The sequence below is a fragment of the Ramlibacter sp. genome (assembly GCF_036383835.1).
Lineage (GTDB): Bacteria > Pseudomonadota > Gammaproteobacteria > Burkholderiales > Burkholderiaceae_C > Ramlibacter.
In genome coordinates this window covers 1-55,217 of the sequence record NZ_DASVNN010000049.1, presented here as the reverse complement: position 1 = coordinate 55,217, position 55,217 = coordinate 1, and the positions used below count along the sequence as shown (strand labels likewise).

52 protein-coding genes (1 of these 52 running past the window's edge) are annotated in these 55,217 nt (G+C 70.0%); 24 read left to right on the top strand and 28 right to left on the bottom strand.

Features of this window, described 5'->3' with window-relative positions; genetic code table 11:
• The 8 genes from VF522_RS08465 to mdeB form a co-directional block, all read right to left on the bottom strand.
• On the bottom strand, positions 1-102 hold the start of the coding sequence (locus VF522_RS08465; RefSeq protein ID WP_330907799.1) for a sugar phosphate isomerase/epimerase family protein. 675 nt of this gene lie to the left of the window's left edge; the window shows 102 of its 777 coding nt (coding positions 1-102); it begins with the start codon at positions 100-102; the stop codon falls past the left edge of the window.
• Positions 102-887 (bottom strand): amino acid ABC transporter ATP-binding protein, encoded by a 786-nt coding sequence (locus tag VF522_RS08460; protein ID WP_330907798.1) that lies wholly within the window; start codon positions 885-887, stop codon positions 102-104. Before VF522_RS08460 ends, VF522_RS08465 begins: the two co-directional genes overlap by 1 nt.
• Before the next feature lie 24 nt (positions 888-911).
• On the bottom strand, positions 912-1,700 hold the full coding sequence (locus VF522_RS08455) for a transporter substrate-binding domain-containing protein (protein ID WP_330907797.1): 789 nt from the start codon (positions 1,698-1,700) through the stop codon (positions 912-914).
• A gap of 35 nt (positions 1,701-1,735) precedes the next feature.
• The gene (locus VF522_RS08450) at positions 1,736-2,389 is read right to left on the bottom strand and encodes an amino acid ABC transporter permease (RefSeq protein WP_330907796.1); all 654 of its coding nucleotides are present in this window, start codon (positions 2,387-2,389) and stop codon (positions 1,736-1,738) included.
• Positions 2,389-3,060 (bottom strand): amino acid ABC transporter permease, encoded by a 672-nt coding sequence (locus VF522_RS08445; protein ID WP_330907795.1) that lies wholly within the window; start codon positions 3,058-3,060, stop codon positions 2,389-2,391. Before VF522_RS08445 ends, VF522_RS08450 begins: the two co-directional genes overlap by 1 nt.
• A gap of 71 nt (positions 3,061-3,131) precedes the next feature.
• Positions 3,132-4,172, bottom strand: coding sequence for a LacI family DNA-binding transcriptional regulator (locus VF522_RS08440; RefSeq protein ID WP_330907794.1), 1,041 nt, complete (start codon positions 4,170-4,172; stop codon positions 3,132-3,134).
• A 38-nt stretch (positions 4,173-4,210) separates the two neighbouring features.
• The gene (locus tag VF522_RS08435) at positions 4,211-5,014 is read right to left on the bottom strand and encodes a creatininase family protein (protein ID WP_330907793.1); all 804 of its coding nucleotides are present in this window, start codon (positions 5,012-5,014) and stop codon (positions 4,211-4,213) included.
• Positions 5,015-5,117: 103 nt separating this feature from the next.
• The gene (gene mdeB / locus VF522_RS08430; protein WP_330907792.1) at positions 5,118-7,736 is read right to left on the bottom strand and encodes an alpha-ketoglutarate dehydrogenase; all 2,619 of its coding nucleotides are present in this window, start codon (positions 7,734-7,736) and stop codon (positions 5,118-5,120) included.
• A 104-nt stretch (positions 7,737-7,840) separates the two neighbouring features.
• Here mdeB and VF522_RS08425 point away from each other — a divergent pair, with 104 nt between their 5' ends.
• The 7 genes from VF522_RS08425 (at position 7,841) to VF522_RS08395 (ending at position 14,070) form a co-directional block, all read left to right on the top strand.
• Positions 7,841-8,320, top strand: a complete 480-nt coding sequence (locus VF522_RS08425) for an Lrp/AsnC family transcriptional regulator (protein WP_330907791.1) — start codon at positions 7,841-7,843, stop codon at positions 8,318-8,320.
• Positions 8,321-8,425: 105 nt separating this feature from the next.
• Positions 8,426-8,590, top strand: a complete 165-nt coding sequence (locus VF522_RS08420) for a hypothetical protein (RefSeq protein WP_330907790.1) — start codon at positions 8,426-8,428, stop codon at positions 8,588-8,590.
• A 46-nt stretch (positions 8,591-8,636) separates the two neighbouring features.
• The gene (locus tag VF522_RS08415; protein ID WP_330907789.1) at positions 8,637-9,380 is read left to right on the top strand and encodes an alanyl-tRNA editing protein; all 744 of its coding nucleotides are present in this window, start codon (positions 8,637-8,639) and stop codon (positions 9,378-9,380) included.
• A gap of 42 nt (positions 9,381-9,422) precedes the next feature.
• A complete protein-coding gene (locus VF522_RS08410; RefSeq protein ID WP_414709475.1) occupies positions 9,423-11,561 on the top strand; it encodes a protein-disulfide reductase DsbD family protein in 2,139 nt (712 codons plus the stop codon).
• Between the two features lie 10 nt (positions 11,562-11,571).
• Positions 11,572-12,177 (top strand): thioredoxin family protein, encoded by a 606-nt coding sequence (locus tag VF522_RS08405; RefSeq protein WP_330907788.1) that lies wholly within the window; start codon positions 11,572-11,574, stop codon positions 12,175-12,177.
• A gap of 85 nt (positions 12,178-12,262) precedes the next feature.
• Complete coding sequence (locus VF522_RS08400) at positions 12,263-12,742, top strand: CoA-binding protein (protein WP_330907787.1); 480 nt, start codon at positions 12,263-12,265, stop codon at positions 12,740-12,742.
• 5 nt (positions 12,743-12,747) lie between these two features.
• Positions 12,748-14,070: an O-acetylhomoserine aminocarboxypropyltransferase/cysteine synthase family protein gene (locus tag VF522_RS08395; RefSeq protein WP_330907786.1), complete on the top strand. Its 1,323-nt coding sequence runs from the start codon at positions 12,748-12,750 to the stop codon at positions 14,068-14,070.
• Between the two features lie 119 nt (positions 14,071-14,189).
• Here VF522_RS08395 and VF522_RS08390 read toward each other — a convergent pair whose 3' ends face one another.
• Positions 14,190-15,284, bottom strand: a complete 1,095-nt coding sequence (locus VF522_RS08390) for a tetratricopeptide repeat protein (protein WP_330907785.1) — start codon at positions 15,282-15,284, stop codon at positions 14,190-14,192.
• Positions 15,285-15,330: 46 nt separating this feature from the next.
• On the opposite strand from VF522_RS08390, the gene hemE reads away from it, so the two are divergent.
• Entirely contained in the window at positions 15,331-16,437 is a 1,107-nt protein-coding gene (gene hemE / locus VF522_RS08385) for a uroporphyrinogen decarboxylase (protein ID WP_330907784.1), read from the top strand.
• Positions 16,438-16,793: 356 nt separating this feature from the next.
• Positions 16,794-18,839 carry a primosomal protein N' gene (locus tag VF522_RS08380; protein ID WP_330907783.1) on the top strand — a complete coding sequence of 682 codons (2,046 nt, stop codon included), beginning with the start codon at positions 16,794-16,796 and terminating at the stop codon, positions 18,837-18,839.
• Between the two features lie 15 nt (positions 18,840-18,854).
• Here the strand turns inward: VF522_RS08380 and rsmI are convergent, their stop codons facing one another.
• Entirely contained in the window at positions 18,855-19,754 is a 900-nt protein-coding gene (gene rsmI, locus VF522_RS08375; protein WP_330907782.1) for a 16S rRNA (cytidine(1402)-2'-O)-methyltransferase, read from the bottom strand.
• Between the two features lie 25 nt (positions 19,755-19,779).
• Between rsmI and VF522_RS08370 the strand changes: the two genes are divergently transcribed.
• Complete coding sequence (locus VF522_RS08370) at positions 19,780-20,136, top strand: YraN family protein (RefSeq protein WP_330907781.1); 357 nt, start codon at positions 19,780-19,782, stop codon at positions 20,134-20,136.
• A 41-nt stretch (positions 20,137-20,177) separates the two neighbouring features.
• Here the strand turns inward: VF522_RS08370 and VF522_RS08365 are convergent, their stop codons facing one another.
• Complete coding sequence (locus VF522_RS08365) at positions 20,178-20,528, bottom strand: hypothetical protein (RefSeq protein ID WP_330907780.1); 351 nt, start codon at positions 20,526-20,528, stop codon at positions 20,178-20,180.
• Between the two features lie 290 nt (positions 20,529-20,818).
• Between VF522_RS08365 and VF522_RS08360 the strand changes: the two genes are divergently transcribed.
• Together VF522_RS08360 and VF522_RS08355 are read left to right on the top strand one after the other, a co-directional pair.
• Positions 20,819-21,418, top strand: coding sequence for a phosphoheptose isomerase (locus VF522_RS08360; protein WP_330907779.1), 600 nt, complete (start codon positions 20,819-20,821; stop codon positions 21,416-21,418).
• The gene (locus VF522_RS08355) at positions 21,415-22,167 is read left to right on the top strand and encodes a BON domain-containing protein (protein WP_330907778.1); all 753 of its coding nucleotides are present in this window, start codon (positions 21,415-21,417) and stop codon (positions 22,165-22,167) included. Before VF522_RS08360 ends, VF522_RS08355 begins: the two co-directional genes overlap by 4 nt.
• A 113-nt stretch (positions 22,168-22,280) precedes the next feature.
• Here the strand turns inward: VF522_RS08355 and VF522_RS08350 are convergent, their stop codons facing one another.
• The 3 genes from VF522_RS08350 to VF522_RS08340 form a co-directional block, all read right to left on the bottom strand.
• The gene (locus VF522_RS08350; RefSeq protein ID WP_330907777.1) at positions 22,281-23,183 is read right to left on the bottom strand and encodes an NAD(P)-dependent oxidoreductase; all 903 of its coding nucleotides are present in this window, start codon (positions 23,181-23,183) and stop codon (positions 22,281-22,283) included.
• Positions 23,184-23,341: 158 nt separating this feature from the next.
• Positions 23,342-24,478: a PilT/PilU family type 4a pilus ATPase gene (locus VF522_RS08345; protein ID WP_330907776.1), complete on the bottom strand. Its 1,137-nt coding sequence runs from the start codon at positions 24,476-24,478 to the stop codon at positions 23,342-23,344.
• 13 nt (positions 24,479-24,491) lie between these two features.
• Entirely contained in the window at positions 24,492-25,535 is a 1,044-nt protein-coding gene (locus tag VF522_RS08340; RefSeq protein WP_330907775.1) for a type IV pilus twitching motility protein PilT, read from the bottom strand.
• Positions 25,536-25,604: 69 nt separating this feature from the next.
• Here VF522_RS08340 and VF522_RS08335 point away from each other — a divergent pair, with 69 nt between their 5' ends.
• A complete protein-coding gene (locus VF522_RS08335) occupies positions 25,605-26,297 on the top strand; it encodes a YggS family pyridoxal phosphate-dependent enzyme (protein ID WP_330907774.1) in 693 nt (230 codons plus the stop codon).
• Positions 26,298-26,386: 89 nt separating this feature from the next.
• On the opposite strand, the gene VF522_RS08330 is transcribed toward VF522_RS08335, so the two are convergent.
• The 9 genes from VF522_RS08330 to VF522_RS08290 all read right to left on the bottom strand — a co-directional run bounded on the left by VF522_RS08330 (position 26,387) and on the right by VF522_RS08290 (position 36,314).
• Positions 26,387-26,929: a DUF3617 domain-containing protein gene (locus VF522_RS08330; protein WP_330907773.1), complete on the bottom strand. Its 543-nt coding sequence runs from the start codon at positions 26,927-26,929 to the stop codon at positions 26,387-26,389.
• Positions 26,911-28,581 (bottom strand): methyl-accepting chemotaxis protein, encoded by a 1,671-nt coding sequence (locus VF522_RS08325; protein ID WP_330907772.1) that lies wholly within the window; start codon positions 28,579-28,581, stop codon positions 26,911-26,913. Before VF522_RS08325 ends, VF522_RS08330 begins: the two co-directional genes overlap by 19 nt.
• 9 nt (positions 28,582-28,590) lie before the next feature.
• The gene (locus VF522_RS08320; protein WP_330907771.1) at positions 28,591-29,349 is read right to left on the bottom strand and encodes a substrate-binding domain-containing protein; all 759 of its coding nucleotides are present in this window, start codon (positions 29,347-29,349) and stop codon (positions 28,591-28,593) included.
• Between the two features lie 163 nt (positions 29,350-29,512).
• Positions 29,513-29,770, bottom strand: a complete 258-nt coding sequence (locus VF522_RS08315; protein ID WP_330907770.1) for a hypothetical protein — start codon at positions 29,768-29,770, stop codon at positions 29,513-29,515.
• Between the two features lie 172 nt (positions 29,771-29,942).
• On the bottom strand, positions 29,943-31,508 hold the full coding sequence (locus VF522_RS08310) for a DHA2 family efflux MFS transporter permease subunit (RefSeq protein ID WP_330907769.1): 1,566 nt from the start codon (positions 31,506-31,508) through the stop codon (positions 29,943-29,945).
• 1 nt (position 31,509) lies between these two features.
• The gene (locus VF522_RS08305; protein ID WP_330907768.1) at positions 31,510-32,772 is read right to left on the bottom strand and encodes an HlyD family efflux transporter periplasmic adaptor subunit; all 1,263 of its coding nucleotides are present in this window, start codon (positions 32,770-32,772) and stop codon (positions 31,510-31,512) included.
• 14 nt (positions 32,773-32,786) lie between these two features.
• Positions 32,787-34,217 (bottom strand): efflux transporter outer membrane subunit, encoded by a 1,431-nt coding sequence (locus VF522_RS08300; RefSeq protein WP_330907767.1) that lies wholly within the window; start codon positions 34,215-34,217, stop codon positions 32,787-32,789.
• A complete protein-coding gene (locus VF522_RS08295; RefSeq protein WP_330907766.1) occupies positions 34,214-34,708 on the bottom strand; it encodes a MarR family transcriptional regulator in 495 nt (164 codons plus the stop codon). Before VF522_RS08295 ends, VF522_RS08300 begins: the two co-directional genes overlap by 4 nt.
• 73 nt (positions 34,709-34,781) lie before the next feature.
• Positions 34,782-36,314 (bottom strand): class I adenylate-forming enzyme family protein, encoded by a 1,533-nt coding sequence (locus VF522_RS08290; RefSeq protein WP_330907765.1) that lies wholly within the window; start codon positions 36,312-36,314, stop codon positions 34,782-34,784.
• Positions 36,315-36,450: 136 nt separating this feature from the next.
• Between VF522_RS08290 and VF522_RS08285 the strand changes: the two genes are divergently transcribed.
• A complete protein-coding gene (locus tag VF522_RS08285; RefSeq protein WP_330907764.1) occupies positions 36,451-36,795 on the top strand; it encodes a hypothetical protein in 345 nt (114 codons plus the stop codon).
• Positions 36,796-36,799: 4 nt separating this feature from the next.
• Complete coding sequence (locus VF522_RS08280) at positions 36,800-38,518, top strand: ATP-dependent DNA helicase RecQ (RefSeq protein WP_330907763.1); 1,719 nt, start codon at positions 36,800-36,802, stop codon at positions 38,516-38,518.
• A 66-nt stretch (positions 38,519-38,584) separates the two neighbouring features.
• Here the strand turns inward: VF522_RS08280 and VF522_RS08275 are convergent, their stop codons facing one another.
• From VF522_RS08275 to VF522_RS08265, 3 genes are all read right to left on the bottom strand, one after another.
• A complete protein-coding gene (locus VF522_RS08275; protein ID WP_330907762.1) occupies positions 38,585-40,030 on the bottom strand; it encodes a hypothetical protein in 1,446 nt (481 codons plus the stop codon).
• Between the two features lies 1 nt (position 40,031).
• On the bottom strand, positions 40,032-41,201 hold the full coding sequence (locus VF522_RS08270; protein ID WP_330907824.1) for an SPFH domain-containing protein: 1,170 nt from the start codon (positions 41,199-41,201) through the stop codon (positions 40,032-40,034).
• A 130-nt stretch (positions 41,202-41,331) separates the two neighbouring features.
• Positions 41,332-41,973 carry a hypothetical protein gene (locus tag VF522_RS08265; protein WP_330907761.1) on the bottom strand — a complete coding sequence of 214 codons (642 nt, stop codon included), beginning with the start codon at positions 41,971-41,973 and terminating at the stop codon, positions 41,332-41,334.
• A gap of 144 nt (positions 41,974-42,117) precedes the next feature.
• On the opposite strand from VF522_RS08265, the gene VF522_RS08260 reads away from it, so the two are divergent.
• The 6 genes from VF522_RS08260 to VF522_RS08235 all read left to right on the top strand — a co-directional run bounded on the left by VF522_RS08260 (position 42,118) and on the right by VF522_RS08235 (position 48,554).
• The gene (locus VF522_RS08260) at positions 42,118-42,840 is read left to right on the top strand and encodes a response regulator transcription factor (RefSeq protein ID WP_330907760.1); all 723 of its coding nucleotides are present in this window, start codon (positions 42,118-42,120) and stop codon (positions 42,838-42,840) included.
• Positions 42,837-44,912, top strand: a complete 2,076-nt coding sequence (locus VF522_RS08255; protein WP_330907759.1) for a HAMP domain-containing sensor histidine kinase — start codon at positions 42,837-42,839, stop codon at positions 44,910-44,912. The genes VF522_RS08260 and VF522_RS08255 overlap by 4 nt, the downstream gene beginning before the upstream one ends.
• A gap of 47 nt (positions 44,913-44,959) precedes the next feature.
• Positions 44,960-45,682, top strand: a complete 723-nt coding sequence (locus VF522_RS08250; RefSeq protein ID WP_330907758.1) for a D-Ala-D-Ala carboxypeptidase family metallohydrolase — start codon at positions 44,960-44,962, stop codon at positions 45,680-45,682.
• Positions 45,683-45,752: 70 nt separating this feature from the next.
• Positions 45,753-46,574 (top strand): enoyl-CoA hydratase, encoded by an 822-nt coding sequence (locus VF522_RS08245; RefSeq protein ID WP_330907757.1) that lies wholly within the window; start codon positions 45,753-45,755, stop codon positions 46,572-46,574.
• Between the two features lies 1 nt (position 46,575).
• Positions 46,576-47,544, top strand: a complete 969-nt coding sequence (locus VF522_RS08240; RefSeq protein ID WP_330907756.1) for a quinone oxidoreductase family protein — start codon at positions 46,576-46,578, stop codon at positions 47,542-47,544.
• A 38-nt stretch (positions 47,545-47,582) separates the two neighbouring features.
• Positions 47,583-48,554, top strand: coding sequence for a tripartite tricarboxylate transporter substrate binding protein (locus VF522_RS08235; RefSeq protein ID WP_330907755.1), 972 nt, complete (start codon positions 47,583-47,585; stop codon positions 48,552-48,554).
• 197 nt (positions 48,555-48,751) lie between these two features.
• Here VF522_RS08235 and VF522_RS08230 read toward each other — a convergent pair whose 3' ends face one another.
• Both VF522_RS08230 and VF522_RS08225 read right to left on the bottom strand, forming a co-directional pair.
• Complete coding sequence (locus VF522_RS08230; RefSeq protein WP_330907754.1) at positions 48,752-50,731, bottom strand: aconitase family protein; 1,980 nt, start codon at positions 50,729-50,731, stop codon at positions 48,752-48,754.
• Positions 50,728-51,630 carry a LysR family transcriptional regulator gene (locus tag VF522_RS08225; RefSeq protein ID WP_330907753.1) on the bottom strand — a complete coding sequence of 301 codons (903 nt, stop codon included), beginning with the start codon at positions 51,628-51,630 and terminating at the stop codon, positions 50,728-50,730. The genes VF522_RS08230 and VF522_RS08225 overlap by 4 nt, the downstream gene beginning before the upstream one ends.
• A 74-nt stretch (positions 51,631-51,704) precedes the next feature.
• Here VF522_RS08225 and VF522_RS08220 point away from each other — a divergent pair, with 74 nt between their 5' ends.
• Genes VF522_RS08220 through VF522_RS08210 form a run of 3 tightly spaced genes read left to right on the top strand, consistent with a single transcriptional unit; the run spans position 51,705 to position 54,875 of the window.
• Complete coding sequence (locus VF522_RS08220; RefSeq protein WP_330907752.1) at positions 51,705-52,655, top strand: hydroxymethylglutaryl-CoA lyase; 951 nt, start codon at positions 51,705-51,707, stop codon at positions 52,653-52,655.
• Complete coding sequence (locus VF522_RS08215; protein ID WP_330907751.1) at positions 52,648-53,847, top strand: CaiB/BaiF CoA-transferase family protein; 1,200 nt, start codon at positions 52,648-52,650, stop codon at positions 53,845-53,847. Before VF522_RS08220 ends, VF522_RS08215 begins: the two co-directional genes overlap by 8 nt.
• A gap of 50 nt (positions 53,848-53,897) precedes the next feature.
• Positions 53,898-54,875: a tripartite tricarboxylate transporter substrate binding protein gene (locus tag VF522_RS08210; protein WP_330907750.1), complete on the top strand. Its 978-nt coding sequence runs from the start codon at positions 53,898-53,900 to the stop codon at positions 54,873-54,875.
• The last annotated feature ends 342 nt before the right edge of the window (positions 54,876-55,217 follow it).

The window sequence follows — 55,217 nt, the reverse complement described above, 5'->3', positions numbered from 1 at the left end:
ATCGGCGCCGGCTTCGCGCGCGAGCCGGGTGAACCACAGCTGCCCATGGCGGCGCACTTCCGCCGCCCCGAACGACGACAGCGAAATCAGGACTTGCTGCATCACGCGGCAACCGGATGGTGATGCGAGCTGAGGATCTGCCCCAGGAAATTGCGCGTCTTCTCGTTCTGCGGCGCGGTGAAGAAGCGCTGCGGCGGCGCCTGCTCCACGATGCGGCCGTCGGCCATGAAGATCACGCGGTCAGCCACGCTGCGGGCGAAGCCCATCTCGTGCGTGACGCAGAGCATGGTCATGCCCTCTTCGGCCAGGCCGATCATCGTGTCCAGCACCTCCTTGACCATCTCGGGGTCCAGCGCGGAAGTCGGCTCGTCGAACAGCATGATGCGCGGCGTCATGCACAGCGCGCGGGCGATCGCCACGCGCTGCTGCTGGCCGCCGGAGAGCTGGCTCGGGTACTTGTGCGCCTGGTCCGGGATGCGCACCCGCGTGAGGTACTTCATCGCGGTGGCCTCCGCCTCCTCCCTGCCCACGCCGCGGGTGCGCATCGGCGCCAGCGTGCAGTTCTGCAGGATCGTGAGGTGCGGGAACAGGTTGAACTGCTGGAACACCATGCCGACCTCGGCGCGCACCTTGTCCACGTTGCGCTTGTGCGCCGTGAGGTCGATGCCGTCGACCACGATGCGGCCCTGCTGCACCGGCTCCAGGCCGTTGATGCAGCGGATCAGCGTGGACTTGCCGGAGCCCGAAGGCCCGCAGATCACGATGCGCTCGCCGGGCGCGACCTGCAGGTCGATGTCGCTCAGGACCTGGAACTTGCCGAACCACTTGCCCACCCCTTCGAGGCGGATGATGGGTTCGGCGCCGGCCTGGGCCGCTCTGTCGTTCATGGTGTTCCCCGCGTCAGGCGCTTCTTAGTGCATCTTGGGCAGTTCGGCGCCCAGCCACTTGACGTACAGCTTGTTCAGCTCGCCGTTGGCGGTGTTCTTCGCGACGAAGTCGTTCACCGACTTCAGCAGCGCGTCCTGGCCGGGGCGCATGGCGACGGCCATCTCCTGCTGGCGCAGCACGAACTTGGGCTCGAAGGCGCCCGGCTGGCGCTTGTTGATCTGCGCGGCGACGGTGGTGGAGCAGCCGATCGCGTCGACCTGGCCGGAGATCAGGGCCTGCATGGCGGAGGCGTCGTCGTCGAAGCGGCGGATCTCGGTGCCCTGCGGCGCGATCGCGGTCAGCGCGACGTCCTGCGTGCTGGCACGGGCCACGCCCACGCGCGCGCCCTTGAGGTCTTCGGCCTTGCCGATGGCCTTCTTCTTCTCGCCGAACAGCACGATGGTGGCGGCGGAGTAGGGCTTGGAGAAAGCCACCTGCTTGGCGCGCTCGGGCGTCACGGCCAGCGAGGCGATCAGCAGGTCGACCTTGTTGGTCAGCAGAAAGGGGATGCGGTTCGGGCCGGTCACGGGCACCAGGTTCACCTTGACGCCCCACTCCTTGGCCAGCAGGCGGGCCACGTCGGCGTCGTAGCCGTCGGGCTGGTTCTGCGCGTTGGTGGTGCCGTAGGGCGGGAAGTCCACCAGCAGGCCGACGTTGATCTCGCCCTTCTTCTTCAGGTCTTCGGGCGTCTGGGCGAAGGCGGGAGCGGCGGCGAGCACGACGCTGGCGGCCAGGCCGAGGGCGGCGAAGGCGCGGCGGGACAGGGATTGCATCTGGGAAGTCTCCGGTTGGGATAAGGAAGAAGGGCTCAGCGAGCCAGCGCCGCCGCCTGGCGGCGCTCCATGCGCGCGGCCAGCAGCGACAGCGGCCAGCACAGCGCGAAATAGACCAGCGCCACCAGGCTGAACACGATCAACGGCTGGAAGGTGGCGTTGTTGATGATCTGGCCGGCGCGCGTGACCTCGGCGAAGCCGATGATCGCGGCCAGCGACGTGCCCTTGATCACCTGCACCGCGTAGCCCACGGTGGGCGGCAGGGCGATCCTGAAGGCCTGCGGCAGCACGACGTCGCGCATGCGGTCGAAGTAGTGCAGGCCGAGCGCCTGGGACGCTTCGGTCTGGCCCTGCGGGATCGCCTGGATGCAGCCGCGCCAGATCTCGCCGAGGAAGGCGCTGGTGTTGAGGATCAGCGCCGCGCCGGCGGCGACCCACGGGTTGATGTCGAGGCCCAGCACGGGCGCGCCGAAGAAGATCAGGAACAGCTGCAGCAGCAGCGGCGTGCCCTGGAACACCTGCACGAACACGGTGGCGACGCCGCGGGCGAAGGCGTTGTCGCTGGTGCGGGCGAGCGCCACGGCCAGGCCGCCGATGGCGCCGCCCAGGATGGCGATCAGCGACAGCGCGATGGTCCAGCGCGCCGCTTCCAGGATGAACAGGAATTCGGGGAAGCCGAAGGTGCGCATCAGCGGCGGTCCGGGTAGTGGAGGGCCATGCGGTAGATGGCCCGGAACAGGAACGAGAACGCCAGCGCCAGCGCGAGATAGATCGCCGCCACGACGATGTAGATCTCGAAGCTGCGGAAGGTCTGCGACTGCAGGTTGGCCGCCACCGAGGTAAGGTCGTCGGCGGAGATGGCCGATACCACCGCGGAGCTGAGCATCAGCAGGATGAACTGGCTGGTGAGCGCGGGATAGATCGCCTTCAGCGCCGGCTTCAGGATGATGAAGCGGAACACCTGGTGGCGCTTCAGGTTGAGCGCCAGTCCCGCCTCGATCTGGCCGCGCGGGATCGATTCGATGCCGGCGCGGATGATCTCGGTCGCATAGGCGCCGAGGTTCACCACCATCGCCACCAGCGCCGCGGCGTGCGCCGACCAGCGCAGCCCCAGGGCCGGCAGCGCGAAAAAGAAGAAGAACAGCTGCACCAGGAAGGGCGTGTTGCGGATCAACTCGATGTAGGTGTTGACCGGAAAGCGCAGCCACTTCGGACCCGAGGTCTTGGCCCAGGCGCAGACGATGGCGACGGCGAGGCCGAGGGCGGTGGCCGTCAGCGACAGCTGGATCGTGATCCAGGTGCCCTGCAGCAGCAGCGGCCAGGCGGCAAGGACGTCTTCGAACTGGAAGGTGTAGTTCACAGGACTGAAACCGGTTTCTGACGGCGATTATAGAAACCGGTTTCAGGATTTCATCAGGGTAATCCCGTACTTCAACGCGGACGCGAGGAAGGCCGGACCACGAGCGTGCCGGGCAGCAGGATGTGCCGCGGCGGCAGCGCGAGGCCCTGCAGGCGCTCCAGCACGCAGCCGGCCGCCAGCCGGCCGAGGGCATCGGTGGGTTGCGCGATGGTGCTCAGTCCCGGCCCGACGAGGTGAGCCCATTCGGTCTCGTCGATGCCGACGAAGCCGAGGTCCTCGCCGAAGCGCCAGCCCAGGCGGGCGACGGCATCGGCCACGCGGAGCGTGATCACCGCGTTGCTGGCGAGAACCGCGGGCCGGCGGCCGGCGGCGCGCAGTTCGCGCAGCTGCGCCTCGAGGGCCGCGGCATCGGCCGCGGCGGACTCGAAGCTGCGCCCGCGCACGGCGGGGTGGTCGTGCAGGAAGGCGCGGAACGCGGACTCGCGCTCCTGGCGCGAGCTCACGCCGTCCACCGGTTCGGTGACGTACAGCAGCTCGTCCCAGCCCTGCTCCACGAGATGGCCCGCGGCAAGGCGGATCGCGCCGGCGTTGTCGAGGGATACGAAGTCCGCCTGCATGTCGGCGTGCCGCCGGTCCACCAGCACCACCGGACGCCCCTCGCGGGCCGCGGCGGCCACGGCGCCTTCGTCGCGTCCCAGCGTGTTGAGGATCATCCCGTCCACCTGGTAGGAGCCGAGCGCCTGGATCGCGTCGCGTTCCCGCTGGCCGTCGTCGCCCAGGTTGAACAGCATCAGCAGGTAGCCGGCTTCCTGGCAGGCCTTCTCGGCGCCGCGCAGCACCGCCACCGAGAACGGGTTGGTGACGTCGGCCACGACCAGGCCGATCAGGCGCGAGCGGCCGCGCTTGAGGGCCTGCGCCATCGGGCTGGGCGTGTAGCCGAGCGCGGCGATCGCGGCCTCGACGCGGGTCGCGATCTCCGGCGTCAGCAGCTCGCCGCGATTCAGGAAGCGCGAGACGGTCGCCTTGGACACGCCGGCCCGGTCCGCCACGTCGGCGATGGTGCTCCGGGCAACGGCGGGGACGATGGAGGGTTCGGGAAGCTTGGCGCGCATGCTGAAACTGAAACCAGTTTCAGGATCGTAGCGCGAACTCAGGCGACGGTCGACAGGGGCAGCCCGGCGATCTCGCCGAGCAGCGCCGCCAGCTGCCGGGCGGCGGCGGCGAGCACGGCTTCGCCCTTGGCCGCGGTGGCGGCCGCCGCATTGCCGGCGGCCCCTTCGCGGTTGTAGTCCTCGATGGACCAACCGAGCTTGGCGCTGCGGCCGTTGCCCAGGATCGGATAGTTCGCCGCGCGCTCGCGCGAGGTCGAGGCGAAGTCGCGGGCCTTCCCCATGCGGACCGTCTGCGGCGCGAGCGCCAGCATCAGCGAGGTCTCCATGTCGCCGGCATGCACGCCGAAGCGATGTTCGTCGGCCGGGAACAGGTGGTTCACTTCGTCGCCGAGCGGCAGGTTCCACCAGCTGCAGCCATAGACGATCAGCTTGCAGCGCACGCGCAACTCGCGCGCGACGATGTCCAGCACGCTGGCCTGGCCGCCGTGCGCGTTGAACAGCAGCAGCTTCTTCACGCCGGCGCGCGCGACGCCTTCGCCGATCGCCACCCAGGTCGCGATCACGGTCTCGATGGGCAGCGTCAAGGTGCCGCGGAAGGCAGCGTGCTCGGGGCTGTAGCCGATCTTCTGCGTGGGCAGGACCAGCACGGAGGCGTCGGCGGGCAGTTGCGGCAACGCGCGGTGGACGATGCCGTCGACGAGCGCGTGGTCCACGGCCAGGGGGAGATGCGGGCCGTGCTGCTCCGTCGCGCCGACGGGGAGCACGGCCACGGTCTTCACCGGGTCGAGGCCGGCGAAGTCGGTGGTGGTGAGGTCGGCCCAGTAGCGCGAGGGAGGCGGCATGGCGGCATCTTACGGCGTCGGGTTCGGGCCCTACTTTGTCATTGCGGGCTTGACCCGCAATCCATGGATCCCGGGTCAAGCCCGGGATGACAAGCCCGCGCGGTCAAGCCCGGGATGACAAGGCAAAACTGGCCGCCTTCACCACGCTCGCCGCATCCACCCCGAAGAACGCCCGCAACGCCGCCCGCGTGTCGCTGCGCCCGAATCCGTCGGTGCCCAGCGTCAGGTAGCGACGCCCCTGCGGCACATAAGCACGGATGGTCTCCGGCACCGCCCGCACGTAGTCGCTCGCCGCGATCACCGGGCCGTTGCCGGCCAGCACTTGCGCGATGTAGGGCGTGCGCGCCTCGCCGCCCTCGAGCGCGGCCCGTTCGCACTCGACACCCTCGCGCGCCAGCTCGCTCCAGCTCGTGACGCTCACCACATCCACCGGGATGCCGTCGGCCGCCAGCTGCTGCGCGGCCTTCACCACCTCGGTCAGGATCGCGCCCGACCCCAGCAGCGTCACGCGCTGCCGCGCCGTTTCGTCGCCGTAGCGCGCGAAGCGGTAAGCCCCGCGGATCACGCCCTCGCGCGCGCCCTCCGGCAGGTCGGGCTGCGCGTAGTTCTCGTTCATCAGCGTGACGTAATAGAAGACGTCGCGCTGCTCCACCAGCATCTCGCGCATGCCCTGGTCGACGATCACCGCCATCTCGCCGGCGAAGGCCGGGTCGTAGGCCTTGCAGTTCGGGATGGTCGCGGCCACCAGGTGGCTGCTGCCGTCCTGGTGCTGCAGGCCCTCACCGCCGAGCGTGGTGCGGCCGGACGTGGCGCCGAGCAGAAAGCCTCGGGCGCGCTGGTCCGCCGCCGCCCAGATCGCGTCGCCGACGCGCTGGAATCCGAACATCGAGTAGTAGATGTAGAAGGGCAGCATCGCCACGCCATGCACGCTGTAGCTGGTGGCCGCGGCCGTCCAGCTCGCGATGGCGCCGGCCTCGCTGATGCCTTCTTCCAGGATCTGGCCGTCGAGCGCTTCGCGGTACGACAGCACCGAGCCGATGTCCTCCGGCTCGTAGCTCTGGCCCGCGCTCGAATAGATGCCCACCTGCTTGAAAAGGTTGGCCATGCCGAAGGTGCGCGCTTCGTCGGCCACGATCGGCACGATGCGCGGACCGAGCTGCGGATCCTTCAGCAGCGTTCCGAGCAGCCGCACGAAGGCCATCGTGGTGGACATCTCCTTGCCCGCGGCCTGCAGCGCGAACTGCGCGTAGGACGCCGCGTCCGGCACCGGCACCACCTCGCACTGCGTCTGCCGCTGCGGCACGTAGCCGCCCAGCGCTTCGCGCCTGGCGTGCAGGTAGCGCATCTCCGCGCTGTCTTCCGCCGGCCGGAAGAATGCCAGGTCCTTCGCCTGTTCGTCGGTGATCGGCAGGTTGAAGCGGTTGCGGAATTCCAGCAGCGCCGACTCGTCCAGCTTCTTCTGGCTGTGCGTGGTCATGCGGCCCTGGCCCGCGCTGCCCATGCCGTAGCCCTTCTTGGTGTGGGCCAGGATCACGGTCGGCTGGCCGCGGTGCTTCGCCGCGGCGTCGTACGCCGCGTGGATCTTCACCAGGTCGTGGCCACCGCGCTTGAGGCGGTCGATCTGCTCGTCGGTCATGCCCTGCGCCAGCCGCGCCAGCGCCTCGTTCTGGCCGAAGAAGTTGTCGCGGTTGAAGCGCCCGTCCTTCGCCGCGAAGGTCTGCATCTGGCCGTCGACCGTGTGCGCGAAGGCCTGCACCAGCGCGTTCGTGGTGTCGCGCGCGAACAGGCCGTCCCAGTCGCTGCCCCACAGCAGCTTGATCACGTTCCAGCCGGCGCCGCGGAACAGCTTCTCCAGTTCGTCGACGATCCTGCCGTTGCCGCGCACCGGGCCGTCGAGGCGCTGCAGGTTGCAGTTCACCACCCACACCAGGTTGTCCAGCTTCTCGCGCGAGGCGAGCGTGAGCGCGCTCATGCTCTCGGGCTCGTCCATTTCGCCGTCGCCGAACACGCCCCACACCTTGCGGCCTTCGCAGTCCAGGACGTTGCGGTGGGTGAGATAGCGCATGAAGCGCGCGTGGTAGATCGAGCTGATCGGACCGATGCCCATGGAGCCGGTCGGGAACTGCCAGAAGTCCGGCATCAGCCAGGGGTGCGGATAGCTGGAGAGGCCGCGCGCGTCCTGCGCCGGCGCGCCGATCTCCTGGCGGTAGTGCGCGAGGTCGTTCTCGCTGAGCCGCCCTTCGAGGAAGGCGCGCGCATACACGCCCGGCGCGCTGTGCGGCTGGAAGAACACCAGGTCGCCCTGCTCCGCGCTGCGGGCGCGGAAGAAATGGTTGAAGCCGACCTCGAACAAATCCGCCGCGCTGGCGTAGCTCGCGATGTGCCCCCCGAGTTCGCCGTAGGCCGTGTTGGCGCGCACCACCATCGCCAGCGCGTTCCAGCGCATGAGGGAAGCGAGCTTCTCCTCGATCGCCAGGTCGCCCGGGAACACCGGCTGCTTTTCCACCGGCACCGTGTTCACATAAGGGGTGACCAGTTCCGGCGACCAGCCGACGTGCGGATCGCGCGCCAGCGTCGCCAGTTGGTCGAGCATGAAGCGGGCGCGCACCGGCCCTTCGGCGGCGACCAGCGCCAGGAAGGCGTCGCGCCATTCGGCGGTCTCGGCAGGGTCGGCGTCGCCGTGCTGGTCGGCGAGGTAGCGGGTGATGCTGTGGTCGGCCATCGTGCGACTGTAGGCCGGATGGGGCCGCATGGGCTCTCGAAGATCGGCTGGATCGGCTGCTCTGCAGCATAGAATGCCGCAAACAACCAGCTTTCCGGCACGCCATGCAACTCGACGCCGTCGACCTCCGCATCCTGGCCGAGCTGCAGGCCGACGGCGCGCTCACCAACGTGGAGCTCGCCCGGCGCGTGCACCTCTCGCCGTCCCCGTGCCTGGCGCGCGTCAAGGCGCTGGAGGCGGCCGGCGTGATCGCGCGCTACGTGGCCCTCGCCGACGCCAAGCTGCTGGGCCTGGGCCTCAACGTCTTCATCAACATCAGCCTGAAGACCCAGTCGAAGGAGTCGCTGGCCGATTTCGAGCGCCGCATCGCCGAACACGACGAAGTGATGGAGTGCTACCTGATGACGGGCGACAGCGACTACCTGATCCGGGTCGCCGTGCCCGACATCGCGGCGCTGGAGCGCTTCATCCTGGAGCAGCTCACGCCGATTCCGGGCATCGAGAAGATCCGCTCCAGCTTCGCCCTCAAGCAGGTCCGCTACAAGACGGCCTTGCCGCTGCCACGCGGGTCGGCCAGGAACTGACATCCGACGCGTCTCCCCGCCGACCGCTCGGCGGTGGTGCATCCCGCAGCGAGTAGCGCGTTCCGGCGGCTGACCGCGAACGCGCCCGGGGAGATCATTTTCCCCATGAAAGCCAAGCTTGCCTTCCTCGCCGACCCCGAGCATCGCCGCACGGCCATGCTGCTGGCGACGCTCTCCCTGGCCAGCCTGGTCCTGCCCTCGATGGACCAGTGCACCCGCGGCCCGTCGCTCACCGCCTTCGTGCTGACGCACCTGAACTGGTTCTTCTGAAAAGCCCGCGCGGGCGTCCCGGTTGCGAAACCGGGACAATGGCGGGATGACGCAAGAGCTGTTCCGCCAGGACGCCTACCTGCGGGAGACGCCCGCCACGATCGTTTCGGTCGGCGAACAGGGCGTGATCCTCGATCGCACCGTCTTCTATCCCCTCGGCGGCGGCCAGGCCGGCGACAGCGGCGTGCTGGTGCTCGCCGATGGGCGCACGCTGCAGGTCGCAGACACCCGCAAGTGCAAGGACGCCGAAGGCAAGCCCACCAGCGGCATCGCCCACGTGCCCGCGCCGGGACAGGAGGCTCTGCTCGAAGCGCTGCAGCCCGGCCAGCCCGTGGTGGCGCGGATCGACTGGGACCGGCGCCACAAGCTCATGCGCTTCCACACCAGCACGCACCTGCTGTGCCACCTGGTGCCGCAACTGGTCAACGGCTGCTCGATCACGCCGGAGTACGCCCGCCTGGACTTCAACATGACCGACCCGCTGGACAAGGACCGGCTCACCGAGGGCATCGCGCGCCTGGTGGCTGCGTCGCACGGCGTGGAGGTGGGCTCCATCAGCGACGAGGACCTCGATGCCAACCCCGCGCTGGTCAAGAGCATGTCGGTGCAGCCGCCGCGCGGCACCGGCCGCGTGCGCACCATCCGCATCGGTTCGGCCGGCAGCTCCATCGATTACCAGCCCTGCGGCGGCACCCACGTGGCCAACACCTCCGAGATCGGCGGCGTGGTCGTCACCAAGATCGAGAAGAAGAGCGCCACCACCCGACGGGTGGTGCTCGGCTTCGCCTGAGCGGATGGAACTTCGTTCCACCTGCCCCGCTCCATCCCTGCGATGAAATTTTCACGCATCCTCGCTGCCCTGGCCTTCGCCGTCCTGCCCTGCCTCTCCTGGTCGCAGGGCGCTGACAAGACCTTGGTGAGCACCGAGCGCGTGCGCGCCGAACTGATGGCCCATGCGCCCGAAGGGGTGCAGCCCGGCAAGCCGGTGTGGGTGGGGCTGCAGCTCACGCACCAGCCGCAGTGGCACACCTACTGGAAGAATTCGGGAGACTCCGGCCTGCCCACGCAGCTGACGTGGACGCTTCCCGCCGGCGTCGTCGCCGGCGACATCGCATGGCCGGTGCCGAAGAAGATCCCGATCGGGTCGCTGGCCAACTACGGTTACGAAGGCACGGTGCTGCTGCCGGTGCCGCTGACGATCACGCGGGACTTCAAGCCTTCGCTGCTGTCCGGCGACCTCGACATCCAGCTGCGTGCCGACTGGCTGGTGTGCAAGAAGGAATGCATCCCCGAGCAGGGCGAGTTCCGGCTGAAGATTCCCGTGCAGAGCACGACGGCCATGCACGGGCAGGCTTTCGACGCGGCCTTCGCCGCGCAACCGAAGCCGGTCCTCCCGGGCACCGCCGGCATCGTGCCGGACAGCACCGCGCGCATCGACGGCGACGCACTGGAGGTCACGGTGCAGGGCCTGCCCGTGAACCTGCGCGGCAAGACGCTGGACTTCTATCCGGAAACCGGCGAGGTGATCGACAACGGGGCGCGCTGGACGCAGTCCTGGAACGGCGGCGCCTGGACCGCGCGCGTGCCGCTGTCGGCGCAACGCGCCGCGAGCCCCGGGGTGATGCCGGTCGTGCTGGGCTCCGGCGGACAAGGCTGGCGCACCGAGCTCAAGGTGGTGGGCAACTGGCCCGCCATCGTCCTGCCGGCCGCCCTCTCGCCGGAACTGCAGCAGGCGCTGCGCGACAACGCGGCCAAGCCGCCGGCCGCTTCCGTCGGACTCGCGGCCGCCTTGCTGGGCGCGCTGCTCGGTGGCCTGATCCTCAACCTGATGCCCTGTGTCTTCCCGGTGCTGGCGATCAAGGTGGTGGGTTTCACCCGGCATGCGGACGATCGCCGCGGCCATCGCACCAGCGGATTGGCGTACACGGCGGGCGTGCTGGTGTCCTTCGCCGCGCTCGGCGGCCTGATGCTCGCCCTGCGCGCCGCCGGCGAGCAACTGGGCTGGGGATTCCAGCTGCAGTCGCCCGCGGTGGTGGCGGCGCTGGCGGCGTTGTTCACGCTGATCGCGCTGAACTTCGCCGGCGTCTTCGAGTTCCGCTCGCTCCTGCCGAGCCGCGTGGCGACGCTGGAAGCGCGCCATCCGGTGCTGAACGCCTTCCTCACCGGCGTGCTCGCGGTGGCGGTGGCCTCGCCCTGCAGCGCACCTTTCATGGGGGCGTCGCTGGGGCTGGCAATCAGCCTGCCCGCCCCGCAGGCCGTGGCGATCTTCCTGGCGCTGGGTCTCGGCATGGCCTTGCCCTATCTCGCCGCGAGCTGGGTGCCCGCGGTCGCGCGCTGGCTGCCCCGGCCGGGCGCCTGGATGGAAATCTTCCGGCGCCTGATGGCCTTCCCCATGTTCGCCACGGTCGCCTGGCTGGTGTGGGTGCTGGGCCAGCAAAGCGGCGTCGACGGTGCCGGCGCGCTGCTCGCGCTGCTGGTGGCCATGAGCATGGTGGTGTGGGCGCTGACGCTGCGCGGCCGCGCGCGCATCGCGCTCTCGCTCCTCGCGCTCGCCGGCGTGCTGGGCGTGGCCTGGGCCACGGGCGGCGCGATCACGCGGCCGGCGCCCGCCGCCGCGGTGGCAGCGGCGCAGGATCGCTGGCAGCCCTGGTCGGCGCAGCGCGTGCAGGAGCTCGTTGCCTCCGGCCAGCCCGTGTTCGTCGACTTCACCGCGGCCTGGTGCGTCACCTGCCAGTACAACAAGAAGACCACCCTGGGCGACCGCGAGGTGCTCGAGGCCTTCGACGCCGCGAAGTTCACGCTGATGCGCGCCGACTGGACGCGCCGCGATCCCGCCATCACCACGGCACTGGCCGAACTGGGGCGCAGCGGCGTGCCCGTCTACGTGATCTACCGGCCCGGGCGCCCGCCGGTGGTCCTCTCCGAGGTGCTCGGGGTGGACGAAGTGCGCGCCGCCATCTCTCCCCTCTGAGGAGGTCCGCATGAAGCGCCGATCCCTGATCGCGCTGCCTGTCCTGCTGCTGGCTGCCGCCGCCCAGGCGGCGCCCGCCGTGGGCCAGGCCGCGCCCGACTTCACCTTGACGGATGCCGCCGGCAAGACGGTGAAACTGGGCGACTTCCGCGGCAAGGTCGTGGTGCTGGAGTGGACCAACCCCGGCTGCCCCTACGTGCGCAAGCACTACGACAGCGGCAACATGGCGTCCACCCAGCAGGAGGCGGTGGCGAAGGGCGCGGTGTGGCTGTCGATCAATTCGACCGAGAAGGCCAGCTACGACTACATGGAACCGGCGAAGCTGGCGGCATGGCAGAAGGACCGCCGCATGCAGCCCACGGCCACGCTGATGGACGAAGAGGGCGGCACCGGCAAGGCCTACGGCGCGCGCACCACGCCGCACATGTACATCGTCGATCCGCAGGGGCGGCTGGTGTACGCGGGCGGCATCGACAGCGTCCCTTCCAGCAACCCGGCGGACATCCAGCGCGCGGTGAACTACGTGAAGCAAGCCGTGGCCGAAGCGACCGCCGGCAAGCCGGTCACCCACGCCGTGACGCGCCCTTACGGCTGCTCGATCAAGTACAAATCCTGAACGGCCGCGAGCCGGCTTTCCTGTAGGCTGGGGTGCAACCCCGGCGGTGCGCCGAAGGCGCCGGGGTTCCACCCCAGCCTACATCATGAGCACGATCCACGAACTGCGCCGCATCCTCGGCAGCTGCCGCACCCTCGCCGTTGTCGGCCTGTCGCCGCAATGGCATCGCCCCAGCTTCTTCGCGGCGAAGTACATGCAGGAGCACGGCTACCGCATCGTGCCGATCAATCCATCGGCTCCGGAGATCCTGGGACAGCGCAGCTATCCGAGCGTCACCGCCGCCGCGCAAGCCGGCGAGAGGATCGACATGGTCGACTGCTTTCGCAAAAGCAGCGACATCCCGCCGATCGCCGACGAAGCCATCGCGATCGGCGCCAAGTGCCTGTGGATGCAGATCGGCGTGATCGACGAAGCCTCGGCCGCGAAGGCGCGCCAGGCCGGGCTCGACGTGGTGATGGACCGCTGCGTGAAGATCGAGCATGCGCGCCTGTTCGGCGGCCTGAACTGGGCGGGCGTGAACACCCAGGTGATCTCGGCGCGGCGTCCGCAGCAGCTGTTCTACTGAAAGCAATGGCGAACGACCACGACTACGGTTTCGGCACTCGTGCCATCCACGCCGGCGCCATCCCCGACCCGGTGACCGGTGCGCGCGCCACGCCGATCCACCAGACCACCAGCTTCGTGTTCGACTCGGCCGAACACGCCGCGAGCCTGTTCAACCTGCAGACCTTCGGCAACGTCTACAGCCGCATCAGCAATCCGACGGTGGCGGTGCTGGAAGAACGCGTGGCCTCGCTGGAAGGCGGCCGCGCAGCGCTCGCCTGCGCGACCGGCATGGCGGCGCAGATGACTGCGCTCCTGGCGATCCTCAAGGCCGGCGACCACATCGTGGCGGCCTCCACGCTCTATGGCGGCAGCGTAGGGCAGCTGGGGATCGGCTTCCAGCGCCTCGGGATCGAAACGACCTTCGTCGACCCCGAGGACCCCGACAACTTCCGCCGCGCGATCCGCCCAAACACGCGCGCGGTATACGGCGAGACGCTGGGCAACCCGCTGGTGAACGTGTTCGACATCGAGGCGGTCGCGCGGATCGCGCACGAGCACGGCCTGCCTCTGATCGTCGACAACACGGTGGCGAGCCCCTACCTGTGCAATCCCTTCGCCTTCGGTGCCGACATCGTCGTGCACAGCGCCACCAAGTACCTCGGCGGCCACGGCACCACCATGGCGGGCGTGGTGGTGGAGTCGGGCAAGTTCGACTGGGGCAGCGGCCTGGCGAAGGAGAAATTCCCCGAGATGCTGGAGCCGAGCCGCGCCTACCACGGCGTGAAGTTCTACGAGACCTTCGGCGACTTCGGCTACACCATGAAGGCGCGCATGGAGGTGAACCGCACCTTCGGCGGCGCCCTGTCGCCGCTGAATGCCTGGCTGATCCTGCAGGGCATCGAGACGCTGCACCTGCGCATGCAGGCGCACTGCCGCAACGCGCATCGGGTCGCGGAATTTCTCGGCGACCATCCGCTGGTGGGCTGGGTCAACTACCCGGGGCTCGCGACTTCGCCGCACCATGCGCTGGCGAAGAAGCAGTTCCGCGCCATCGACGGCCGGCCCGGCGCCTCCGGCATCCTCACCTTCGGCATCCGCGCCGACGATGCGGTGAAAGCCGGCGAGCGCTTCATCGACGCCTGCGAGTTCCTCAGCCACCTCGCCAACATCGGCGACGCCAAGACGCTGGTGATCCATCCGGCCTCGACGACGCACCGCCAGTTGAACGAGGAAGAACTCGCGCGCGCCGGCGTGCGTCCCGACATGATCCGGCTGTCCGTCGGCATCGAGGACGTGGAAGACATCCTGTGGGATGTGGACCAGGCGCTGCGCGCCGCAGTGGCCTGAGGGGGTTTGTAGCCGCGTAGGGTGGGCAAGCTCCGCTTGCCCACCATGACGGCTGCGACGCTCCAGCCCGGTGGGCAAGCAAGCTTGCCCACCCTACGGACTCTCGCAGGCCGCAGCGCTCAGGCCTTCTCCAGCCAGAAGAACAGGCCCGGGATCGGCTCGCCCTGGTCCTCCCGCACCGCCCGCCGCTCCATCGCCACCACGCGAAACCCGTGCTGCTCCGCCAGCCTGCGGATGCCCGGCTCCGAATGCGCGTAGCGCAGGCTCGGACGCAGCACCACCTCGCCCTCGCGGCTCTCCTCCACCGAAAAGCAGAAGCTGCCACCGGCAGGCATGCGCCGCGCCAGCGCCGCAAAGACGCCCTCCAGCGCCCCGACGTAGATGAACACGTCGGCACAGATCGCCAGCTCGATGCTCTCCCGCGAGGCCTGCAGGTGCTCCAGCACGTCGCCGCGCTGCAGATCGTCGTACACGCCCTGCGCCGCCGCCTTCTCCAGCATGCCGGCCGACAGGTCGACGCCGCCGAGCCGGTCCACCAGCGGCCGCAGCAGGCGCCCGCACAGGCCGGTGCCGCAGCCGAGATCCACCGCGTGCGCCCACCGACGCCCCAGGGCCGCGAGCCGGCCCACCAGCACCTGCGGTGCGTCGTAGCGCAAGGCTTCCACCACGTGCCGGTCGAACTCGCCGGCATAGCCGTCGAAGAGTCCTTCCACGTAGTGCCGCGGCGGATGCGCGGGCGCGTCGCCCTGCGCCAGGCCCGCCAGGTAGTAATTCAGGAGTTCGGCGTCGCCGCCACGGGCCAGGGCCTCGCGATAGGAGCCCGCGGCTTCATCCGGGCGCCCCAGGGCCTTCAGCACGTTGCCGCGGTACATCCACAGCACGGGGGCGGGGCCGATCGCGATCGCGAGCGCGCGCTCGAACATCGCCAGCGCCTGTGGCAGGTGCCCCAGCTCCGCATGGGCCGTCGCGCAGTGGCCCAGGGCCTCGGCGTTGTCCGGCTCCAGCGCGACCGCCTCCTGCAGCAGGGCGAGCGCCTCTTCGGTGCGCCCGAGCTTCAGGCGCACCGTGCCCAGGTTGGTCAGCACCGACGGCCGCCCCGGAGCCAGCGCCAGCGCCGCCGCGAAATGGCGTTCGGCCGGCTCCAGCCGCCCGGCTTCGTAATGCGCCACGCCCTCCAGGAACAAGGTGCGGGCCTGCTCGAATGCGCCAGCCATGGTCCTCCAATGGAGCCGGGATCATAGGCCCTGCGAGAATGCGGGGATGTTCGCGCCGCTTGCCAACGATACCTTCCTGCGGGCCTGCCTGCGCCAGGCCACGCCCTACACGCCGCTCTGGCTGATGCGCCAGGCCGGCCGCTACCTTCCCGAGTACAAGGCGACGCGCGCCCGTGCCGGCAGCTTCATGGGCCTGGCCACCAACGTGCAGTACGCGACCGAGGTCACGCTGCAGCCGCTGGCCCGTTTCGCGCTGGATGCCGCGATCCTGTTTTCCGACATCCTGACCGTGCCCGATGCCATGGGCCTGGGCCTGAGCTTCGCGGAGGGCGAAGGTCCCAGGCTCGCGCGGCCGCTGCGCGACGAGAAGGCGGTCGCCGCCCTGCAGGTGCCCGATCTCGACAAGCTGCGCTACGTGTTCGATGCGGTCACCTCGATCCGCAAGGCGCTCCACGGCCGCGTGCCCCTGATCGGCTTTTCGGGCAGCCCCTGGACGCTCGCCTGCTACATGGTCGAGGGCAGCGGCTCCTCGGACGACTGGCGCGGCGTCAAGAGCATGCTGTACAGCCGTCCCGACCTGATGCACCGGATCCTTTCGGTCAACGCCGATTCGGTCGCCCAGTACCTCAACGCGCAGATCGACGCCGGCGCGCAGGCCGTGATGGTGTTCGACAGCTGGGGCGGCGCGCTGGCCGACGGCGCCTTCCAGCAGTTCAGCCTGCAGTACACCGCCCGGGTGCTCGCCGGCCTCAAGCGCACCGGCCCCGACGGCAGCGTGATCCCGCGCATCGTCTTCACCAAGGGCGGCGGCCTCTGGCTGCAGGACATGGGCGCGCTCGACTGCGACGTGCTCGGCGTCGACTGGACGGTCAACCTCGGCCGCGCCCGTGCGCTGGTGGGCGGCAGCAAGGCGCTGCAGGGCAACCTCGATCCGGCGGTGCTGTTCGCGCCCCCCGAGCACGTGGCCCGCGAGGCGCGCCGCGTGCTGGACGATTTCGGCGCGCCGCACGCCGGCGACGGCACCGGCCCCACGCACATCTTCAACCTCGGTCACGGGATCAGCCAGCACACGCCGCCGGAGCACGTGCAGGCGCTGGTCGAGGCGGTGCATTCGCACTCGGCGCGCCTGCGCGGTGTCGCAGCGCCCCGGTGAATTTCCCGCATCGGGGTGTTCCCTAGCGGGCAAGGGTTGGAATCCTTCTCGGGACGGCTTGACTTGTGCACAGAAACTGTGTTGCGGCGCATCCAGCCGGTCCTTGGGTTCTCGAGTGCGCTCCGAAAACAGTAGCGCGCGTAAGTCCTTGATTTCATTGGGATGGTCCGGAAACCGTTTTTGGCGCCTGCCCAGCCAAGCCCTTGATTTACCGGCACTTGCGGCGGCTGCGACGGTTGCTATCAACAAAGTTATCCACAAGAGAGGGGCAGCTCCGCGCAATCCTTTGTGGAATCAAGCACTTACCTGAGTTTTCGCGAGATGAGGTTAAGCGTGGCGCTTAAGCGCGGCAACAGATGAGTACCGAAGTCGACGTGGTCGTGCCGACACCCGCCCACAGCACGCTGGGCGGGGTGCTCAGCTATCGCAGTGAGCTGCCACTCGCGCCGGGAACCTTGGTGCGCGTGCCGCTGGGCCGGCGCGAGGTCTGCGGCGTCGTGTGGGAGGCGCCGGCGGATCGCGGCGGCGCGGTCGAGGCGGCGCAGTTGAAGCCGGTCGGCGAGCCGCTGGCCGGCCTGCCGCCGCTGTCGTCCACCTGGCGCGAGCTCGTCACCTTCGCCGCCGGCTACTACCGGCGCAGCCTCGGCGAGGTCGCGCTGGCCGCGCTGCCGCCGCAGTTGCGTGAGCTCGACGCCACACAACTGGCACGCCGCCTGAAGCGCAGCGCGGCGGCGACGGTGCCGGGCAGCGAGGCGCAGCGCCCGCAGCTCACCGCCGAGCAATCGCAGGCCCTGGCCGCGATCGCGGCGGAGCCGGGCCCTTTCCTGCTGTTCGGCGCCACCGGGAGCGGCAAGACCGAGGTCTACCTGCACGCGGTCGAGGAGCTGCTGCGGCGGGATCCGGAGGCCCAGGCCCTGGTGCTGGTGCCGGAGATCAACCTCACGCCGCAGCTGCAGGCCCGTTTCGAGGAGCGCTTCGGCACCGGGGCGGTGGTGCCGCTGCACAGCGGCATGACCAACCCCCAGCGCCTGCGCAGCTGGATCGCCGCCCACGCCGGCAGCGCCCGCATCGTGCTGGGCACGCGCATGGCGGTGTTCGCCTCGCTGCCGCGCCTGGGGCTCATCGTCGTCGACGAGGAGCACGACCCCAGCTACAAGCAGCAGGAGGGGGCTCGCTATTCGGCGCGCGACCTGGCCGTCTACCGCGGGCGGCTGGAAGGCGCCAAGGTGATCCTGGGCTCCGCCACGCCTTCGCTGGAGAGCTGGCAGGCCTGCGAGCGTGGGCGTTACCGCTGCCTGCGGATGCCCACGCGCGTCGGCGCGGGCGCGCTGCCCCGGGTGCGGCTGGTCAACATGCAGCACCAGCCCAAGGGCGCGCTGTTCTCGCCGCCGCTGCTGGCCGCGATCGGCGAGCGGGTCGCGCGCGGCGAGCAGTCGCTCGTCTTCCTCAATCGCCGCGGCTACGCGCCGGTGCTGGCCTGCGGCGCCTGCGACTGGCGCAGCGAATGCCGCCACTGCAGCGCCTTTCGCGTCTTCCACAAGATCGATCGCACGCTGCGCTGCCACCACTGCGGCTTCACCGAACGCGTGCCGCGGGCCTGCCCCCAATGCGGCAACGTGGACATCGCGCCGCTCGGACGCGGCACTGAGCGCCTGGAGGAGCAGCTCGCCGAACTGCTCGCCGACGTGCGCCGGCCCGACGGCGAACCGGTGCGCATCGCCCGCATGGACGCGGACACGACGCGCCTCAAAGGCGCGCTGGAGGAGCAGCTCGCGCAGGTGCATGCGGGCGAGGTGGACGTGCTGGTGGGCACGCAGATGGTCACCAAGGGACACGACTTCCGGCGCATCACGCTGGTGGCCGCCGTCAATCCGGATGCTTCGCTGTTCTCCAGCGACTTCCGCGCGCCGGAGCGCCTGTTCAGCCTGCTGATGCAGGCGGCGGGACGGGGCGGACGCGATGCGGCGCAGGCCGAGCGCAGCGAAATGTGGGTGCAAACCTGGAATCCGGAGCATCCGCTGTTCGCCGCGCTGAAGCGCCACGACTATCCCGCCTTCGCCGGCCAGCAGCTGAAGGAGCGGCAGCAGGCCGCGATGCCGCCGTTCGCCTACCAGGCGCTGGTGCGCGCGGAAGCGCGCACGCAGGAGGTGGCTCAGGAGTTCCTGCGCGCGGCCGCCGAAGGCACCACCGGGCTTCCCGGCAGCGACCACGTCGTGGTGTTCTCGCCGGTGCCGATGACGGTGCAGCGGGTGGCGAACGTCGAGCGGGCGCAGTTGCTGCTGGAAAGCGGCTCCCGGCCGGCGCTGCAGGCGTTCCTCGCGGCGTGGCAGCCGGTGCTGCAGTCGCAACGGGTGCGGGGCCTGATCCGGTGGGCGGTGGACGTGGATCCGCTGGCGATCTAGCAGCGGGCCGCCCGCCTAGGAATTGCCCTTCATCGCCAGCGCCGCGTCATACAGCTGATTGCGCGAAGCGCCCGTGATCTCCGCGGCCAGCTTCACGGCCGTCTTCACCGGCAGTTCCGCCAGCAGCAGCTTCAACACCCGCTGCGCCTCCGCGTCATCCTCCTGCACCGGCACCGCGTGCAGCACCAGCGCAAACTCCCCGCGGCTGCGGGCCGGATCCTGCGCCAGCCAGCCCGGGAATGCATCACACCGCAGCGTGGCAATCTGCTCGAACTGCTTGGTGATCTCCCGCCCGATCGTCACTTCGCGTCCGCCCAGCGATGCGAGCGTTTCGGCCAGCGCCGCGATCCGGTGCGGCGCCTCCAGCAGCACCACCGCGCGGGGCTCCTGCCCCAGCGATTCCACGGCCTGCTGGCGCTCGCCGCCTTTCGCGGGCAGGAAGCCCAAGAACACGAAACCGCCATCGTCGCCCACGCCGCCGGTGACGCTCAGGATGGCCGTGACGCTGCTCGGGCCGGGCACCGGCACCACGGGCAGGCCCGCGGCGCGCGCCGCGGCGACGATGCGCGCGCCCGGGTCGCTCACCCCCGGCGTGCCGGCATCGCTCGCATAGGCCACGCGCTGGCCCTGCTGCATCCGCCGCACGACCTCCTCGGCGCCCTGCGCCTCGTTGTGCCGGTGCACGCTGAGCCAGCCGCCCTTTTCGATGCCGTAGGCGCGCAGCAGGGCCTGCGTGTGGCGCGTGTCTTCGCAGGCGACCGCATCCACCAGTTGCAGGACGTGCAAGGCCCGCAGGCTGACGTCCGCCAGGTTGCCGATGGGGGTGGCAAGGACATACAGTGCCCCGGCCGGGTAATGCTGCGCGGCCGCCGCGTCACGCGACGCGGCCAGCGCGCCGGCAAAGGAAGCGCTCAATGGGACTCCTTCGAAAGACGTGGCGATGACCACCAAGGCGGACGGCGACGCGGCGGAGGACCGTGCCCTGGCGCACCTGCAGGGGCAAGGGCTGCGCCTGCTGGCGCGCAATTATCGGACGCCCGGGCGCGGCGGCGGCGAGATCGACCTCGTCATGCGCGATCGCGACGGCACGCTGGTGTTCGTGGAGGTCAGGAAGCGCGGGAGCCGCAGCTTCGGCGGCGCGGCGGCCAGCGTGGGTGCGACCAAGCAGCGGCGCATCGTCTTCGCCGCCAGGCACTTCCTGCTGAGGCTGCGGGAACCTCCGCCGTGCCGTTTCGACGTCATCAGCATGGAAGGCGGCGGCATCCAGTGGATGCGCGCCGCCTTCGATGCCGGCTAGGGCCTGCCCGCAGGGCAAGCCCCAGCTGGGGTGCGGATCGATCAGCCGCGGTCCGCGCGGGGCTTCGGGGCCGGAGCGGGTTCCATCGGGGCGGGGGCCGCACCCATGGACTGACGCTCTTCGATGATCACCGGAGCCTGGGCCACCACCGGGGGCTGCTCCACAACGGCCACTTCCTGCACCGTCACGATCTGGGCGGTCTGCACCTGGTCGACCAGGCCCGGGACGCCGGTTTCACCCATGGCGGTCAGGTGCGTGCTCTGCTGGCCTGCGCCCTGGGCGTGGTTGGCGATGAAGGGGTTCGGGGGAACGCCCTGGGCGACGGCGACGCCGATCGCGGCGACAGCGGAAACACCGGCGATCAGACCGGCAATTTTTTTCAGAACAGCCATTGCAACTTCTCCTTGAGCTTGATTTGTCGGAACTAAGAACCTGCGGGCATCGGGGCCAGCGACACGAATGATTGGTGAGCCGCGCGTTCCGCGAAGTCAGTTCTGCGCGGGACCTCGTGTCGGGTCACGTCCGCCACGGCGTCGGTCATTCCTGCCCATGATCGTCCGATAGGGACTACACCTGCAGTGCTTGCGGAAACATCGCGGGAACACGAGTAACCGGTCGTTCACCCAGGGCTCATCGAACAGACATTTTTCACGCCGGGACACGGCGGTATCATGTATGGGCCATGCTCGAGCAACGCATACAGCAGAACTTCATCGACAGCGCGGACCTGAAGTACCAGGCCGCGCAGACCCTCAGCAAACCCATCGCGCAGGCCGTGCAGGCCGTGCTTGCCTGCGTGACCAGCGGGGGCAAGGTGCTTGCCTGCGGCAACGGCGGTTCCGCCGCCGACGCGCAGCACTTCTCCGCGGAGTTCGTGGGCCGCTTCGAACGCGAGCGCCCCGAACTCGGAGCCATCGCACTCACCACCGACACCTCGATCCTCACCGCGGTGGCGAACGACTACGACTACAACCGCATCTTCTCCAAGCAGGTGCGGGCGCTGGGACAGGCGGGCGACGTGCTGCTCGCGATCACCACCAGCGGCAACTCCGCCAACGTGCTCGCCGCGATCGAGGCGGCGCACGAACGCGAGATGACCGTGATCGCGCTCACCGGGCGCGGCGGCGGCAAGATGAACAGCGTGCTGCGCGAGACCGACGTGCACATCTGCGTGCCGCACGAGCGCACCGCCCGCATCCAGGAAGTCCACATCCTCGCGATCCACTGCATCTGCGACGGCGTGGATGCGCAACTCCTCGGCGACCAGGACCCCAACGCATGAACGTGAAGCTGCCCTCCTCCTTCCCCGTCGCCGCGCTCGCCGCGGCGCTGCTCGCGACCACCCTCGCCGGCTGCGCACCCTTGCTCGTGGGCGGCGCCGCCGTCGGCACCGCGCTGATGGTCACCGACCGCCGCAGCTCCGGCGCGCAGATCGACGACGAGGCGATCGAGCTGCGCTCCAACGCGCGGCTGCGCGAGGCGTTCGGCGACCGCGCGCACATCAACATCACCAGCTACAACCGCCAGGTGCTGATGACCGGCGAGGTGGCCAGCGAGCCGATGAAGCAGCAGGCCGAGCAGATCGCCGCGCGCGTCGACAACGTGAAGTCCGTGGTCAACGAGCTCGCGGCGATGTCGCCCACGACGCTGCCGCAGCGCTCCAGCGACACGCTGATCACCACCAAGATCCGCGCCTCGCTGGTCGACGCGCAGGACCTGCAGGCCAATGCCTTCAAGGTGGTCACGGAGCGCAGCACCGTGTACCTGATGGGCCGCGTGACCCCGCGCGAGGCCGACCGCGCGACCAGCATCGCGCGCCAGATCGGCGGCGTGCAGCGCGTGGTGCGCATCTTCGAAGTGGCGAGCGCGGACGACCTGCGCGCGGCAGGCGTGAACGTGCCGGGCGAATCGGCCGCGCCGCGGGCGACGGTCGCGCCGGCGGCCACTGCGCCCGCACCGGCGGCGGTGACGCCGGCGGCGCAGGCGCAACCGCCCGCGAGCGGCGGTGCGGTGGCGACGCCGGTGCGTTGAGTACCGTCATCCCCGCGCAGGCGGGGATCCAGCGCTTCCATGAAAAAGCCCCGCAACGCGGGGCTTTGGTTTTCAATGCTCTGGTTCCCCGCCTGCGCGGGGATGACGGGCTCTTATCGCAGCCGCTTGATCAGGCTCGACGTATCCCAGCGATTCCCGCCCAGCGTCTGCACGTCGGCGTAGAACTGGTCCACCAGCGCCGTCACCGGCAGCCGCGCGCCGTTGCGCCTCGCCTCGTCCAGCACCAGGCCGAGGTCCTTGCGCATCCAGTCCACCGCGAAGCCGAAGTCGAACTTGTCGGCGATCATGGTCTTGCCGCGGTTGTCCATCTGCCAGCTCTGGGCCGCGCCCTTGCCGATCACCTCGAGCACCTGCTCCATGTCCAGCCCCGCCTTCGTGCCGAAGGCGATGGCTTCGGACAAGCCCTGCACCAGGCCGGCGATCGCGACCTGGTTCACCATCTTCGCGAGCTGGCCCGAGCCGCTCGCGCCCAGCAGCGTGAATGCGCGGGAGAAAGCCATCGCCACCGGCCTGGCCGCCTCGAATGCCGCCGCGTCGCCGCCGCACATCACGGTGAGCACGCCGTTCTGCGCGCCCGCCTGGCCGCCGGACACCGGCGCGTCGACGAACTGCAGGCCGCGCTGGCGCGCCTCGGCGGAGAGCTCGCGCGCGACGTCGGCCGAGGCCGTCGTGTGGTCGACGAAGACCGCGCCCTTCTTCATGCCGGCGAAGGCCCCCTGCTCGCCCAGCGCCACCGAGCGCAGGTCGTCGTCGTTGCCGACGCAGCAGAACACCAGGTCGCAATCGGCCACCGCCTCGCGCGGCGTCGGGGCAGCGGCGCCGGCGAACTCCTTGCTCCAGGCGGCGCGCTTGTCGGGATTGCGGTTGTAGACCGTGACGCGATGACCGGCCAGCGCCAGGTGGCCGGCCATGGGAAAGCCCATCACGCCCAGGCCGAGGAAGGCGACCTTGCGCGCGGGGGTGGATTCGTAGGTTTTGGGATTGGTGCTCGCCATGCGGGCGACTTTATCAGTCGCCGCCGAGCAGAAGCCAACAACCGGACGCAGAGGACGCAAAGGTCACGCAGAGGACGCAAAGCACTTCAACGAAAGGCCTCTTTTGCGTCCTCTGCGAAATCTCCGCGTCCTCTGCGTCCGGTTGTTTGGCTTGTCGATCAAACGATCGCCAGGTGCTCCGTCCCCGCCGACAGGTCCTGCGACTTCGCGCGCTGCGAATTGAGCTTGATCTGCAGCCGCAGGTCGTTCACCGAGTCGGCGTTGCGCAGGGCGTCCTCGTAGCTGACGACGTTGCTCTCGTACAGGTCGAACAGCGCCTGGTCGAAGGTCTGCATGCCGAGGTTGCGGCTCTTCTTCATGATCTCCTTGATCTCGGTGATTTCGCCCTTGAAGATCAGGTCGGAGATCAGCGGCGTGTTCAGCAGGATCTCCACCGCCGCGCCGCGGCCCTTGCCGTCCTGCTTGGGGATCAGGCGCTGCGACACGAAGGACTTGAGGTTCAGCGACAAGTCCATCAGCAGCTGCGGACGGCGCTCTTCCGGGAAGAAGTTGATCACGCGGTCGAGTGCCTGGTTGGCGCTGTTGGCGTGCAGCGTCGCCATGCACAGGTGGCCGGTTTCGGCGAAGGCGATCGCGTGCTCCATCGTCTCGCGGTCGCGGATCTCGCCCATCAGGATCACGTCGGGCGCCTGCCGCAGCGTGTTCTTCAGCGCGGCTTCCCAGCTGTCGGTGTCGAGGCCCACCTCGCGCTGCGTCACCACGCAGTTCTTGTGCGGGTGCACGAATTCCACCGGGTCCTCGATCGTGATGATGTGGCCGTAGCTCTGCTCGTTGCGCCAGTCGATCATGGCGGCGAGCGTGGTCGACTTGCCCGAACCCGTGGCGCCCACCAGCACCACCAGGCCGCGCTTGGACATCACCACTTCCTTGAGCACCTGCGGCACGCCCAGGCCGTCGATGGTCGGAAGGATCTGCGGGATCACCCGCAGCACCATGCCGACCTTGCCCTGCTGCACGAAGGCGTTGACGCGGAAGCGGCCGACGCTGGGCGGCGAGATCGCGAAGTTGCACTCCTTGGTGCGCTCGAACTCCGCCGCCTGCTTGTCGTTCATGATCGAACGGGCCAGTGCCAGCGTGTGCGAGCCATTGAGCGGCTGCGGCGAGACCTTGGTGACCTTGCCGTCCACCTTGATCGCCGGCGGAAAGTCGGCCGTGATGAACAGGTCGGAGCCGTTGCGGCCGACCATGAGCTTCAGCAGGTCGTTGATGAACTTGGATGCCTGGTCGCGTTCCATCGAGGGGCGCTCCTTATCCTGGGAAATTCTCGGGGATCTTGGCCTTGGCGCGGGCTTCGGCGGCGGAGATCATGTTTCGTTTCACCAGATCGGACAGGTTCTGGTCCAGCGTCTGCATGCCGACGCTGTTGCCGGTCTGGATCGCCGAGTACATCTGCGCCACCTTGGCTTCGCGGATCAGGTTGCGGATGGCGGAGGTGCCGAGCATGATCTCGTGCGCCGCCACCCGGCCGTTGCCGTCCTTGGTCTTGCACAGCGTCTGCGAGACCACGGCCTGCAGCGACTCGGACAACATCGCGCGGACCATTTCCTTTTCCTCGGCCGGGAACACGTCGATGATCCGGTCGATGGTCTTGGCGGCGCTCGAGGTGTGCAGCGTGCCGAACACCAGGTGGCCGGTTTCCGCCGCGGTCATCGCCAGGCGGATCGTCTCCAGGTCGCGCATTTCGCCCACGAGGATGCAGTCCGGGTCCTCCCGCAGCGCCGAGCGCAGCGCGTTGGAGAACGACAGCGTCATCGGGCCCACTTCGCGCTGGTTCACCAGGCACTTCTTGGACTCGTGCACGAATTCGATCGGGTCCTCCACCGTCAGGATGTGGCCGTACTCGGTCTCGTTCAGGTGGTTGATCATCGCCGCCAGCGTGGTCGACTTGCCCGAGCCCGTGGGGCCCGTCACCAGCACCATGCCGCGCGGCTTCAGCGCGAGGTCGGCGAAGATCTTCGGCGCGTTCAGCTGTTCCAGCGTGAGGATCTTCGAGGGGATCGTCCGGAACACGGCGCCGGCGCCGCGGTTCTGGTTGAAGGCGTTCACGCGGAAACGCGCCAGGCCCTCGATCTCAAACGAGAAGTCGCACTCGAGGAATTCCTCGTACTGCTTGCGCTGGCTGTCGCTCATGATGTCGTACACCATCGCATGGACCTGCTTGTGGTCCATGGGGTCGACGTTGATGCGGCGCACGTCGCCGTGCACGCGGATCATGGGCGGCAGGCCCGCCGACAGGTGCAGGTCCGACGCCTTGTTCTTCACGCTGAAGGCCAGCAGCTGGGTAATATCCACGGTCCCTCTTCCTCTTCTCTTTTCTGGTCCCAACGAGGGGGCGCGCCCCTTCGCAGTTGCTGGTCCATTATGACGACGATTGCAGTGAACCTCCAGAGCGTGCGCGGGCGGATCGCCAGGGCCTGTGCGGCCGCGGGACGCGACGTGAACGAAGTCACGCTGCTCGCCGTGGCCAAGACGTACGGACCCGACGCCGTGCGCGACGCCCACGCAGCGGGCGCGACGGCCTTCGGCGAGAACTACATCCAGGAGGCCGTGGAAAAACAGGCGCTGCTCGCCGACCTGCCGCTGCAATGGCATTGCATCGGCCCGATCCAGAGCAACAAGACGCGGCTGGTGGCCACGCATTTCGACTGGGCCCACACCATCGACCGCCTGAAGATCGCGCAGCGCCTGTCGGAACAGCGGCCGGAAGGCCTGCCGCCGCTGGACATCTGCATCCAGGTGAACATCGACGGCGGTCCGGGCAAATCCGGCGTGGCGCCGGACGAGGCGCTGGCGCTGGCGCGCGAGCTGGATTCACTGCCGCGGCTGAAGCTGCGAGGCCTGATGACGATCCCGGAACCGGCGCCGGAGTTCGACGCGCAACTGGCGGTGCACCGGCAGGCCCGGCAGCTGTTCGACCGGCTGCGCGAAGCGGGGCTGCCGCTCGACACGCTCTCCATGGGGATGACCTCGGATCTCGAAGCGGCGATCCACGCGGGCAGCACGATGGTGCGCGTGGGCACGGCGATCTTCGGGGCGCGGCCGGCGAAGCAGTAGACGTCATCCCCGCGGAGGCGGGGATCCAGGGCATCCGGGCAGGCGCTGCGCGGCGTCCCGGGCCCCCGCCTGCGCGGGGGTGACGGGGCTTATTTCTTCGGCGCCTGCATCGGCTTCACGCTGCCGCAATCCGCCTTCAGCCACTTGCCGCTGCCTTCCATGGTGGTGGTGTCGGTCTTGCCGCCGGTGGTGCTCTTCACCGTCATCCTGCTCGTGTACGCCTCGGGCCCCTGGTAGCTCACCTGGCCCTCGCCGCTCGAAGGCGGGTTGCTGCAGGCGAAGGCGAACTTGTGCGTGTTGCCGCTGCGCTGGTTCCGGGTGACCTTGCAGCCGTCCTGCATCGGCGGATCGTTGCGCTCCACCATCTCCTTGGTCATGCACACCTGCACGGCCATCGCGCCGCCGGAGGGCGCCATGCGCACGCCCTGCTTGCCCATCATCGCCTCCATTTGCTTGCGCTCCGCGGGCGACATCTGCGCCATCTGCTGCTGCATCTGGGCCATCGCGGCGTCCATTTCTCCGCCCTGCATCTTGTTGTGGATTTCCCACAAACCGGGCTTCATGGACTGGGCCGAGGCGGGCAGGCAGGCCGCGGCGAGCACGCCGCAGGCGATCAGGGACGGGATGCGCATGGTGGTGGGTCTCCTTGAATGCGGAGATTCTGCCGACCCCGGAGCGCGAAAGCTACTGCCGGCAGTTGCGCCTGGCCCACCACGGCCTTTGCTTCGGCCCCCACCTTGAACCTCGCAACGGCCTCCACCAGCACCGCGGCCTGCGCCGCCATCTGCCGCGCCGCATCGGCCGCCTGCTGCACCACGGTGGCATTGCGTTGCGTATTGCCGTCCATCTGCGCGATGGCGCGATTCACCTGCTCGATGCCCGAGAGCTGCTCCGAGCTGGCCTGCGCGATCTCCGTCACCAGCAGGCTCACCTTCTCCGCCGACGCCACGATCTCCTCCATCGTGCGGCCGGCCACCTCCACCTGCTGCACGCCGCCGCCGACGCGGCGGGTGGAGTCGGCGATCAGGTCCTTGATCTCGCGGGCCGCCTGTGCCGAGCGCTGCGCCAGCGAACGCACCTCCGCGGCCACCACGGCGAAGCCGCGGCCCTGCTCGCCGGCGCGCGCGGCTTCCACCGCGGCGTTGAGCGCCAGGATGTTGGTCTGGAAGGCGATGCTGTCGATCAGGCCGACGATGTCGCCGATGCGCGTCGAGGCGGCATGGATGCCGCGCATGGTCTCCACCACCTCCCGCACCGCCGCGCCGCCCCGCGTGGCGACTTCGGAGGTGTCGCGCGCCAGCGCGCTCGCCTGCCCCGCGCTCTGCGCGTTCTGCTGCACGGTGGCGGTGAACTGCTCCATGCTGGAGGCGGTCTCTTCCAGGCTCGCCGCCTGTTCCTCGGTGCGCGCCGCGAGCGAGCTGCTGCCCTCCTCGATCTCCTGGGCGCCGCCACGCACGCGGTCCGCCGCGAGGCGGATGTCGGACACCGCGCCGGCCAGCGCGCGGCGCATCCATTCGAGCGCCTCCACCAGCGCGCCCACCTCGTCGCGCGAGCGGTTGCCCAGGGCATGGGTGAGGTCGCCCTCGGCCATCTGCAGCGTGGCCCCCCTGGCCTGCGCCACCGGCCGCACGATGCTGCGGGAAGTGAGGAAGGCGATCGCCGCGCCGGCCAGCAGCGCGGCCAGCGTGCCGCAGCCGATCAACACCAGCATCAGCCGGTTCTGCACGCGGTTGCGTTCGACGGAGCGATTCGCCTCGCCCATCGTCGCGGTGAAGGATTCGCGCAGCAGCTTGTTCATCGCCTGGTGCTGCGGGGTCAGCGCCTCGGACAGCAGCGCCTTGGCCTCGTCGAAGCGCGCCTCGGACACCTTGTCGAGCACGGCCTTCTCCACCGCATCGGTGCGCTCCGACAGCTCGCTGATGCGCAGCACGGCCTGGCGTGCCTCGCCCACCGCGAAGCTGTCGGCCACGTCGGCCAGGCGGCTGGAGGTCTCGGCCAGCACCTTGTTGTTGGCCTTGAGCTTCTGGGTGACTTCCTTCTGCGCCTTCAGGCTGTCGTTGAGCACCAGGTCGCGCAGCAGCAGCGATCGTTCGGAGGCGGTCTCCTGCATGCGGCCGAGCGCATCGAGCATGCCGATGTTCTGCACCACCAGCTGGTCGGCCTGCTCCTGCATGCCCTGCAACTGCAGCAGGCTCACGGTCGCAACCGCCAGCAGCAGCACGAGCACCAGGCCGAAGCCGGCCACCAGCCGCAGCGCGATGCCGCGCGAACGCAGGAGCTTCATGGGCACCCGCTACTTCTTCTTGCGGAAGTAGTCGATGACCTTCTGCGCCGGCTCGGACGGCCTGCCCACGGTCACCAGCGCGATCGGCCGCTCCACCGGCGGCGTGTTCGCGATCTTCAGATGGGGCGACCTGGCGTCGTCCAGCAGCGAGGGGCCGGCCACCGCGACACCGCCCTTTTCCTTGCCGACCTCGACCACCGAGGCGAGGCTGCTGCGGAAGTCGGTGGCATCGGCCGTGTAGTCGGCGCCGTCCATGGCCAGCTTCTGGAAAGTGGCGCGGGTGCCGCTGCCGGGGCTGCTGAGGAACACCTTGATCGGCAGGTCGGTGCCGCCGACGTCCTTCCAGTTGCGCACCCTGCCGGTGAAGATGTCCTTCATCTGGGCGCGCGTGAGGCTGCCGACCGGGTTGTCCTTGTGCAGGAAGACGGAAATGCGGTCGCGGCCGATCTCGTGATAGACGAGGTTGCCCGGGACCCTGGCCTTGCTGCCGATCTCGTCGAGGGTGGTGCGCGCCGATGCGGTCGCCTCTTCCAGCGACTCGCTGACCGCGGCGATCGCGATCTTCCCTTCGAACAGGGACACCATTCCTCGGCCCGAGCCCATGCCGAGCGGCTTGATGTCGATGCCGGTGGTTTCCTTGATGCCGGCCGCAGCCGGCTGCAGGGTGTCCTTGACGACGACGGTGGACCCGCCGATCTCGAGCGCCTGCGCGTGCGCAGTGCCGACCAGCACGGAAGCCGCCAGGACCAATCCGGAAATGGAGCGCATCGAATCCTCCAGGGAGACGGCCGCCCGCAGGAAAGCGGAACGTAACCGTATGTTTCGATGCGCTCGAGTTTCTGTGACGGATTCCGGTCTTGGCAAGCCTCCGGACGGTCTACACGTGCCTAAAAGTACACAGAACGGCGCAGTTCGTGCGCCCTCCCCAGGCTCAGCACCTAAGCAGATTGCGCGAGACGCGTTCCTTGACCGGGTCGCCGAGCAGGTCGGTGGAGCTGGGCAGCTTGCCGTCGTAGGCACCCAGCACGTCGTGCAGGGCCTGCAGCGTGCGCTTCAGTTCATCGCCGTCCTCGCGCCGGGCCAGGTCGGCACGCAGGTCTTCCAGCGCACGGAACAGCAGGGCGCGGGTGTTGCCGCGGATGACGAGGTTGCCGTCGGACTGCCAGATGGCCTTGTGCATGTATTTCATGGAGCATCTCCCTGGGGGTTCGCCAGCAAGAATGCGTCATGGCCCGGGGCCGGCCTGTGGGGCGTGGAGCCCTCCGGGCCGCGCGAAGCGCCGAGCCTCGCGTCGGAACAGGCGGCCGCGGCCACGGACTTGCGCCGACGCCGTGTCAGCGGCGCGCGTACGGGCTGCCTCTTCAGTGCGCGCCGGCCGCGGCCTCGCTGCCCCCGGCGCCGCCGCCTTGCGGATGGGTCAGCCACACCAGCGGGATCAGGCCCAGGAAGAGCAGCGCCGACAGCCAGAAGATGTCGTTGGCCGCCAGCATGAAGGCCTGCTGGTCCACCAGCCGGTTCACCTGCGCCAGGGCCTGCTCGGGCGTGAGGCCCGACGCCTGCAGTCCCGCGATCGCAGCCTGCGCCGCCTGGTTGCCGGGCGCGACCGCCTCGGCCAGTTGCGCGTGGTGCAGCGCGGCCCGGCTCTCCCACAGCGTGGTCGAGATCGAAGTGCCGATCGCGCCGGCCGTGATGCGCACGAAGTTGGTCAGGCCCGAGGCCGCCGGCATGCGGTCCGGCGTCAGTCCCGACATCGTGATCGTCATCAGCGGGATGAAGAAGAAGGCCATCGCCACGCCCTGGATGACGGTGGGCACCAGGATGGTGGTGAAGTCCGCCTGCGTGTTGAAGTGCGAGCGCATCCACAGCACCAGGCCGAACACGATGAAGGCGAAGGTGGCGTACTTGCGCGGATCCACCTTGCCCACCGTCTTGCCGACCACCGGCGACAGCACCAGCGCGAGCAGCCCGACCGGCGCCATCACCATGCCGGCGTCGGTGGCGGTGTAGCCCATGAACTGCTGCAGCCACAGCGGCAGCAGCACCACGTTGCCGAAGAACAGGCCGTAGGCCACCGAGGTGGTGAGCGTGCCGGCCCAGAAGTTGCGCCGCGCGAACAGGCGCAGGTCCACCACCGGATGAGCGTCGGTCAGCTCCCAGATCAGGAAGAAGGCGAAGCCCACCACCGCGGCCACCGCCAGCCCCACGATCAGCGGCGACTGGAACCAGTCGTGCTCCTTGCCCAGGTCCAGCATCATCTGCAGCGCGGCGATCCACAGCACCAGCAGCCCGAGGCCCACGCCGTCGATCGGCAGCTTGCGCCGCACCGATTCGCGCTTGCGGTAGATGCCCCAGGACGCCAGCGCGGCGAGGATGCCCACCGGGATGTTGATGTAGAAGATCCAGGACCACGCGATGTTGTCGGTGATCCAGCCGCCCAGCAGCGGTCCCATCACCGGCGCGACCAGCGTCGTCATCGCCCACATCGCCATCGCGAGTCCGGCGAGCGCGCGTGGATAACTCGCCAGCAGCAGCGACTGCGACAGCGGGATCATCGGCCCGGCGACGAAGCCCTGCAGCGCGCGCGCGGCGATCAGCAGCGGCATGCTGGGCGCCAGCCCGCACAGCCAGGAGGCGATCACGAACAGGATCACGCTGGCGACGAACAGGCGCACCTGCCCGAAGCGCTGCGACAGCCAGCCGGTGAGCGGCACCGCGATGGCGTTGGCCACCGCGAAGCTGGTGATGACCCAGGTGCCCTGGTTGGGGCTGACGCCGAGGTCGCCCGCGATGGCGGGCAGCGACACGTTGGCGATCGAGGTGTCCAGCACGTTCATGAACGTGGCGGCGGACAGCGCGATCGTGCCCCACATCCGCGCCGAGCCTTCCAGCGGCGGCGGCGGGAGCGCTTGGCCGGCGGCGGCGCTCATTTCAATGCTGCCTGTCCGGGCCGGCGCCGTGGGCGAGCAGGCGCACCGGCGTGCGGGCCGCGGCGCCGTTGAGGGCGATCACGCGGCGCACTTCGGCGTCGGCGCCGTCGTCCTGCGATTCGAACACCTGCGTCTGCGCGACGGCGGCGGCGCGCGGCACGTCGGCGAGCGTCTTGCCGTCCTGCTTACTCACGTCCACCGTCGCGTCCATCGACAGGCCGACCCGCAGCGGATTGGATTGCAGCTGCTTCGCATCGAGCGCCACGCGCACGGGCACGCGCTGCACCACCTTGATCCAGTTCCCGGTGGCGTTCTGCGCCGGCAGCAGCGAGAAGGCAGCTCCGGTGCCGACGCCGAGGCCGGCGATCGTGCCCTTGTATTCGACACGCTTGCCGTACAGGTCGGCGGTGAGCGTCACCGGCTGGCCGATGCGCAGCTTGCGCAGCTGCACTTCCTTGAAGTTCGCATCCACCCACACCTGGTTCAGCGGCACGATGGACAGCAGCGGCGCGCCGGCGGCGACGCGCTGGCCCAGCTGCACCGTGCGCTTGGCGACGTAGCCGTCCACCGGCGCGACCAGCACGGCGCGCTGCTGCGCGAGCCAGGCTTCGCGCACCTTGGCGGCGGCAGCCTGCACCTGCGGATGCTGCTCGACGTCGGTGCCGGAGGTCATGGCCTGGTTGCTGGCGAGCTGCTGCCGCGCGCCCACCACGCCGGCCTGCGCCGCGGACAACGCGGCGCGTGCACTGTTCAACTGCGTCTGCGCATGGTTCAGCTCCTCGCGCGACACCGCGCCGCCGCCCACCAGCGCCGCGCGCCGGTTGTAGTCGTCCTGCGCGCGCGCGATCTCGGCCTGCGCCTTGGCGATGTCGGCTTCGCGCAGCGACACCTGCGCGGCCAGCGAGCCGTTGTTGGCATAGAGCGTGCGCACCTGGCGCACGGTCTGGCCGAGCGCCGCTTCCGCCTGCTCCAGCGCCACCTTCGCATCGGCGGGGTCCAGCTTCACGAGCGGCTGGCCGGCCCGCACGAAGTCGGTGTCGTCGGCGTGGATCGACATCACCGTGCCGCCGACCTGCGGCGTGATCTGGATGACGTTGCCCTGCACGTAGGCGTTGTCGGTGCCCTCGTAGTGGCTGGCGACCAGCCACTCGTAGGCGCCCCAGCCGAGGCCGGCGACGGCGACTGCGGAGGCCAGGGCGATCAGCGCCTTCTTGCGCTTGGGATTGGCGCCCTGCGGCGCGGCGACGGCTTGTTGTTCGCTCATGATCGGTTCCGGTTTCAGTGGGCGGCGACGGTGGCGCCTTCGGCGGCGTAGCCGCCGCCGAGCGCGCGATAGAGGGACACGCGGGCATCGAGCGCGCGGGCGGCGAGGTCGACGCCGAGGCGCCGCTGGTTCAGCACGGCGGACTCCGCCGAAAGCACGTGCAGGTAGGTGCCGAGGCCGGCGCGGTAACGCTGCACCGCGATGTCGTAGGCGCCGTCGGCGGCCGATTCGGCCTGGTGCTGCTCGGCTTGCTGGCGGCCGATCGATTGCAGCGACGTCACCGCGTCGGCGGTTTCCCGCACGGCTTCCAGCACGGCGCCGTTGTAGCTCTCGACGGCGGCATCGAGGTCGGCGGTCTTGCCGCGCAGGTTGGCGCGCAGCCGGCCGGCGTCGAAGATCGGCAGGCGCAGCGCCGGGCCCGCGCCCCATTGCGTGCTGCCCAGGTCCAGCAGCTTGTCGAGGCCGATGCTGGAGAGGCCGACGAAGGCAACCAGGTTGACGCTCGGATAGAACTGCGCCTTCGCGCTCTTCACGTCCTTGCCCGCGGCCTCGACGCGCCAGCGCGCGGCGGCGATGTCGGGGCGGCGACCCAGCAGGTCGGCCGGCAGCGCCGGCACCGCGGTGCCGCCTTGCAGCTTGGCCATGGCGGGCAGCGCGCCGACGGCGGGCACTTCCGGCTTGCCGACCAGCGCGGCGAGCGCGTTGCGCGTGAGCTGGGCCTGCTCCTGCACGGCTTCCACCTGCTGGCGCGCTTCCGGCAAGGCGCCTTCGCTTTGCCGCAGCTCCAGGTTGGTGTCGAGGCCGGCGCCGACGCGCTGGCGCACCAGTTTCAGCTGCTCCTCGCGCTGGGCGAGCGTGCGGCGCGCCACGGCAAGCTGCTCCTGCAGGCGCACTTCCTGGAAGTAGGTGCGCGCGACATTGCTGGCGAGCACGATGCGCGCGGCCGCCAGGTCGGCTTCCGCCGCCTTGGCCGAACCGAGCGCCGCATCCAGCGCCGCCTGGTTCTTGCCGAAGAAGTCCAGCTCCCAGCTGGCGTTCAGCTGCAGCGTGCCGCTTTCGCGGATCGAGCCGGCCAGCGGCCTGGGCACCGCGCCGTTCTCGGTGTAGCGCTGGCGCGTGAGGTCCAGCGCGCCGTTCAACTGCGGCAGCGATGCCGCGTTGGCCACTTCGCTCACCGCTTGCGCGCGGCGCAGGCGGGCACGCGCCACGCCCAGGTTGGGATTGCCGCGCAGGGCTTCTTCGACGAGAGCGTCGAGCTGCGCGTCGCCGAACTCGCGCCACCACTGGCTGGAGACGGCGGGCACGGATTCGCTGGTGGCGGCCGCGGGCAGCGGGCCTTCGCGCAGCTTGGCTTCGGGCGCGATGCCGGAGGTGCTGGCGCAACCGGCGAGCAGCAATGCAGCGGCGAGGCCAGCGAGCCGCCGGCCGGGGAACGGGGACGTCATGGGGTTTCCTGCTTTCTTTCTTCCTGCAGCGCCATGCCGTTGGCGAGGACGCGGCGCAGCAGCTCTTTCAGCTGCTGCCATTCCTCGGTGCTGAAGCCCTGCAGGAAGGCGTTCTGCACGTAGCAGAGCACCTCGGGGATCTGTTTCGCGGCCTCGCGGCCGTCGGGCGTGAGTTCGAGATTGACCACGCGGCGGTCCTCGGACGAGCGCACGCGCGCGATCAGGCCCTTGCCTTCCAGCCGGTCCAGCAGGCGCGTCATCGCGCCGGTGTCCAGCTGGCAATTGCGCGCGAGCTCGGCGACGGTCGACGCCTCCCCGAGATGCAGCTTGAGCAGCGGCATCCATTGCGCGCTGGTCAGCCCGCGCGGCTCCAGCGCCGCGTCCACTTCGGCCGCCAGCAGGTTGATGATGCGCCGCATCATGTAGGCGGCGCTCTCGCTGGGCTGGTACTGGTCCGGCCGGTAGAAGGCGGAGGGAGATCGGGTGGCCATGCCGCGGAATATACTTGCCTAGGCAAATACTGTCAAGGCCGAGACTGCCCGGGCAGTCAGCTCGCGGGAAGGATCAGGGACGGTACCGGTCGCGCAGCTGGCGCTTGAGCACCTTGCCGATGTCGCTGCGCGGCAGCTCGTCCAGGTAGCGCAGGTCGGCCAGGCGCTGCGTCTTGCCCAGGCGCTCGTTGGCCCAGGCGCGCAGTTCGCCGGCAGTGGGCGCGCCCGCCGCGGCGACGACGAAGGCGACCGGCGATTCGCCCCAGGCCTCGGACGGCACGCCGACCACCGCCACGTCCGCCACGGCCGGATGGCCGCGCAGCACCGCCTCGAGGTCGCTCGGGTAGATGTTGAAGCCGCCGCTGATGACCATGTCCTTGCGGCGGTCCATCAGCGTGAGGAAGCCGTCCTCGTCGAAGCGGCCGACGTCGCCGGTGCGGATGAAGCGCTGGCCCTGCGGGTCGTACCACTCCGCTTCGCGCGTCTTCGCCGGCTGGTTCTGGTAGCCGGTCATCATCGACCCCGACCGGCCCACCACTTCGCCGATCTCGCCGCGCGGCAGCTCGCGGCCTTCTTCGTCGATCAGGCGGATGTCGTGCCCTTCGGAGGGCTTGCCCACCGTGTGCAGCTTGTCCGGGAAGTGGTGCGCCTCCAGGATGCAGGTGCCGCCGCCTTCGGTCATGCCGTAGTACTCCACCAGGCCGCCGGGCCAGCGCGCCAGCACGTCGGACTTCAGCTGCGCGGAGAACGGCGCGCTGGTGCAGAACTTCATGCGGAAGGACGACAGGTCGTAGCGGCCGAAGCCGGGAAAGGCCATCAGCCGCTGGTATTGCACCGGCACCAGCATCGCGTGCGTGGCGCGCGCATCCTGCGCGAGTTCGAGATACGCCTGGGGATGGAAGCGGCCCTCGGTCATCACCACCGCACCGCCCTTGGCGAGGCAGGGGAAGACCGACACCAGCGTGGTGTTGGAGCACAGCGAAGTGGCGACCATCGCCACCGCATCGGGACCGTAGCCGTAGTTCTCGCCGCGCGCGACGTGCGCCCAGCGCATGCCGTGCGGCTGCACGATGCCCTTGGGCGTGCCGGTGGTGCCCGAGGAATAGATGATGTTGAAGGGCCAGTCCGGCTGGACCGCCACCGCTTGCGGCACGGCCGCGCCCGCGTCGAGCCAGGCCGGCAGGCCGGTGGCGAGGTCCATGCGGATGCGTGGCACGGCCGTGTCGAACTCCGGCACGCTGCCGTCGATGAAGAAGAAGCGGGCACCGCTGCCGCGCACCATGCCGGCGAGCTGCTCCGCAGTCGCGCCGGTGGGCAGCGGCGCGACCGCGACCCCCGCGCGCAGGCCGCCGAGGAACAGCAGCATGTACGGGATCGAGTTGGCGCCGCAGATCGCGATGCTGTCCCGCGGCGCCAGCCCATGCTGCTGCAGGGTCGCCGCGATGCGATCCACTTCGCGATCCATCTCGCTCCATGCCATCCGCTGGTTCGCGTGCCTCAGCGCCAGCTGGCCCGGCCGGGCCCGCGCCTGTTCGCGGATGAGGTCGGGAATCGCGCGGAAAGGCGGCAGGCCCGCGGGCGCGGGCGCGGCGTTGGCGGCGGTCATGCTGTCTCCTGTTCTGCAGCCAATGTACGCCAGTGCCCTGCCCAGGGCGGCTGTGTCCGACAGCGCACGGGTGCCGGTGCCGACGCGATGCTGGACCGCTGCACGCGAGACTGTGGCCATTCGCAAGGAGAGAACGATGGCCTACAGCAGCATCATGGGTGCGGACAGCGCGCCCTCCCAGCCCGCCGGCCGCGAGGCCGAACGGCTGGGCCCGAGCGACAACTCGGATTCCGGCAGCGACACCATCGGCACGGGCGAGGCCCGCGACGACAGCAGCGATTCCACCCACACGGGCGACCGTGGCGCGGTGGCGGGGCCCGACGCGCGCGAAGGCGCCGACATCCTGCCGGACCGCGTGGTGAACCTCGCCGAAGGCGAGGGCTTCCCGGAGGCCGATCCGGACAGCATGGAGATGACCGACCTCGACGCCGACGACATCGAGGCCATCGCCGACCGCGACGCCGAAGACGGCCAGCGCTGAGCGCATGGGCCGCAGCACCGCTCCCGCCGCCACGATGCAGCGGGTCCGCGCGGTGCTGCGCGACACCTTCGGCCTGTCGCGGCTGCGGCCGGGACAGGCCGCCGTCATCGAGCGCGTGCTCGCGGGGCAGCCGACCCTGGCCGTGATGCCCACCGGCGCCGGCAAGTCCCTCTGCTACCAATTGCCGGCGCTGCTGCTGGAAGGGCGCACGGTGGTGATCTCTCCCCTGATCGCGCTGATGAAGGACCAGTGCGAATCGCTGCGCGACCTGGGCATCCCCGCGGTGCAGATGAACAGCGCCATCGACAGCGAGGAGGCGCGCGCGGCGGAACAGGCCGTGGCCGACGGCAGCGCCCGCATCGTCATGACGACGCCGGAGCGGCTGGCCGAGCCGGCCTTCCTCGAGATGCTGCTGGCGCATCCCGTCGCCCTCCTCGCGATCGACGAGGCGCATTGCATCTCGCACTGGGGCCATGATTTCCGTCCGGCCTTCCTCGAGATCAGCCACGTGCTGCCGCGCCTGGGCCAGCCGGTGGTGCTGGCGCTGACGGCCACCGCGACCGAAGACATCGCCGCGGACATCTGCGAGCAACTGGGCATCCCCGGCGACGGCGTCGTCAACACCAGCGCCTACCGGCCCAACCTCGACCTGCGGGTGGTGCCGGTGGCGAAGGAAGCGGACAAGACGGCGCAGGTGCTTAAGATCGTGCGCGGCACGCAGGGCAGCGGCATCGTCTACACCGCCACGGTGAAGGCGGCGCACGCGGTCTGCGAAGCGCTGGAGGCGGCGGGCGAATCCGTGGGCCTGTACCACGGCAAGCTGCCGGCGGCGGAACGCGCCGCGACGCAGGAAGCCTTCATGGGCGGCGAGCGGCGCGTGATGGTCGCCACCAACGCCTTCGGCCTCGGCATCGACAAGCCGGACATCCGCTTCGTGCTGCACTACCAGTTGCCCGCGACACTGGAGGCGTACTACCAGGAGGCCGGCCGCGCGGGACGCGACGGCGAGCTCTCGCGCTGCACGCTGCTGTTCCTGCGCGGCGACAAGGCGATCCAGCAGTTCTTCATGGCCGGGCGCTATCCCGGCGAGGAGGATGCCAACGCGATCGTGCGGGCGCTGCAGCAGTCGCCGGTGGAAGCCGACGGCTGGACGCTGCCGCTGCTGCAGGCGAGAGTGGGGCGCCCCCGGACCAAGCTGCAGGTGGCGCTCGGCCTGCTGCGCAAGGACAGGATCGTGGCCCAGGCGCGCGACGGCACGCTCAAGCTGCTGGGCAAGCTCGCCAGCGGCACCCGCCTGCGCGAGCTCACCGAGGGCTACGGCAGGAAGCGCGACCTCGACCGCGAGGCGCTGGAGCGCATGGTGTTCTACGCCCAGACCGGCCGGTGCCGCTGGCGCATGCTGCTGGAGCACCTGGAGGGCGAAGCGCCGTTCGAGCGCTGCGAACATTGCGACAACTGCCGGCGCATCAAGGCGCACGAGGCGGTGGTGGAGGAGTTGCTGCGGAATGCGCCCAAGGAGGACGAGGAGCAGGAAGAGGAGAGCAACGGCACGCAGGTGTTCAGCCGCGGAGACGTGGTGGAGGTGCGCCGCTACGGCCGCGGCGTGGTGGAGGAAGCCAGCGCCACGCAGGTCACCGTGGCGTTCGCGGACCGGAGCCGGCGGAGTTTCCTGCCGGAGTATGTGAGGCGGGCGAAAGGTTCGCGCTCCGCGCGGGCTGCCTGATCGCTGGGGTTGCACCCCAGCCTACATGTCACGGTCCCTCGTAGGCTGGGGTGCAACCCCAGCGATTCAGCGCACCGACACCGACATCCGCTTCCACCCCGGATCGCTCCACCGCTGGAACGGCCCCAGCGCCCCCGCCTCGTTCGACTGCCTCTGCGTCACCAGCGACTCCAGGCTCACCACCTCGAAACTGCGCCGCCACCGTCCTTCCGCCCGCGCCTCCCGCGCCACCAGCACCTGCTGCCCGCCCGGCACCCACCCCGCGAACTCCGCGTAGCCCGTCTCCGGCTGCAGCGACGCCGGCGGCAACACGTCGAGCGTCCACTCGCGCCCCTTGCGGCGGAACACCCACAGCTCGCGCCAGGCCTCCATCGCCTGCACCGCCAGCGTGAGCGCGTTGCCTTCGCGATTGAGGCTGGCCGACTGCGGCCACACCAGCCCGTAGGTGCAGCGGCGCGCCAGCGGGTTCGCGGCGTCGTGCTTCGCATCCACCAGCAGCACGCAGGTCTCGCCCGGCTGGCCCGCCTGCGTGATCACGACCGGACGCGCATCGCGCACCGGCGCCACCGCCGGCACCGCGGCCCAGCGCGAGGCGTTCACGCGGATGACGGCGTCGTTCCAGGCGGCCTGGTCTTCCTCCGCCAGCTCGCTGCGCTGCACGGAGGCGAGTTCCGCCAGCGCGCGCTCCGCCGGGGCTTGCGCGATCTCGCCGAAGCGCGCCTGCTCGTAGGCCACGGTGCTCCACACCGCCGCCCGCCGCATCGCCACGCGGTTCTTCACGTAAGGCGGCAGCGACGTGGTCTCCACCCGGTCGAGCACCTGCGCGCGCCATTCGTTGACCGCGCGGCGCTTCGCCGGCGTGAGCGCCGGGTCGACGCACTCGGGCTGCGTCAGCGCCAATGCCGCGCGCGCCTTCTGCTCTGGCGTCGCCGCGCCAGCCAGCACGCGGCGGAAAGCCTCGCCGTCGTAGCAGATGCGCACCTTGCCTTCGCGCTCGTAGCTGGCGAACTTCACGCCGTAGCGCGAAGCCACCTCCATGTGCGCGCTCAAGGCCTGCTGGCGGCCATGGCCGGCGCCGGCCGACGCGCGCTGCGCCAGCCGCTCCGCGAAGGAGCCGAGGATCTCCAGCACTTCGGCGCCGGCCGCGCCGCGCACAACCTCCGCCGGCGCCGCCTGCAGCCAGGCCGCGGCGACGCCGATGCCCAGCGACTCCGCGCCGGGCGCCTCGCGCAGGAAGCGCAGTATCGCCAGCAGGTCCGGCGCCTCGCCCGCCGTGAGCGCGGTGCGCCGCACCTGCGAGGCCCTGACGTAGCCGCCGCGCTCGCGGGCGTGGTCCCACACCTGCAGGTAGTCGAGCCGCTCCCCGCGCACCTCCAGCACCTCCCCTTGCCAGAGCTGCGCCTGCTGCGGCGCCGAGTCGCGCGGCGAGGCGCGCAGCACCGCCGCATCGGTGGCGACGATCGCGCTGCCGAAGCTCGCGGCAGCCGCCGCGGTGACGATGGCCGTGAGCATCTCAATCCTCCGCCGCGGGCGCAGCCACGTGCTGCGGGCCGGGATCGCGCACCGCGCCGCCGCCGCCCAGCAGGTTCGCGGCCAGGAAGCCGCCGCCGGATCCCGGCGGCGCGATGATCACCTGCACCTTGTCGGACAGCTTGTCGGCCAGCGTCTTCTGGATCAGCAGCGGATGGCGGCTCAGGAGCGCACCCTCGCGCGCCATCTGCTCCGCGTTCGCCTGCCCCACCTTCTCCATGCGGAAGGCTTCGGCCTCGGCCAGCTTGCGCCGCGCATCGGCCTCGCCGGTCGCCTCGATGCGGCGCGCCTGCGCGTTGCCTTCGGCCACCTTCATCCGCGCCTGCTTCTCGGCCTCGGCCTCCAGCTGGCGCTGCTCGACCTGGCGCTGCTTGAAGGGCAGCACGTGCTTCATCGCCTCTTCCTGCGCCCTGGCGGCGATCACCTGCTCGCGCGCGGCCGCTTCGGCGCGCACCTCGCGCCGCACCTTCTCGGCCGACGCTTCGAGCTCGGTCTCCTTCACGCGCTTGTCCTTCAACTCCAGCGTGTAGCGCATCTTCTGCGATTCGAGCTCCTCCGCCAGCAGGCCTTCCATGCCGCGCTTGTAGTCGGCGGGCAGGTCCACCTTGCCCACCAGCACGCCGCGCAGCAGCACGCCGTCCTGCGACAGCTTGGCGCGCAGCTCGTTCTCCAGCACCTCCTGGATCTCCTGGCGCTTGAGCGAGAAGATCTCGCGCACGGTGTAGCGCGCGAACACCTTGTAGACCACGCCCTGCACCGCGGGCTCGACCACCTCGGCCTCCAGGCTGCCCGGCAGGTTGCGCGAGGTCGCGGCGATGCGCGCCGGGTTCAGCGCGTAGCGCACCACCAGGTCGACGCCGACCGACAGCCCTTCGACCGACTGCACCGGCGCCGGGCCCGCAGCATTCGCCATCTGCTGCGGCTTGTAGACGCGGTCGCGCAGCGAGAACACCTGCACGCCGTGCAGCCCCGGCACCACCAGCGCGGTGCCGTCGCGCCAGGCGTAGACCTCGCCGGTGAGGTTGTTGGTGCGCACGCCCAGCTCGCCGGGACCGGCGTTCTGCACCGGCGGATGCGCCAGCAGCACCCAGCCGGCGGCGCCGACCACGGCGGCCACGCCGATCGCGCGGCGGGCCTGCAGCACGCGCTGCATCGCGCCCTCGGCGTACAGCAGTTCGCCCTGCGCGGGCCGCCGCAGCTTGCGGGCGAGGCCCAGGCGGATGGCGCGGACGATGGCATTCAGGCGGGCCAGCATGTTCTTCTCCTCTGTTCCTTCGCGATGATCAGAAGCCGACGTTGGCCGGAAGTTCGGCCGTCGGCAGGTTGGGGCCCGGCTGGGCGCGGGTGGACAGCAGCAGGAAGGTGGTCTCGTCGTTCACGTCGACGACGAAGTCCGGCCTGGCATCGCCGTCGAGGTCGGCGACGGCGCGCACGCTGGTCGACGCGCCCTGCGGGCCGAGGATGTAGTCGTAGGTGTGGCCGCCGTAGCCGATCGCGTACTGCACGCCGGCCGGCACTTCCTCCACGCGGATGGAAAAGCGCGTCATGCCCAGCGACATCTCGTGGTCGCGGCCCACGCGCGGCTGCTGCAGCACTTCCATGTAGCGGTAGCTCGGGCGCATGCCGGTCTTCAGCGTCGTGCCCTTCATGCGGAAGAACAGCGCATCGGCATGCGCGGTGGCGCGGTCGGACGGCTTCACCGAACGCACCTCGACGCCGTCCTCGCTGGTCACGATGCGGTACCAGCCGTTCTCCGGCCAGGGTCCGGTGCTGGCGGTCAAGACCTCCTCGTTCCAGGTCTGGGCGTCGAGCAGCAGGCCCTGCTCGGGGCGGTTCTGCGCCCACAGGGCGGCGGCCGCGGTCGTGGCGGCGGCCACGAGGGCGAAGCGGATCAGGGCGCGGGCGGTGGTCTGGCGGGTTTGCATCGTGCTTCTCCTGGGTTGGTTGACGATGCATCCCATTCTTCGCACGGCGCCGGGAGGGAACAATGCGGCCGCCGCCCCACTTCGTTCACGCCCCGGAAGAAATCTTCACAGGGCCCGCGCCCCTCCCCCGCCCATAATCGGCGCATGACCCGCGTCGCCGTCATCGAGGACGACCTCCCCACCAGCAACCAGCTGGCCGGCTGGATCCGCGCCGCGCGCCCGGACCTCACCATCGACCAGTGGTTCGACCGGGACAGCGCCGAGGCCGCGCTGGAACGCGAGGACTACGACGTCGTGCTGCTCGATATCGAACTGGGACACGAGCGCCATGCGGGCGTGGCCCTGATCAACGCGATCAACAAGCGGCGCGCCGGGGTGCCGGTGCTGGTGGTGTCGGCGATGCCCGCGGCGATCTACCGCAGCATCATGAAGGCGCTGGACGCCTGGGACTACCTGCAGAAGACCACTTTCGAGGAAGCCGACTTCATCGAGACCTTCCTCGAGATCCTGCGGGTGGCGCGCGAGCGCGGCGGCCGCGAGGAGAAGGCGGCGGCGCAGGCCGGCGAGCTGGCGCTCGACCCGCTGTGGCAGCGCACGCCGACCTGGCGCGGCGAGCGCATCAACCTGCCGCTGACGGCGCAGCGCATCCTCGCCACCCTGTACCAGCGCAAGGGCGAGGTCGTCTCGTACGAGGAGTTGTTCGACGTGGTGAAGAGCGGCCGCAACCGCGACAACGTGCGCAAGCACGTGAGCACCATCCGCGACGCCTTCCGCGAGGCCGACCCCGGCTTCGAGGCGATCGAGAACGTGCCGATGCGCGGCTTCCGCTGGGCCGACGCGGCGCCGGCGCGCAAGACGAAGCCATGAAGCTGCCGGAAGTGCCGCGGCTCGGGCTCGCGTCCTTCCGCCGCCGCCTGCTGTTCCGCGGCGTGTTCCTGCTGCTGGCCGTGGCCACGCTGGCGCTCGCCGTGGTGCTGCTGCAGGACGAGAAGCAGCGCAGCTACCGCAACTACGAGCAGGACTTCCGCAAGCGCCAGGGCGAGCTGATGGCGCGGCTGCGCGAACCGGCGGGCCTGCTGGCGCTGCTCAATCCGCGGACCGCCGGCGAGGTCGCGCCGCTGCGGCCGCTGGTGCTGCCCTATGCGGCGCTCGATTTCGACGATCCCAACAAGGCGCAGCAGGCGGTGGAGATGGCTGGCTGCCCGGTGCGCTGGCCGGACGGCAGCACGCTGTGCGTGGCCGTGGGCAACAACGCCTTCGCCGGCGGTTTCCTGTACCTCGTGGGCAGCTTCCGCGCCGGCGACCTGGTGAGCCGCGAGGCCGGCATCCCGGACCTCGAAGGCGTGCACCGCGCGCGCATCCGTCTCGAGATGCGCGGCGAGCTGAAGGCCTGGATCGCGCCATTCGAGCGGCTGTCGCTGCGCGGCGAGCCGCTGGTGCGCGGCCGGCTCGTGGCCTATCCGCATGCCGGCGAGACCGCGCTCGATCCGGAGGCGCAGCCGCTGCGCGGTTTCCGCGGCTTCCTGTGGCAAAGCGCCACCTGCGCCGAAGGCGGCGAACAGGCCGACTGCCCGCGCCGCGTCTTCTATTCCATCCGGCTGCCGGTCGAGGCCTTCCGCGAATCGGCGCTGGGACGCAGCCGCCCCGACTGGCCGCCGGTGGATCTCGACCGCATCCGCGTGCACCTGCAGATGCTGGCGCCCGGCAACGGCGCGCCGCTCTTCGACAGCAACGCGCCCGACGCGGTGGCGCCCGCCTCGCTGGACGAGATCGCCAAGGGCCTGCAGCCCGGCGACGTGCTGACCATCGTGCAGCAGCACGACCTGCGCGCCACGCCCATCGTGCTCAAGGGCCGCGACGACGCACGCGAACGCAGCTCGCCGCTGATCCTTCGGCTGATCGACCGGCTGCCGGTGGCGGCGCGGCCCGGCCCGGTGCAGGCGCGCGAGACCATCGTCACGCCCACCGGCAGCTTCGACGTGAAGCTGGCCGGCGACGCGCGCGGCATCGACCGCGGCCTGGGCGTGATCGCCACCCGCATGTCGTGGTACGTCGCCTCCATGCTGGGCGCGATCGTGCTGGCCTGGCTGCTGATCGAAGTGGGCCTGATTCGCCGCATCGCGGTGCTGACGCGGCGGGCGGCGGCCGTGTCGCACAACGTGCAGAACGATGCCGCCGGCAGCGCCCGCATCGACCAGCTGGATGTGTCGGACCTGCGCGGCCGCGACGAGCTGGGCATCCTGGCCGGCGGCCTGGCCGACCTGCTGCAGCGGGTGAAGAGCGACGTGCAGCGCGAGCAGCTGCGCGCCCAGCGCGAACGCGACATGCTGCAGGCGGTGGGCCACGAGATCCTGTCGCCGCTGCAGTCGCTGATGGTGCTGCATCCCGACCCGGTGGACCCCGCGCACCGCTACGTGCAGCGCATGCAGCAGGCGGTGCGCGTGCTGTACGGCCAGGCCTCGCCGAGCGAAGCGCTGGCCGCCGCGCAGCTGGAGCTCGCGCCGCTGGACCTCGACACCTTCCTGCGCGAAGTCGCCGGCAACGCGCAGTTCGCCGGCATCGAAGAGGTGCGCTACAGCGGCCACCATGCACCGCTGACGGTGCGGGCCGACGCCTTCTCGCTGGAGGACGTCGCCACCCACATCCTGCGCAACGCGCAGCGCCACCGCACGCCCGGCAGCCCGATCACGCTGAGCCTGGAGCAGCGCGGCAACACCGCCGTGATCGGCATCCACAACGCCGGGCCGCACATCCCCGACGCGCAGCGCGAGCGCATCTTCGACTACGGCGTGAGCGACGCGGCAGCGGGCGAGGGCGAGCGGCGCGGCCAGGGCCTGTTCGTTGCGCGCACCTACATGGCCAAGATGGGCGGGATGGTCCAGGCGATCAACACGGCCGACGGCGTGCGCTTCGAACTCGCCTTCCCCCTCGACGGCTGAGGTTGCAGCGGTCCCCGCGGCGCGTGGGCCTTTGCTAGTCTTGGCACATGTCTTCGGCCGTCTGGCTGCGGAGCCGCGGGCTCCGGGCGCTTCCCGTCCTGTTCGCTTCGGTGCTGGTGGCCTGCACCCCGCGTCCTTCCGCGCCTCCGCCGCCGCCCGCACCGACGGCCCCCACGGCACCCAGCGAGCGGGCGCTGCCGCCCGTGCCTCCTTCCGCGCCGCCGCCCACGCCCGAGAAGCTGTCGGACATCGAGCGCGACGCGGTGCTGTTCACGCAGTGGCGCGCCGGGCATGCGGCGGACGTCGAAGCCTTCGAATCCTTCCTCACCTACGAAAAGGTGGCCGACGTCGTGCCCACCTACCAGCTGCTGCGCAGCGCGTCGATGTGGAAGGAATGCAAGGCCGAGCCTTTCGAGATCCCGCCGAGTGCCATGTGGCCGATGGTGCGCGACGTGCTGCTGCTGGTGCGGGAGCTGCGCGACCAGGACGTGCTGTCCTCGGTCGAAGTGGTGTCCGCGTACCGCGACCCGCGGCTGAACCGCTGCGCCGGCGGCGCCCCCGGCAGCTCGCACCAGCAGTTCGCCATCGACATCGCGCCGCTGGATGCCGAGACGGGCCGGCGCCTGTGCGCGTTCTGGCGCCAGCAGGGCAAGGGCTGGAACATGGGGGTGAGCCGCTATCCCACCGGCCGCATCCACATCGACCGCACCGGCTACCGCACCTGGGGCGCCAGCCACAAGCGCGGCAGCAGCTATTGCCTGCAGGAGTGAGGCGGCCGGGAACACCCCAAGCCGGCTATTTCCGGCAGCGGTCATACTGCGCGCTCCACACGGAGCACGCATGACCGAACGCCAGTCCCCGGGCCGCTACGAGTCGCCCACCGAACGCATGCAGGCCTGGACCGAAGGGTCCACCCTGCACATCCGCTTCAACAACGTGGCCAAGCACAACGCCCTGTCGGTCGACATGTGGCAGGCGGTGCCGCCGCTGCTGGCGCAGGCCGAGAAGGACGACGGCATCCGCCTGGTGGTGTTCTCCGGCGCGGGCGACAAGGCCTTCGTCTCCGGCGCCGACATCTCGCAGTTCGAGGACATGCGCGCCGCCCGCGAAGCGGTGAAGGTGTACGAGGCGATGGCGGAAGAGGCGCTCATGAGCATCTACCGCTGCGCCAAGCCGACGCTCGCCAGCATCCGCGGCTACTGCATCGGCGGCGGCGTCAACGTGGCGATCAGCTGCGACATCCGCATCTGCGCCGACGACGCCGTGTTCGGCATCCCCGCCGCGCGCCTGGGCCTGGGCTACCGGCTCTCGGCGCTGAAGAACCTGGTGAACCTGGTGGGCGTGGGCGCCGCCAAGGACCTGTTCTTCACGGCCCGCCGCATCGACGCGGCCGAAGCGAAGTCGCTGGGCCTGGTCACGCGCACCGCGAGCGTCGACAAGCTGCCGGAGCTGCTGGCCGAATACACGATGGCGATGGACCAGAACGCGCCGCTCACCATCTACGCCGGCAAGCGGATCATGCAGGAGATCCTGAAGGACGACGCCGATCTTGACGGCGAGATGTGCCGCCAGCTGATCCTCGACTGCTTCAACAGCGAAGACTACGCCGAGGGCCGCCGCGCCTTCATGGACAAACGCAAGCCGGTGTTCCGGGGGAAATGAAATGCGCGCATGGTGGATGAACGTGACGGACACCGAGGCGAAGCTGGAGCTGCGCGAGCAGCCCGTGCCGGAGCCGGGTCCGCGGCAGATGCTGGTGCGCGTGCGCGCCGCCGGCGTCAACCGCGGTGAATTCATCATCGGCGGCCTCGTCAAGGCGGGCAGCTCGAAGGCGCTGGGCATCGAGGCCGCCGGCGAAGTGGTGAAGGCCGGCGCCGAGGTGCGCCGCTTCCAGACGGGCGACCGCGTGATGGGACGCTTCTCCGGCGGCATGGCGGAATACGTCGTCGTCAACGAAGGCGATGCCATGACCGTGCCTGCGAACCTGTCCTGGGAAGAGGCGGGCAGCCTCGCGACCACCTACATGGTGGCGCAGGACATGCTCACGCTGCAGGGCAACCTGAAGGCCGGCGGCTGGCTGCTGGTCACCGGCATCACCTCCGGCGTCGGCGTCGCCTGCCTGCAGATCGCCAAGGCGATCGGCGCGAAGGTGATCGGCACCTCGGGCTCGCGCGACAAGCTGGACAAGCTCGAGGCGCTCGGCCTCGACGTCGGGATCTGCACCCGCTCGCCCGACTTCCAGGCGCAGGTGATGGACGCCACCGGCGGCGCCGGCGTGAACGTGGTCGTCAACAACGTCGGCGGCACGGTATTCGCCGAGTGCGTGCGCTGCCTCGCTTTCGAAGGCCGGCTGGCGACGGTGGGCTATGTCGACGGCGTGCTGAAGGCCGACATCGACCTGCAGGCGCTGCACGCGAAGCGGCTGGTGCTGTTCGGCGTGTCGAACAAGATGACCAGCGCGGAACAGAAGGCCCGCGCCACGGCGCAGTTCGAAAGCGAGATGCTGCCGCTGGTGCGCTCCGGCAAGCTGCGGCCGCTGATCGACAAGGTGTTCCCCTTCGACCAGTTGCCGGCCGCGCGCGCGCACATGGAAGCCAGCGCGCACGTGGGCAAGATCGTCATCGCGGCCTGAAGAGCCGCGAGCCAACAAGAGAGCAAAGGAGACAAGCGATGATGAAGTCACTGGTGGCCGGCTGCATGCTGGCTTTCGGATTGCACGGCGCCGCTCTGGCGCAAGGCACTTCCTGGCCCGACAAGCCGATCAAGCTGGTGGTCGGCTTCACGCCCGGCGGCGCGGCCGACTACGTGGGCCGCACCGTCGGCGACGCGCTGTCGCGCGTACTGGGCCAGCCGATCGTCATCGACAACAAGCCCGGCGCCGGCTCCAGCATCGCCGCCGACTTCGTCGCCAAGGCGCCGGCCGACGGCTACACGCTGCTGATCGCGAGCCCCAGCGCGATCAGCGTCAACCCGGCGCTCGACGCCAAGTGGGCGGCGGGCATCAACAGCCTGATCCCGGTGACCAAGGTGACGGCCTCGCCGCTGGTGATCGCCGCCAACCCGCAGACCGGCATCAAGTCGATCGGCGACCTGATCGAGCAGGCGAAGAAGAACCCCGGCAAGATGAACTTCGCGCATGCGGGCATGGGCTCCGCGCCGCACCTTGGCGGCGTGCACTTCAACCAGCTCGCCGGAACGCAGCTCACGCCGATCCCCTTCAAGGGCGGCGCGCCCTCGGTGCAGTCGGTGATTGCCGGCGACACCCAGGTCACCTTCGCCACGCCGCCTTCGGTGCTGCCGCACATCAAGTCGGGCCGGCTGGTGGGCCTGGCGGTCTCCAGCCCCGACCGCTCACCGCTGGTGCCGGACCTGCCCGGGATGAAGGAAGCCGGGCTGGGCAACTACAGGATGGACTTCTGGTACGGCTTCTTCGTGCCGACCGGCACCTCGCCGGAGATCGTGAAGAAGCTCTACGACGCAACGATGACGGCCATGCAGCGCCCCGAAGTGAAGGCGGCGCTGGCGCGCGAGGGCACCGACGTCTCGGTGTCGTCCTCGCCCGTCGAATTCGGCAACTACCTCAAGGACGAGTCGCGCTTCTGGGGCAAGCTGGCGAAGGATTCCGGCGCCAAGGCGGAGTGACGCTCCGCCGGCGTCCGAGCACGTGCTGCGGGAGATCGGCGTGCCGTCTTCCGAAGTCCTGTTATTCGACGACCGCGGGCTCGCCGATCGAACCGTAGGGTGGGCAAGCCTTGCTTGCCCACCGTGACGGCCTTGGTGCATCCACGACGGTGGGCAAGCGAGCTTGCCCACCCTACGACCCGGCGACCCGCCGCGGCCTAGCGTGCATCGCTGCGCGCCCGCAAGGTCGCGAACGACACCAGCTCCCCCGCCAGCGCACTGGCCATTACCGTCGCCGGACTCGCCAGCCACACCTGTCCCGGCCCCGAGCGGCCCGGGAAGTTGCGGTTGATCGCGCTCACCGTCACCTGCCCCGTTTCCGACGACGAGCCCGGCCCGCAATTGGCGCAGGCGCCGCAGGAGGGCTGCAGGATGCGCGCGCCGGCGGCGGCGAAGGTGCGGTCGTAGCCGCGCTCCATGCAGTAGTCGCGCACCGCCGTCGTGCCGTACTGCAGGAACAGCTGCACGTGCTGCGGCACCTTCAGGCCCTGCGACAGCCCCCAGGCCAGCACCGCGTGGTACTGGTCGAAGTCCTCGCGCTTGCCGGCGGTGCAGGAGCCGCCGTAGGCGATGTCGATCGCGACACGTTCCGTGAGCGCATCCAGCGGCAGCCCGTTGCCCGGATCGCCGGGCCGCGCGACCATCGGCGAGAGCGCGCCGCAGTCGACGCGGACCACTTCGCTGTAGCGCGCGCCGGCATCGCTCTTCATCCAGGGCTCGAGCGCGAACGCAACGCCGCGCCGTTCCTTCAGGAAGCGCACCGTCTCCGCATCGGGCTCAACGATGCCCGTCAGGCCGCCGAGTTCCGCCGTCATGTTGGTGAGCGTCGCGCGCTCGTCGGTGGACAGCCCGCGCAGCACGGGGCCGGCGAACTCGAACACCTTGCCGACGCCACCGCCGGCCTTCACCTCCGGGAGTTGCAGCAGGTGCAGCACGATGTCCTTGGCGGCCACGCCCGGCGGCAGCACGCCGTCCAGCTCCACGCGCAGCACCTGCGGCATGGTGAGGCGCACCGCGCCGGTCACGAAGGCATTGGCCATGTCGGTGGTGCCGACACCGAAGGCCACGCAACCGAGCGCGCCGCTGTGCGGCGTGTGCGAATCGGTGCCGGCCACCAGCTGGCCCGGCAGCGCGTAGTGCTCCGCCATCATCGCGTGCGAGATGCCGGCGACATTGCCGCCGTCGTCCGCGCGCGCTTCGTCCTCGGTCAGCGTGCGGTGGTTGCGCAGGCCGTACGCATTCACGAAGTCGCGCTGCGCCTCGCACATGCGATGCATGTTGGGCAGCAGCGGCGAGCCGGCATGCGCCGGGCTCTCCTCCATGTAGGAGGTGTGGTCCTCGAAGACCACGATCGAATCCTGGTCGCGCAGCGCGAGGGGCCGACCCAGCGTCGCGTGCAGCATGTGCGCCGCCATGCCGGTGTAGTACTCGTGGATGAAGCGCCAGTCGGCGCGCACGAAGCAGCCCTCGCCGGCCTGCGGCGCATCGGAAGTGACCGGCGTGCGCAGCAGGTGGCGCTGCACGATCTTCTCGAACAAGGAGAGCGGCCGCGCGTCCTGCGCGGCGCTCGCGGGCACCGCCTCGCGCAGGTGCGCCTGGCCGAAGGCGAGCAGGCCGCCGGCGCGCAGGATCGCGGCCGCGAGCGCATCGCGCCCCGCCACCAGCTCCTCGATCGGTATCGCCTCGCCGCGCTGGATCCGCTCGACCAGCCCGAAGTCGGTGGACGTGAACAGGCCGATGTTGTCGGCGTTCTGGCGGTAGATGCGCTCGAAGCTCTCCGCGATCACCAGGCGGATGCCGGCGAGCTTCTCCGCCGCCGGACTGTGCTCGCGCGACGAGCCCTTGCCGTAGCGGCGCCCGCCCACGGTCACCTGGAAGCCGCCGGCCTGCACCGCGCCCACCGCGACCGGCCGCTCGCCCTCGCAGGTGTAGCCGGTATAGGGATAGCGCGCGAGCTGCTCGTCGTAGTGCGACATGATGCGCACCGGCGTGATCTCGTCGGTGGAGACGTCGTCGCGCAGCGGCGCGGCCTGCGCCTGCGTGAGCTGGCGGCCGGCCAGTTGCTCGTGCATCGCCGGCACGTCTTGCGAGAGGAAGAGGATGCGCGGCGCGGGACCGAGGGAAAGGATGTCGTTCATGGCGGGGCAAGCGATGCGAGGTGCTCCAGCAGCAGCTGCGCTGCCGGCGAGAGCGACGCCGCGTCGCGGTAACAGAGGATGAAACGCCGCTCGGCCCAGGGCTCGTCGAGCGGCACGAGGCGCAGGCCCATGGCCCGCGCGGGCTCCCGGGCCACTTCGTGCGGCACCAGGCTGATCGCGAGGCCGGCGTGCACCACGCGCAGCGCCGCCTCGAAGTTGGTCACCACCACGCGATGGCTCAGGGTGCGGCCGGCCTGCGCGGCCTGCCGCTGCAGCATCACCTGCACGGCGCTGTTCACCGGCAGGCTGACGTGCTCGAAGTCCAGCGTGTCCTCGAAGCGCAGCGTCTGGCGGCCGGCAAGCGCGTGCTTCGCCGGCACGACCACGCAAAGCGTGTCCCGGCGATAGGGCTGCGACTGCAGCGCGCCGACGTCGGCCGCGTCCCAGCACACGCCCAGCGCCGCATGGCCCTCGCGCACGCCGCGCACGATCTCCGGGCTGACGCGCTCCTCCAGGTCGACGCGGATCTTGCGATGCGGCGGCTGGCGCAGGAAGGCCGCGACGTCGTCGGCCAGCGATTCCGTCATCGCGGAGACCGAAGCGAGGATGCGCACCTGCCCCTGGCCGCCCTCGATGTAGGCCTGCATGTCGCGCTCGATGCGCGCGGCCGAATCGAGCATCGCGCGCGCATGTTCGAGCAGCGTCTGCCCGGCGGCCGTCGGCACCACGCCATGCCGCCGGCGCACCAGCAGCGGCGTGCCGACCTGGCCTTCCAGCTGGGCCAGCCGCTTGCTGATCGCCGAGCCGACGATGCTGGCCTTCTCGCCGGCGCGCGCGATGTTGCCCATCTCGCAGACCGAGACGAACAGGCGCAGGGTGGTGAGGTCGAGATCGCGCAAGATATTCCGAATTGGAACTTCAGAGTTCCGAAATTGAGCCTACGGCTCCAACCGGAAATTCTAAACTCGCGCGCATGTCCCCCATGTCCCCTTCCCTTCCCCGCCGCGTGGTCGTGCGCGAAATGGGCCTGCGCGACGGCCTGCAGAGCGTGCAGACCGTCGTGCCCACGCCCGCCAAGCTCGAGTGGATCCGCGACGCCCATGCCGCCGGCCAGCGCGAGATCGAGGTCGGCTCCTTCGTGCCCGCGAAGCTGCTGCCGCAACTGGCCGACACCGCCGAGGTGCTGGCGTTCGCGCAGACCCTGCCGGGCCTGCGCGCCACCGTGCTCGTGCCCAACATGAAAGGCGCCGAGCGCGCGCTGGAGATGAACGCCGAGATGATGCTGGTGCCGCTGTCGGCGAGCCACGCGCACAGCCTGGCGAACCTGCGCAAGGCGCCCGACGACGTGTTGGCCGAGATCGTCCGCATGCGCGCCGCGCGGGATGCCAGCGGCGCCCGCACCGAGATCGAGGTGGGCATCAGCACCGCCTTCGGCTGCACGATCCAGGGCGAAGTCGACCCGGACGAAGTGGTGCGGCTGGTGCAGGCCGTGCTCGACGCCGGCGTCGAATCGGTGAGCCTCGCCGACACCGTCGGCTACGCCGATCCCGCCATGGTGTCGCGCCTGTTCGAGCGCGTGCTGAAGGTCGCCGGCGACAAGCTCGTCTGCGGCCACTTCCACGACACGCGCGGCCTCGCCCTCGCCAACATCTATGCCTGCCTGCAACTGGGCATCGCGCGTTTCGATGCATCGATCGGCGGCATCGGCGGCTGCCCGCATGCGCCCGGCGCCAGCGGCAACGTGGCCACCGAAGACCTGCACTACATGCTCGCCAGCATGGGCATCGAGACCGGCCTGGATTTCGACAGGTTGCTCGCGCTGCGCGCCAAGGTCGCGCGCTGGCTGGAAGGCGAGACGCTGCACGGCAGCGTCTGGCGCGCCGGGCTGCCCAAGACGATGAAGCAGGAGCCGGCCCATGCCTGAGACCCAAGCTCCCCAGCCCCTGAAGGGTTTGCGCGTCGTCGAATTCACCCACATGGTGATGGGCCCCACCTGCGGCATGGTGCTGGCCGACATGGGCGCCGAAGTGATCAAGGTGGAACCGGTGGACGGCGACCGCACGCGGCGCCTGCTCGGCGCCGGCGCCGGCTTCTTCCCCATGTTCAACCGCAACAAGAAGAGCATCGGCATCGACCTGCACCAGCCCGAAGGCGCGGAGGCCGCGCGGCGGCTGTGCGAAAGCGCGGACGTGGTGGCCGAGAACTTCAAGCCGGGCACGATGGAGAAGTACGGCCTGGACTACGCGTCGCTGAGCGCGAAGGACCCGCGCGTGATCTACGTGAGCCACAAGGGCTTCCTGCCCGGCCCCTACGACCACCGCACCGCGCTGGACGAAGTGGTGCAGATGATGGGCGGCCTCGCCTACATGACGGGCCGTCCCGGCGATCCGCTGCGCGCCGGCACCAGCGTCAACGACATCATGGGCGGCCTGTTCGGCGCGATCGGCGCGCTGGGTGCGCTGATCCAGCGCGGCATCACCGGCCGCGGCATGGAGGTGCAGTCGGCGCTCTACGAGAACAACGTGTTCCTCATGGGGCAGCACATGCTGCAGTACGCGATGACCGGCAAGCATCCGGCGCCCATGCCCGCGCGTGACAACCCCTGGGCCGTGTACGACGTGTTCACGGTGAAGGACGGCGAGCAGATCTTCCTGGCCGCCGTGAGCGACGCGCAGTGGCAGACTTTCTGCGGCGCCCTCGGTTTCGCCGACCTGGAAGCCGAGCCGGAACTGGCAACCAACAACCAGCGGGTGCAGCAGCGTCCCCGCCTGCTGGCGACGCTCCGCGAGCGCCTCGCGACCCGCAGCGCGACCGATCTGGCGGCCGCGATGGAGCAGGCCGGCCTGCCCTTCGCACCCATCCGCCGCCCCGAGGACCTGTTCGACGACGAGCACCTGCTCGCCACCGGCGGCCTGGCCGACATCACGCTGCCCGACGGCGACAAGGCAGGGCAGCAGGTGAAGACCACCCTGTTCCCGATCACCATGGACGGCAATCGCCTCGGCGTACGCCTGCAGCCGCCCAGGCTGGGCGAGCACAGCCGCGAGCTGCTGGCCGCGGCAGGGTACAGTCACGCCCAGATCGATGATCTGCAACGGAGGGCCGTCGTCAGCTGAACCGACAAGGCGGCCGAAAGCATTCAACCCCTGTGATTCCGGAGACAAGCATGACCCAGAAGATCACGCGACGCACCGCCATGGGCGCCGTCCTCGCCGCAGCTGCCAGCAGCCTGCCCTTCGCCGCCCTGGCCCAGGCCGGCACCGTCCGATTCGTCCTGCCCAACGCCACCGGCTCCGGCGTGGACGCCATCACCCGCGCCGCCGCGCCGGCGCTGGGCAAGGCGCTCGGCGCCTCCGTCGTCGTCGAGAACCAGTCCGGCGCCAGCGGCATCGTGGGCCTGCAGACGCTGGCGCGCTCGGCGCCCGACGGCAACACGCTGTCGGTGGTGTCGAACAACGTCGTCATCTTCCCCAGCGTGATCAAGTCGCTGCCTTTCGACATGCCCGGCGACTTCACGCCGATCGCGGTCGTCGGCGCCACGCCGATGGTGCTGATCGTCAACCCGAACAAGGTGCACGCGACCAACAGCCGCGAGTTCATCGCGGCGCTCAAGGCCAAGCCGGGCGAGCTGAACTTCGGCTCCGGCGGCAACGGCACCATCCTGCACCTGGCCGCCGAGATCTACCTGGATGCCACGGGCACCAAGGCGCGCCACATCCCCTACAAGGGCGTCGGCCCGATGGTGACGGACCTCTTGAGCGGCCAGATCGATTTCGCGGTCGCGGCGATGCCCAGCGTGCAGGCGCACATCAAGAGCGGCGCGCTGAAGGCCATCGGCATGCTGGCGCCGCAGCGCACGCCGGCCGCGCCCGAGATCCCGACCTTCGCCGAACAGGGCCTGAAGGACTTCGCGGTGGAAGCCTGGTTTGCGGTGATCGGCCCCAAGGGCATGAGCCCCGCGCTCGTGAAGAAGACGCACGAAGCCGTGGTGGCCGCCTTCAACGATCCGGCGGTGAAGGAGACGATGGCCAAGCAGGGCAACTCGATCCACATCAGCACGGTCGAAGGAGCGCAGGCGGCCTTCCGCAGCGAGATGGCCAAGTACGCGGCGACGGTGAAGAAGATCGGGCTGGAACCGCAGTAAAGCCACGGTCATCCCCGCGCAGGCGGGGACCCAGGGCTTCCTTGAAGCGGCGCTGTTGCGCCGCTTCCCGCTTTTGGGCATCGGGGCGCGTCGCGTCAGGCGGCGCGCGGTGTACTTGATCAAGCAAGTCATGCCCCCTGTAGGGTGGGCAAGCTTTGCTTGCCCACCATGACGGCCCACGGGAAATGGTGGGCAAGCGAGCTTGCCCACCCTACGCCAGACCCATCGCCGTGGAGATGGCAACGATCGATGCGCCACCGCCCTGCCCTGCTGCCAGCCCCCGTGCGGGCGGGGCCGGGGTCGCGCATGAAGGCATGGCGCCTGCGAGGACCGGGCAGGCGG

What these genes read in the sequence shown, in the direction of transcription:
- VF522_RS08460 (WP_330907798.1), bottom strand. Translation starts at nt 887, where the DNA reads ATGAACGACAGAGCGGCCCAGGCCGGCGCCGAACCCATCATCCGCCTC.
- VF522_RS08455 (WP_330907797.1), bottom strand. Translation starts at nt 1,700, where the DNA reads ATGCAATCCCTGTCCCGCCGCGCCTTCGCCGCCCTCGGCCTGGCCGCC.
- VF522_RS08450 (WP_330907796.1), bottom strand. Translation starts at nt 2,389, where the DNA reads ATGCGCACCTTCGGCTTCCCCGAATTCCTGTTCATCCTGGAAGCGGCG.
- VF522_RS08440 (WP_330907794.1), bottom strand. Translation starts at nt 4,172, where the DNA reads ATGCGCGCCAAGCTTCCCGAACCCTCCATCGTCCCCGCCGTTGCCCGG.
- VF522_RS08435 (WP_330907793.1), bottom strand. Translation starts at nt 5,014, where the DNA reads ATGCCGCCTCCCTCGCGCTACTGGGCCGACCTCACCACCACCGACTTC.
- mdeB (WP_330907792.1), bottom strand. Translation starts at nt 7,736, where the DNA reads ATGGCCGACCACAGCATCACCCGCTACCTCGCCGACCAGCACGGCGAC.
- VF522_RS08425 (WP_330907791.1), top strand. Translation starts at nt 7,841, where the DNA reads ATGCAACTCGACGCCGTCGACCTCCGCATCCTGGCCGAGCTGCAGGCC.
- VF522_RS08420 (WP_330907790.1), top strand. Translation starts at nt 8,426, where the DNA reads ATGAAAGCCAAGCTTGCCTTCCTCGCCGACCCCGAGCATCGCCGCACG.
- VF522_RS08415 (WP_330907789.1), top strand. Translation starts at nt 8,637, where the DNA reads ATGACGCAAGAGCTGTTCCGCCAGGACGCCTACCTGCGGGAGACGCCC.
- VF522_RS08410 (WP_414709475.1), top strand. Translation starts at nt 9,423, where the DNA reads ATGAAATTTTCACGCATCCTCGCTGCCCTGGCCTTCGCCGTCCTGCCC.
- VF522_RS08405 (WP_330907788.1), top strand. Translation starts at nt 11,572, where the DNA reads ATGAAGCGCCGATCCCTGATCGCGCTGCCTGTCCTGCTGCTGGCTGCC.
- VF522_RS08400 (WP_330907787.1), top strand. Translation starts at nt 12,263, where the DNA reads ATGAGCACGATCCACGAACTGCGCCGCATCCTCGGCAGCTGCCGCACC.
- VF522_RS08395 (WP_330907786.1), top strand. Translation starts at nt 12,748, where the DNA reads ATGGCGAACGACCACGACTACGGTTTCGGCACTCGTGCCATCCACGCC.
- VF522_RS08390 (WP_330907785.1), bottom strand. Translation starts at nt 15,284, where the DNA reads ATGGCTGGCGCATTCGAGCAGGCCCGCACCTTGTTCCTGGAGGGCGTG.
- hemE (WP_330907784.1), top strand. Translation starts at nt 15,331, where the DNA reads ATGTTCGCGCCGCTTGCCAACGATACCTTCCTGCGGGCCTGCCTGCGC.
- VF522_RS08380 (WP_330907783.1), top strand. Translation starts at nt 16,794, where the DNA reads ATGAGTACCGAAGTCGACGTGGTCGTGCCGACACCCGCCCACAGCACG.
- VF522_RS08370 (WP_330907781.1), top strand. Translation starts at nt 19,780, where the DNA reads ATGACCACCAAGGCGGACGGCGACGCGGCGGAGGACCGTGCCCTGGCG.
- VF522_RS08365 (WP_330907780.1), bottom strand. Translation starts at nt 20,528, where the DNA reads ATGGCTGTTCTGAAAAAAATTGCCGGTCTGATCGCCGGTGTTTCCGCT.
- VF522_RS08360 (WP_330907779.1), top strand. Translation starts at nt 20,819, where the DNA reads ATGCTCGAGCAACGCATACAGCAGAACTTCATCGACAGCGCGGACCTG.
- VF522_RS08355 (WP_330907778.1), top strand. Translation starts at nt 21,415, where the DNA reads ATGAACGTGAAGCTGCCCTCCTCCTTCCCCGTCGCCGCGCTCGCCGCG.
- VF522_RS08350 (WP_330907777.1), bottom strand. Translation starts at nt 23,183, where the DNA reads ATGGCGAGCACCAATCCCAAAACCTACGAATCCACCCCCGCGCGCAAG.
- VF522_RS08345 (WP_330907776.1), bottom strand. Translation starts at nt 24,478, where the DNA reads ATGGAACGCGACCAGGCATCCAAGTTCATCAACGACCTGCTGAAGCTC.
- VF522_RS08335 (WP_330907774.1), top strand. Translation starts at nt 25,605, where the DNA reads ATGACGACGATTGCAGTGAACCTCCAGAGCGTGCGCGGGCGGATCGCC.
- VF522_RS08330 (WP_330907773.1), bottom strand. Translation starts at nt 26,929, where the DNA reads ATGCGCATCCCGTCCCTGATCGCCTGCGGCGTGCTCGCCGCGGCCTGC.
- VF522_RS08325 (WP_330907772.1), bottom strand. Translation starts at nt 28,581, where the DNA reads ATGAAGCTCCTGCGTTCGCGCGGCATCGCGCTGCGGCTGGTGGCCGGC.
- VF522_RS08320 (WP_330907771.1), bottom strand. Translation starts at nt 29,349, where the DNA reads ATGCGCTCCATTTCCGGATTGGTCCTGGCGGCTTCCGTGCTGGTCGGC.
- VF522_RS08315 (WP_330907770.1), bottom strand. Translation starts at nt 29,770, where the DNA reads ATGAAATACATGCACAAGGCCATCTGGCAGTCCGACGGCAACCTCGTC.
- VF522_RS08310 (WP_330907769.1), bottom strand. Translation starts at nt 31,508, where the DNA reads ATGAGCGCCGCCGCCGGCCAAGCGCTCCCGCCGCCGCCGCTGGAAGGC.
- VF522_RS08305 (WP_330907768.1), bottom strand. Translation starts at nt 32,772, where the DNA reads ATGAGCGAACAACAAGCCGTCGCCGCGCCGCAGGGCGCCAATCCCAAG.
- VF522_RS08300 (WP_330907767.1), bottom strand. Translation starts at nt 34,217, where the DNA reads ATGACGTCCCCGTTCCCCGGCCGGCGGCTCGCTGGCCTCGCCGCTGCA.
- VF522_RS08295 (WP_330907766.1), bottom strand. Translation starts at nt 34,708, where the DNA reads ATGGCCACCCGATCTCCCTCCGCCTTCTACCGGCCGGACCAGTACCAG.
- VF522_RS08290 (WP_330907765.1), bottom strand. Translation starts at nt 36,314, where the DNA reads ATGACCGCCGCCAACGCCGCGCCCGCGCCCGCGGGCCTGCCGCCTTTC.
- VF522_RS08285 (WP_330907764.1), top strand. Translation starts at nt 36,451, where the DNA reads ATGGCCTACAGCAGCATCATGGGTGCGGACAGCGCGCCCTCCCAGCCC.
- VF522_RS08280 (WP_330907763.1), top strand. Translation starts at nt 36,800, where the DNA reads ATGGGCCGCAGCACCGCTCCCGCCGCCACGATGCAGCGGGTCCGCGCG.
- VF522_RS08275 (WP_330907762.1), bottom strand. Translation starts at nt 40,030, where the DNA reads ATGCTCACGGCCATCGTCACCGCGGCGGCTGCCGCGAGCTTCGGCAGC.
- VF522_RS08270 (WP_330907824.1), bottom strand. Translation starts at nt 41,201, where the DNA reads ATGCAGCGCGTGCTGCAGGCCCGCCGCGCGATCGGCGTGGCCGCCGTG.
- VF522_RS08265 (WP_330907761.1), bottom strand. Translation starts at nt 41,973, where the DNA reads ATGCAAACCCGCCAGACCACCGCCCGCGCCCTGATCCGCTTCGCCCTC.
- VF522_RS08260 (WP_330907760.1), top strand. Translation starts at nt 42,118, where the DNA reads ATGACCCGCGTCGCCGTCATCGAGGACGACCTCCCCACCAGCAACCAG.
- VF522_RS08255 (WP_330907759.1), top strand. Translation starts at nt 42,837, where the DNA reads ATGAAGCTGCCGGAAGTGCCGCGGCTCGGGCTCGCGTCCTTCCGCCGC.
- VF522_RS08250 (WP_330907758.1), top strand. Translation starts at nt 44,960, where the DNA reads ATGTCTTCGGCCGTCTGGCTGCGGAGCCGCGGGCTCCGGGCGCTTCCC.
- VF522_RS08245 (WP_330907757.1), top strand. Translation starts at nt 45,753, where the DNA reads ATGACCGAACGCCAGTCCCCGGGCCGCTACGAGTCGCCCACCGAACGC.
- VF522_RS08240 (WP_330907756.1), top strand. Translation starts at nt 46,576, where the DNA reads ATGCGCGCATGGTGGATGAACGTGACGGACACCGAGGCGAAGCTGGAG.
- VF522_RS08235 (WP_330907755.1), top strand. Translation starts at nt 47,583, where the DNA reads ATGATGAAGTCACTGGTGGCCGGCTGCATGCTGGCTTTCGGATTGCAC.
- VF522_RS08230 (WP_330907754.1), bottom strand. Translation starts at nt 50,731, where the DNA reads ATGAACGACATCCTTTCCCTCGGTCCCGCGCCGCGCATCCTCTTCCTC.
- VF522_RS08220 (WP_330907752.1), top strand. Translation starts at nt 51,705, where the DNA reads ATGTCCCCCATGTCCCCTTCCCTTCCCCGCCGCGTGGTCGTGCGCGAA.
- VF522_RS08215 (WP_330907751.1), top strand. Translation starts at nt 52,648, where the DNA reads ATGCCTGAGACCCAAGCTCCCCAGCCCCTGAAGGGTTTGCGCGTCGTC.
- VF522_RS08210 (WP_330907750.1), top strand. Translation starts at nt 53,898, where the DNA reads ATGACCCAGAAGATCACGCGACGCACCGCCATGGGCGCCGTCCTCGCC.